Raw genomic sequence first — 55,514 nt, 5'->3', positions numbered from 1 at the left:
GTTTTTTCTTTGCTGATCGTTTTTTCGCGCAATAGCTCACGTCTGGCCAGACAAGCGTGGACTCGCGCCTTGCCCTAAGTTCGCACCATTGTTAGAGTTTGCGGCACTTTTTTCCCCACGCGTTTGCCCCAGGGCCCTTTTCCCATGTTCAAGAAACTGCGTGGCATGTTTTCCAGCGATTTGTCGATCGACCTGGGCACTGCCAATACCCTTATTTACGTGCGCGACCGCGGCATCGTCCTGAACGAGCCGTCCGTGGTGGCTATTCGCTCCCATGGCAATCAAAAAAGCGTGGTCGCCGTGGGCACCGACGCCAAGCGCATGCTTGGCCGTACTCCAGGCAACATCAACGCGATTCGCCCGATGAAAGACGGCGTGATCGCCGACTTCAGCGTTTGTGAAAAGATGCTGCAGTATTTCATCAACAAGGTTCACGAAAACAGCTTTCTGCAGCCCAGCCCTCGCGTGCTGATCTGCGTTCCCTGCAAGTCCACTCAGGTCGAGCGCCGTGCGATCCGCGAATCGGCGTTGGGTGCTGGTGCGCGTGAGGTCTTTCTGATCGAAGAGCCAATGGCGGCAGCCATCGGTGCCGGCCTGCCGGTCGATGAGGCGCGCGGTTCTATGGTCGTCGATATCGGCGGCGGTACCACCGAGATCGCGCTGATATCCCTTAATGGCGTGGTTTACGCCGAGTCCGTCCGTGTCGGCGGCGATCGCTTCGACGAATCCATCGTTACCTATGTGCGCCGGAACTACGGCAGCCTGATCGGTGAGTCCACTGCCGAACGCATCAAGCAGGAAATCGGCACCGCATTCCCGAGCAGCGACGTACGCGAAGTCGACGTTCGCGGTCGCAACCTTGCCGAAGGCGTGCCACGTAGCTTTACCCTCAACTCCAACGAAGTGCTCGAGGCGCTGCAGGAATCCCTGGCCACCATCGTCCAGGCGGTCAAGAGCGCGCTGGAGCAGTCGCCGCCGGAGCTGGCGTCCGACATCGCCGAGCGCGGCCTGGTACTGACGGGTGGTGGCGCGCTGTTGCGTGATCTCGACAAGCTGCTTTCCCAGGAAACCGGTCTGCCGGTAATCGTCGCCGAAGAGCCACTGACCTGCGTCGCACGCGGTGGCGGCCGGGCTCTGGAAATGATGGACCGTCACGCCATGGATCTGCTGTCCACGGAGTGACCTACAAGCGGTAAGCTCCAAGCGCAAGCCGAAAGCAGGGCCACACTCTGCTCTCGGCTTGTCGCGTTTAGTTTGAAGCCTGCAGCTGCGAGGACCTGTCAATCAAACCACTATTTGCCAAAGGACCCTTGCTCGGAGTTCGCCTGCTGGTGCTCTCCGTGCTCTGTGTCGCGCTGATGGTGGTCGACGCGCGCTTCGAGACGTTGAAACCTGTGCGCAGCCAGATGGGCCTGGTGTTGACGCCTTTCTATTGGTTGGCCGATCTACCGGTGCGCACCTGGCAGCGTGCAACCGAGCAGATCAGCAGCAGCACCAGCCTGGTCGCCGAGAATGAGAAGCTGAAAGCCGAAGCGTTGCTCATGCAGCGGCGTCTGCAGAAGCTGGCGATGCTGACCGAGCAGAATGTGCGCCTGCGCGAGCTGCTCAACTCCGCCGCATTGGTCGATGACAAAGTGATCATTGGCGAGCTGATTGGCCTCGATCCCAACCCCTTCACTCACCGCATTCTCATCGACAAGGGCGAGCGTGACGGTGTCTTCCTCGGCCAGCCGGTGCTCGATGCCAGCGGGCTGATGGGGCAGGTCGTCGAAGTCATGCCCTACGCCGCCAGGGTCCTATTGCTGACGGACGTGACTCACAGCATTCCGGTGCAAGTCAATCGCAACGGTTTGCGGGCGATTGCGGTCGGCACTGGCAGCCCTGATTATCTCGAGCTGCGTCATGTCGCCGAGACGGCCGATATCAAGGAAGGCGATTTGCTCGTCAGCTCGGGATTGGGGCAGCGCTTTCCCAGTGGTTATCCGGTCGCCCAGGTCACCGAGGTGGTGCGGGGCTCGGGGCAACCCTTCCTGATCGTTCGTGCCATCCCCACTGCGATGCTCAATCGCAGCCGCTATCTGTTGCTTGTCTTCAGCGATTCGCGGACACCGGAGGAACGTGTCACAGCCGCTGCCGAAGCTCAGGAGACGGCCGATCGCGAGGCCGCCGAGCAGGCGGAGCCGGCTGCTGCCGATGCGATCTCTGAGCCGGAAACCCCTGACGCTGCCCCGGCGACGCCGGATACGACGCGACCGGACGCCGAGGAGCAGCCATGATCAGCGGACGACTGAATAATGGTTGGGTGATCTGGTTATCACTGTTGATAGCGCTGTTGCTCAGCGTGGCACCCATGCCGCACAGCATCGGGCTGGGGCGTCCGCTCTGGCTCGCCATGTTCATCGCCTACTGGGCAATCGCATTGCCCCATCGCGGCGGTATGGTCGCGGCGTTCATCTTCGGGCTGATGCTCGATGTGCTGTCCGGCACCCTGCTGGGGCAGAACGGCCTGCCGTTGATCTTGATCACCTTTCTGGTGCTCAACCTTCAGCAGCGCCTACGTATGTTTCCGCTATTACAGCAAAGTCTGGTACTGCTGGTGATTCTAGGAATCGGGCAATTGGTGCAGTTGTGGCTCAATACGCTTACAGGCAATCGTCCGCCGACGCTTCTGTTTCTCGTCCCCGTCCCGGTCAGCGCTTTGCTCTGGCCATGGGTCTTCATTGCCCTGCAATGGGCGCGGCGGCGCTTCAACGTCTACTGATCGTCTCCGCGATCAGGCGAGTTGCTTCCGAGCGCCGCCCAGATATGCGAATCTGCTTCGATAGTTTTTGTCCAAGGAGCAGGCATGCCCGCATTGTTTCTCGCCTCCGCGTCGCCCCGGCGTCGTGAACTGCTGACACAGATCGGCGTTCCGTTTTCCCTTCTCGCGGTCTCCATCGACGAAACACCCGATCCAGCGGAGTCGCCGGACGTCTACGTTCAGCGTCTGGCTCGAGAGAAAGCCCTGGCGGGCCTGGCTCTGGTCGATGACGCCTCGGCGTACGTGCTGGGTGCCGACACCACGGTAGTGCTGGATCAGCGGATTCTTGGTAAGCCGATAGATAAGCAGGATGCACTGGCGACACTACAGGCCTTGTCCGGGCGCGAGCATCAGGTACTGACGGCGGTCGCGTTGGCCGGTCAAGCAGATTGCGTGGTGCGTCTGGTGAGCAGTCGGGTACGCTTCCGGCCCGTTCGGCCGGAAGAAGCCGAGGCCTACTGGACCAGCGGCGAACCACGGGACAAGGCGGGTAGCTATGCCATTCAGGGTTGGGGTGCGGTTTTCGTCAGCGCCCTTGAGGGCAGCTACTCCGGCGTGGTCGGTCTGCCGTTATGTGAAACGGCACAGCTGCTCGATGCATACGGTCTCGAGTACTGGACTAAAAGCTCAACCTAGAGCCTGTGGCTTGGCGGCGTATGCCGTTAGAATCGAGCCCACTCGTCAGCTTCGGCTGTTTCACCCCACCGCCATCGGCCGAGAATAACAATGAGCGAAGAAATTCTGATGAACATCACCCCCATGGAATCACGGGTGGCGGTGGTGGAAAACGGTGTCCTGCAGGAGGTGCATGTCGAGCGCACCCAGCGTCGCGGCATCGTCGGCAACATCTACAAGGGCAAGGTGGCACGAGTGCTACCCGGGATGCAGGCGGCTTTCGTCGACATCGGCCTGGAGCGTGCGGCATTCATCCACGCTTCGGAAATTTCCAGCCGGGAAGGCAACGCGGTCGAGCCCATCAGTGCGCTCGTCCATGAAGGGCAGGCGCTGGTCGTCCAGGTCACCAAGGACCCGATCGGAACCAAGGGCGCACGGTTGACGACACAACTGTCGATACCTTCGCGCTACCTGGTCTACATGCCCAAGACCAGTCACGTCGGAATTTCCTTGCGCATCGAAGACGAGTCCGAGCGCGAGCGACTCAAACAGGTGGTCGCCGAATGTGTCGCGGCCGAAGGCATCAAGGAAGCTGGCGGGTTCATCTTGCGCACAGCCGCCGAGGGCGCAGGCAGCGACGAAATCCTCATGGACATTCGCTACCTGCGTCGCCTGTGGGAGCAGATCGACGGCCAGATGAAGACCGCTGGCGCGCCCTCGATCATTTATGAAGACCTGTCGCTGGCCATGCGCACCCTGCGCGATCTGGTCAATCCGCGTATCGAGAAGATCCGTATCGATTCGCGAGAAAACTTCCAGAAGGTCAGCCAGTTCGTCGGCGAGCTGATGCCGGAGTTGAGCGAGCAACTCGAGCATTACCCCGGCGAGCGGCCGATCTTCGATCTGTACAGTGTCGAAGACGAAATCCAGAAGGCGCTCGAGCGCAAGGTCATGCTCAAGTCCGGCGGCTATCTGATCATCGATCCGGCCGAGGCGATGACTACTATCGACGTGAATACCGGTGCCTTCGTCGGCCATCGCACGCTCGAGGAAACCATCTTCAAGACCAACCTCGAGTCTGCTACCGCCATTGCGCGTCAGCTTCGGCTGCGCAATCTCGGCGGGATCATCATCATCGACTTCATCGACATGGAAGACGAAGAACATCGCCGTCAGGTCCTGCGCACGCTGGAAAAGCAGCTGGAGCGTGATCACGCCAAGACCAACATCATCGGTATCACCGAGCTGGGCCTGGTGCAGATGACTCGCAAGCGCACTCGTGAAAGTCTCGAGCAAGTACTGTGCGAGCCCTGCATGTGTTGCCAGGGGCGCGGCAAGTTGAAAACTCCGGAAACCGTCTGCTACGAGATATTCCGCGAGATCCTTCGCGAGGCCCGCGCTTACCAGCCCGAGGGCTATCGTGTACTGGCGAACCAGAAAGTGATCGACCGGCTACTCGACGAGGAATCGGGCAATGTCGCCGACCTCGAAAGCTTCATTGGCCGTTCGATCAAGTTCCAGGTGGAGACCATGTACTCGCAGGAACAGTACGACGTGGTGCTGCTCTGACTAGGGTCTGTTGCCGTTTCGCTGCGAGCCGCGTTGCTGCGCCAAATCTCGCCAGGCAAGGCGCGGGACGCAGGTAATGGTCGCTCCCTTACCAAGTCCCGCAACGCCGCATGGCGAGATTTGCCGCGCAACCCGTAGGGACGGGCCGGTTTTTGTGCGATACGGCGTTTCTCGTCGCTTATTTGGAACGACCAAACTGCGCGACTCGTGTCTTGTCTCGCGCAAAAACCGGCTCCGTCGCGGCCGCGACGAAACGGGAACAGACCCTAGATGCAAGCCAGGCCATGTTGGCCCGGATGACTGGAGCGCATCCGTATGAGTCGGCTCCTTGCCCTTGCCCTTGCGTTCTTGCGCGGTAGCCTCTGGCTGGGCGCTATCGGCCTGGTGCTGCTTGCTTTTTACGTAAGCCTTGGCCGCCAGTTGGTGCCGCTGGTGGCGGAGTATCGGCTCGAGGCGCAAGACAAGGCGCGCGAACTGCTGAGCATGCCGGTGGCGCTCGGAAAACTGGAAGGTCGCTGGGAAGGCTTTTCGCCGCGGTTGCTGGCGCACGACGTGGTGCTTGGGGAAGGAGACGCGGCGATGCGTCTCGATAGCCTGGCGCTGGTGCCTGACGTGATGGCCAGCCTCTTGTCTCGGCAGCTTCAATTGAAGTCGGTGGAATTCACTGGCGCCCATTTAAGCCTGGTGCAGGATGCGGAGGGCAAATGGCGTGTCGGCGGATTGCCCGAGCGCGGCGACGAAACGCCAGTGGATCCGCAGAAGCTATTTGAGGAGCTGCAGAGAATCGGGCGTCTATTGCTGCTCGACAGCCAGATCACCCTTGAGGCGCACGCTGAAGCGCCGCTGACCCTGACCTACGCCAATCTCGAACTGCGCACCGCAGGTGAACGCCTGCGCCTGGACGGGCGGGTGCTGTTGCCGGATGGCCAGCCACTGAGCATGCGTGCGCAGGCGTTGGTGCGACCGAAAGACTGGCGGGCCAGCGAGGCGCAACTGTACCTCAGCCTGCCGCAGAGCGACTGGGCCGCCTGGCTGCCGACAAGCCTGACCGGCAGCTGGAACGTCCAGCAGCTACAGGCTGGTGGCGAGGTATGGCTCGACTGGCGCAAGCGCGGGTTGGCCCGTGCGGTTGCGCGGCTGAACGCGCCGGCAGTGCAGGTAGGCCATTTGCAGCATGACCCGGTGCAGATCGAGGATCTGGCGGTAAACGCCTACATCGATCGGGCGGATGAGGGCTATCGAATGCAGATCGCTGGCCTGGCCTTCACTTTTGAAGACAGCCGCTGGCGGGACACGGCAATGGTTGTCCAGCAGGATATCGCCGAGGATCGCTGGCGCGTGCAGGCTGATCGCATTCCGGTCGCACCGGTGGCCAAGCTGTTTCATGCATTGGCGCCTTTGCCCGATATGGCGAGCGAGTATCTGCTCGGGCTGGCGCCGAGCGGAGTGCTGCGTAATTTGCAGTTCGACTACCGTCCGGTGGCGCCGCCCCCCGAGCGCCTGGCATTCACCGCTAATCTCGATGCGGTCAGTATCGCCGCGCATAAATGGATACCCGCCGTGCGCAACGTCAGTGGCGTGGTGCAGGGCAATCTCGGCGGGGGCGAGCTGCGTTTCGACAACCGGGACTTCAGTCTGCATCTGGCTGAGCTGTTTCCGAGCCCTTGGGATTATCGCCGCAGCCGCGGCAGTCTCGTCTGGACGCTAAATGATCAGGCCGTCACGCTTGCCGCGCCCTATTTGCAAGTCGAGGGCGAAGAGGGGCGCATCGCTGGCGATTTCCTGATCCGCCTGATGCGCGATCCGGCTGCCGAGGACTACATGGATCTGCGCGTCGGTATCCGTGATGGGGATGCTCGCTACACGGAGAAATACCTGCCGACGCGCTCGCCAGCCTTGAGCCCAGCGTTGAGCGAATGGCTGAACACGGCGATTCGCGGCGGTACCGTCGAGCAGGGCTATTTTCAGTATCAGGGCGCGCTGAACAAAGGTGTGGCCGATACTGCTCGCAGCCTGAGCTTGTATTTCAAGGTGAAGGATGCCGAGCTTGCCTTTCAGCCCGGCTGGCCCGTGTTGCGTGAAGGTCGTGGCGAGGTGCTGATCGAGGACAGCGGGGCGCGGGTACGTCTTGCCGAGGCGCGCATGCTCGACAGTCGCGTGCATGACGCTACAGCCGAAATTCCGCATAGCCAGGACGGCCAGCCGCCGCGGCTGGATATCGAGGGGCAGGTCGATGGCAATCTGCGAGATGCGCTGACACTGATGCAAGAGGCACCGATCGGCACTGCCGATCTCTTCGCCGGGTGGCGCGCTGACGGACCTTTGAGCGGAACCCTTAATCTGAACATCCCGCTGGCCAAGGGCGAGCGCCCTAGGGCCGTCGTGGATTTTTCCAGCTCCGATGCTTCGCTGTTCGTTACACAGGCGGATCTGGAGTTCGAAGGATTGGGTGGTGAGTTTCGCTATGACAGTGAACGTGGCTTCAGCGCTGCGGAGCTTCACGGTCGCGCCCTTGGCAGCCTTGTGCGTGGCAAAGCCATCGCCACCGGGCAGCCAGGCAATCCTTCCACGCGGATCGAGGCCACCGGAACGGTGGCGCTGCAGCGACTCCTGGCCTGGCGGAAAATCGAACAGCCTGTGCCCGCATCCGGGGAGCTACCGTTTCGGTTGAATCTGGTCCTGGATGGCGTCGACAGCAACCTGCAGGTGGATTCATCGCTGTTGGGCACAGCGCTGGCGCTCCCGACGCCATTCGGCAAGACGGCCAACGAACGGCGCGATACCACGCTGCGAATGACGCTGGGCGGCGAGCGGCAAAGCTATAGCCTCCGTCACGGCGCGCTGGCGGCGCTGACCTTCGTCGCGCCGGCCGGTGAATGGGCCGAGGGTGGAGGTGAATTGGTGTTGGGCGGTGCTGCTGCGAATCTGCGCAGCGATCAGGGATTGTACGTACGCGGAAACATACCGCTGCTCAATCTGGAGGAATGGCAAGCGCTGTCGAATGGTTATGACAGCGCTTTGCAAGGCGATGAGGCCACTTCACTGCTGCGCCGCGCCCAGCTTGATATCGGGACGTTTGTGGGTTTCGGCATCCGGGTCGACAATCTCGGCGTGGATCTGCGGCGCTTTCCGGCCGGCTGGGCGCTGGGGCTGGATAGCCGGACCGTCGCCGGCACCGTTCGCCTGCCGGATACCGATGGAGAGCCTATCGTGCTGGATCTGTCGCGCCTGCAGCTCCCTGCGGCAGATCCAGGCAAGGCCCAAGGAAGTTCGGAAGATCCGCTGGCCGCCGTCGATCCGAAGAACCTGCCAGCGATGGATGTTGCGGTGGCCGAGGTACTGCAGGGCGATCAGCCGCTGGGTGCCTGGGCGTTGAAAATGCGTCCAGCGGGCAACGGCGTCGAATTCTCGGAGCTGAATCTGAATCTCAAAGGACTCAAGGTCGGCGGCGAGGGTGGCTGGAGCGGTTCCCAGAGTTGGTACAAGGGCAGACTCGAGGGTGCCAATGTGGCCGATGTACTTCTGGCTTGGGGGTTTGCGCCTTCCACCACCAGCGAATCCTTTCGTCTCGATGTGGACGGCAACTGGCCCGGGTCGCCAGCATCCTTCAGTTTGCAGCGGCTGTCCGGCCGACTCGATGGCAGGCTGCGCAACGGCCAATTACGTGAAGTGGATGGCGGCGCTCAGGCGCTGCGGGTCTTCGGTCTGCTCAATTTCGCTTCCATCGGGCGGCGGCTGCGGCTGGATTTCTCGGATTTGTTCAGCAAAGGCCTGAGCTACGATCGAATCAAGGGCGAACTGGTCGCTACCGACGGGGTTTACGTGACGTCGCAGCCGCTGACGGTGACTGGGCCGTCGAGCAATCTCGAGCTGGATGGCCGGGTCGATATGGTCAATGACCGGATCGACGCAAAGCTGCTGGTCACGCTGCCGGTCAGCAACAACCTGCCACTGGCAGCGCTGATCGTCGGCGCGCCGGCCATCGGTGGCGCCTTGTTCGTCGTCGACAAGCTGTTGGGTGATAAAGTCGCACGCTTCGCCAGCGTTCAGTACAACGTTGAGGGCCCGTGGCGAGCGCCGAAAATCACCTTCGACAAACCCTTCGAAAAGCCCAACTGAGCTGTCTTCCCAACGCGCGGTACTGCGCCGCCAACGGTATCCATGCATGACCCTAGCCGTGATCCAGATGGCCAGTCAGGCCGACATACAGGCGAACCTCGCCACCGCCAGAAGGCTGCTGGAGCAGGCTGCCGACTCCGGTGCGCGGTTGGCAGTGCTGCCGGAAAATTTTGCCGCCATGGGCCGTACCGATCTACCGGCGGTCGGCCGGGCCGAAGCCGAGGGTGCCGGGCCGATACTGCCGTGGTTGAAACAGGTCGCATGCGACCTCAGGTTGTGGATAGTGGCCGGCACGCTGCCGCTGCCACCGGATGATCAGCCGCAAGCGAGGGTACGGGCCTGCTCGCTACTGGTCGATGACCAAGGCCAGCGCGTCGCGCGTTATGACAAGCTGCACCTGTTCGACGCAGAAGTGAGCGATGCGCGTGGACGTTACCGTGAGTCAGATGATTATGCCGCTGGCGAGCGGTTGGTCGTCGTCGATACACCGGTGGGGCGCTTGGGCATGAGCGTCTGTTATGACCTTCGGTTCGCGGAGCTGTACCTGGCTTTACGTCAGGCCGGGGCTGAATTGATCAGTGCTCCCTCAGCGTTCACTAGTGTGACCGGCCAGGCGCACTGGGAGATGTTGATACGCACGCGGGCCATCGAGACGCAATGCTATATGCTGGCCGCAGCGCAGAGTGGAGAGCACTCTGGCGGACGATTGACCCACGGGCATTCGTCTATCGTTGATTTCTGGGGGCGCGTGCTGAACGAGCAGGCGACAGGCGAAGCCGCACTGACCGCTGCTCGGGAAACGGCCGAGCAGAATGCGATGCGCAAGCGTATGCCGCTACTGAGCCACCGTCGTTTCACCACGCCCCGTATTGCATCGCGCACTTTGGAGTAGATATGAGTGAACTGCTGTTACCTGTCACCGAGCGCCTCCTGACGCCGGGCGGACTGGGTATCGATGATCTGCCGGGTTTGCTCGGCGAACTGGCCGGCCCTGGCATCGACGCGGCGGATTTGTATTTCCAGGATCAGGTCACCGAGTCCTGGGTGCTGGAGGACGGCATCGTCAAGGAAGGCAGCTTCCACCTGGAGCAGGGCGTTGGTGTACGCGCGTTGTCCGGCGAGAAGACGGGCTTCGCCTATAGCAATGCGATCACCGCCGATGCGTTGCGTCAGGCAGCCGAGGCTGCCCGCTCAATCGCCCGTGGCGGCCATCAGGGTCGTGTCGAGGTGCTTTCGAAGGCCGCTTTTGCCCCGCTGTATAGCCCAGAGAATCCACTGGATGGGCTCGGTCGTGCAGAGAAGGTCGAGCTGCTCAAGCGTATCGACGTCGCTACGCGAGCGCTGGATCCGCGAATCAAGCAGGTCACGGTAAGTCTGGCGGGTGTCTGGGAGCACATTCTGGTGGCGGGGCTGGACGGAGTCATGGCTGCCGACATACGCCCGCTGGTGCGCTTCAACGTGAGCGTAATCGTCGAGCAGAACGGACGTCGCGAGCGTGGCGGACAGGGCGGCGGTGGACGTACCGGTTACGATTACTTTTTCAGCGAAGATCGTGCAATGGGTTATGCCCGTGAGGCGCTGCGACAGGCGCTGGTGAACCTCGAAGCGGTGGCGGCCCCGGCCGGCACGCTACCGGTGGTGCTTGGTCCGGGCTGGTCCGGCGTGTTACTGCACGAGGCGGTCGGCCATGGCCTGGAGGGTGACTTCAATCGCAAGGGCAGCTCGGCTTACAGTGGCCGTATCGGTCAGCAGGTCGCTTCGAAGCTATGCACTATCGTCGATGACGGCACGCTGGCCGATCGCCGCGGTTCGCTGAGCGTTGACGATGAAGGCACACCCACTCAGTGCACCACGCTGATCGAGAACGGAATACTCAAGGGTTATATTCAGGACAAGCTCAACGCGCGCTTGATGGGCGTTGCGCCAACCGGCAACGGTCGGCGCGAATCCTATGCTCATCTACCGATGCCGCGGATGACCAACACTTACATGCTGGCGGGTGAAAGCGACCCGGAAGAAATCATTCGTTCGGTGAAGAAGGGTATCTACTGCGCCAGCCTCGGCGGCGGACAAGTAGACATCACCAGCGGCAAGTTCGTGTTCTCCACCAGCGAAGCCTATCTGATCGAGGACGGCAAAATTACCGCGCCGGTCAAGGGCGCTACGCTGATCGGCAATGGGCCGGACGTGATGAACAAGGTTTCGATGGTCGGGACCGACTTGGCGTTGGACAGTGGTGTCGGCACTTGCGGTAAGGATGGTCAGTCCGTACCGGTCGGCGTGGGTCAGCCGACCTTGAAAATCGATGGTATTACCGTCGGTGGTACCGGAGCCTGACAGCGATGACAAGCGCAAAGCAGCCATCCGACGCGACACGAATTGCGGACCAATCGCAGCGAGCTCGTTGCGGACAGCTCTTTTTCAGCGCAGCCCGCGCTGTGTCTCGTCCAGTCCGCGGATGTATTTGAAAATTTTGCGGCTGGCAGCTGGCGGCTTGTTCCGCGCAGCTTCGTGCTGGGCATGGCGGATCAGGCTGCGCAGCTGCTGGCGGTCGGTGTCGGGATATTCGGTAACGAAGGCCTCGAGGGTTTCGTCGTTACCGGCGATCAGGCGGTCGCGCCAACGTTCCAATGCATGGAAGCGTTCGTTGTACTGGCGGGTGGATGCGTCGAGTTGGTCGACCAGCGCCAGGATGCCTTCGATATCCTGGTCGCGCATCAGTTTGCCGATGTATTGCAGGTGGCGTTTGCGCGCGATATTCGCTGTGTGCTTCGGCGCATCGGCCAACGCCTTGCGTAAGGCGTCGGTGAGCGGGAGGCGATCAAGCACGTCGGATTTGAAAGTGGTGAGGCGCTCACCGAGGTCCTGAAGTGCATGCAGCTCTCGCTTGACCTGGGTTTTGCTTTTTTCCTCGAAGTCGTCGAGATCGGAAATATCATACATGGGGCTGGTCCAGTAGGAAATGCCGCCATGATAACAGCAGCCTTGCTATGCAGCTCAGCTGCGCCTCGCTGGCTGCGATTGATCGAATCTGTGGTTTGGAGTGTTTTATGAGTGAAGTAGAGGGGATCGGTCCGCACGCGTTGCCCGGATTACGCGAAAAGGTCGCACGCATCATCGAAGAGGCCAGCCGGCAGGGCGCCAGCGCTTGCGAAGTATCCGTCTCGATGGAGCAAGGCCTGTCCACCACGGTTCGCCAGCGGGAAGTGGAGACGGTCGAGTTCAATCGTGATCAAGGTTTCGGCATCACGCTGTACGTCGGGCAACGTAAAGGATCGGCGAGTACTACGGGCGGCGGCGGCGAGGCGATTCGCGAAACCGTGGCGGCGGCGCTGGCGATCGCCAAGCATGCTTCGGAGGATGAATTCGCCGGGCTCGCCGATCCGGCTCTGATGGCGAAAGACACACCGAATCTGGATCTTTATCATCCTTGGGATATCTCCCCTGATGAGGCTGTCGAGCTGGCACTCCGTTGTGAGGCGGCAGCGTTCGCAACCGACAGCCGTATCCTCAATGCCGATGGCACCAGCCTTAGCACTCATCAGGGATGCCGCGGCTATGGCAATAGCAACGGTTTCATTGGTGCCTACTGCAGCACTCGCCACAGCCTGAGTTGCGTGATGATCGCCGAGGCCGAGGGGCAGATGCAGCGCGACTATCATTACGATGTCAGCCGCATCGCCAGTGATCTGGCCGGTCCCGAGTCGATCGGCCGACGTGCCGCAGAACGTGCCGTTCGCCGCCTCGGCGCCCGCCCCGTGCCGACGTGTGATGTCCCGGTACTGTTTTCGTCGGAGCTGGCGACTGGTCTGTTCGGCCATTTTCTCGCGGCGATTTCCGGTGGCAATCTTTATCGCAAGTCGTCTTACCTAGAAGGCTCGCTGGGACAAACGCTGTTTCCCGAGTGGCTGACCTTAGACGAGCGCCCGCACCTGCGGCGCGGGCTGGCTAGTTCGGCTTATGACGGCGATGGTTTGGCGACCTACGCCAAGCCGTTCGTTGAGAACGGCAAGCTCTTGTCCTATGTGTTGGGTACCTACTCCGGGCGCAAGCTCGGGATGCCCAGTACGGCCAATGCTGGCGGTGTGCATAACCTCTTCGTATCCCACGGTGATGAGGACCAGGCGGCACTGATCCGTCGCATGGGCCGCGGGCTGCTGGTTACCGAATTGATGGGGCAGGGCTTGAATCTGGTCACCGGCGACTATTCGCGCGGCGCTGGCGGGTTCTGGGTGGAAAACGGCGAGATCCAGTTCCCGGTCCAGGAAGTTACGATTGCTGGCAACCTGCGCGATATGTTCCGGCAGATCGTCGCGGTGGGCTGCGATGTCGAGACACGCAGTAGCATTCACACCGGCTCGGTGCTGATCGAGCGAATGAAGGTGGCGGGGCAGTAGCGGCAGCAAGCTTCAAGCTGCAGGCAACAAGTGGAAGCGTAAGCGCTTTACTGTCTCTCGGCGCTCGCCTGCATACTGATTAGCTTGCAGCTGCTTTATTCCCCTTCCTCAAAATAGCCTTCGATCAGTGCGATCAGCGCACTGATCGCCTCCTGCTCTTGTTCGCCGTCGGCGTGCAGATGAAGGGTAGTGCCTTTGCTCGCGGCGAGCATCATCACCGCCATGATGCTCTTGCCGTCGATCAGGCTGGCAGGGCAGCGCCCGACGCGGACATCGCAGGGGAACTGGTTGGCAACGCCAACGAATTTGGCTGCCGCACGGGCATGCAGGCCCAGTTTGTTGATGATGGTGATTTCGCAAGACGGCATGTGGATTCCTAAGCCAGGTCTCGGTGGCGCACCTGAACGTTCTTCAGGGGCTCGCGCAGCGCCTGGCCGAGTCGCTCCGCCAGATAGACCGAACGGTGGTGCCCGCCGGTACAGCCAATGGCGACGGTGACATAGGCGCGATTGCTGGCGGCGAACCGCGGCAGCCATTTGTTCAGATAGGCAAAGATGTCCTGGAACATTTCTTCAACATCGGTCTGCATGGCGAGGTAGTCGACGACGGGCTGATCCAATCCGGAAAAATCACGTAACTCTGCTTTCCAGTACGGATTAGGTAGGCAGCGCACATCGAATACCAGGTCGGCATCCACCGGCATGCCGCGTTTAAAACCAAAGGACTCGAAGAGGAACGCCGTGCCCGGTTCAGGCTTGTTCAGCAGACGCAGTTTCAGCGTATCTCGCAGCTGGTAGAGGTTGAGGTTCGTCGTATCGAGCGTCAGGTCGGCATGGTCGATGATCGGAGCGAGCAATAGCTCCTCGTCATGGATGGCCTCGGCCAATGAGCGGTTTTCATTCGTCAGCGGGTGCCGCCGCCGAGTTTCCGAGAAGCGCTTGAGCAACGTCTCGTCCGCCGCATCCAGATACAGCACGTCGCACTGAATGTGCCGAGCACGAACCTCGTCAAGCAGCTCGGGAAAGCGCTTTAGCTGACTTGGCAGGTTGCGTGCATCTATGGAGACAGCGACCTGCGGGTGTAACAGTTCGGTATGTAGCAATGCTCGCTCCGCCAGCTCTGGCAGAAGCCCGGCGGGAAGGTTGTCGATGCAATAAAAGCCGTTGTCCTCGAGCACATTGAGTGCCGTGCTCTTGCCTGACCCGGAACGGCCACTGACGATGATCAGGCGCATTGCGGAGCGAGGTTTGTCAGGGGGCGGGCTCGAACACGCGAACCGTGCTGCATGCGCTGCTGGGTTGAGAATCGGCAGGTTACGGACACGTCTCTTTCCTCACTTTACGCGGGGCGAACAGCCATGCCGTTGCGCTAATTGCCGCTCTGAATATCGACGACGGTCTGATACAGGTCCTGCCCGGTGGTGGCTCTGCGCAGGCGCTCACGCACTTCCTCACGGTCCAGCATGCTGGCGATCTGACGAAGCAGTTCGAGGTGTTCGTCCGTCGCCGCTGCCGGTACCAGCAGTACGAAAAGCAAATCGACCGGCGCGCCGTCGATGGCGTCGAAGTCAACCGGTGCGTCGAGCCGTAGCACCGCGCTGAGCGGCGACACGCAGCCGGGCATGCGGCAATGCGGGATGGCGATACCGTTGCCGAAGCCGGTAGAGCCGAGCTTTTCGCGGGCAATGAGGCTTTCGAAGATGGTCTGAGGATCAAGGTCTGGCAGGTCTTGGCCAATTACTTTGGCGATCTGTTCCAGGACGCGTTTCTTACTGCCACCCGGTACGTTCACCAAGGAACGTCCGGGGGTCAGGATATTTTCGATTCGGATCATGATGGGTCAGCGAGCGAGAGCACCCTGGTTATGGTCGAGCTGTTTTTCTTTGTGCTTGATGAGCTGCCGGTCGAGCTTGTCGGCAAGCAGGTCTATGGAAGCGTACATGTCTTCATGTTCTGCGTTGGCGACGACTTCGCGACCGGCAACGTGCAGCGTGGCTTCGGCTTTCTGCCTGAGCTTCTCGACCTGCAGAATCACCTGAACGGCAATGATGCGATCGAAATGTCTTTCCAGTCGCTCGAATTTCTCCTCGACGTAGTCACGCAGGGCTTCTGTGATTTCCAGGTGAAGGCCAGTGATGTTGACTTGCATACTGCATCTCCTTTTGCCACGTGCGAATTGACAGGCTGCGCGCCCGCCACCGGAAGAGATCGACCAGGTCGCCTGGCATTACAACAACCGCTTACGCTCGCTGGACGGCGCGATACCTAATGATTCGCGGTACTTCGCGACGGTGCGGCGTGCAACTTGAATACCCTGCGCCTCCAGTAAACCAGCGATCTTGCTATCGCTCAATGGCTTTTTCAGGTTTTCCGCCGCCACCAGCTTCTTGATGATCGCGCGGATGGCGGTGGATGAGCATTCGCCGCCTTCGGCCGTGCTGACGTGGCTTGAGAAGAAATATTTCAGCTCGTAGATTCCACGAGGGGTATGCATGAACTTCTGTGTCGTGACGCGTGAAATCGTCGATTCATGCATGCCTACCGCTTCGGCGATGTCATGCAGCACCAGCGGTTTCATGGCTTCATCGCCGTGATCAAGGAAGCCGCGCTGATGTTCGACGATCTGCGTGGCGACCTTCATCAGCGTCTCGTTGCGGCTGAGCAGGCTCTTGATGAACCAGCGTGCTTCCTGCAACTGGTTACGCATGAAGGTGTTGTCGGCGCTGGAGTCGGCGCGTTTGACGAAGCCGGCGTACTGGGCATTTACCCGCAGGCGCGGCATCGCATCCTGGTTCAATTCCACCAGCCAGCGATCGTTGTGCTTGCGCACGATTACGTCTGGCACGACGTATTCCGGTTCGCTCGCTTCGATCTGTGAGCCGGGGCGGGGGTTAAGCGTCTGGATCAGGTCCACCACCTGGCGCAGCTCATCCTCCTTGAGCTTCATGCGGCGCATCAGAAGGTTATAGTCACGGCTGCCGAGTGTCTCCAGATGATCACTCACGAGGCGTACCGCTTCGCTCAGCCAAGGCGTTCGCTCGGGTAGCTGGCGCAGTTGCAGCAGCAGGCATTCGCGCAAGTCGCGCGCGCCGATGCCGGCGGGCTCGAACTGCTGGATTCGGCGCAGCACGACCTCGATTTCATCGAGTTCGATTTCCAGCTCGGGGTCGAACGACTCGAGTACCTCCTCAAGGGTTTCGTCGAGGTAACCCTGTGGGTTAATGCAATCGATCAGGGTTACGGCGATGAGGCGGTCGGTGTCGCTCATTGGCGCAAGATTGAGCTGCCAGAGCAGATGACTTTGTAGGCTTTCCCCGGCGGAGGTGCGGGTGGTGAAGTCCCATTCGTCGTCGTCACTGCTGGGCAGGCTGCTGGCGCTGGTCTGGTAGATGTCTTCCCACGCGGTGTCGACCGGAAGTTCATCAGGAATGCGATCACCCCAATCGCCTTCTTCAAGGTTTTCCACCGTATTGACGGGTTCTTCGTGATGATTGTCAGGCGTGTCCTGCTCGGTCGAGGTGCTGCTCTCGGGTTTCTTCTCAACCGACTCGGCCATCAGATCGGAGTTGTCGAAGTCGTCTCCGTCCTCTTCGCGCTCGAGCATGGGATTGGAGTCCAGCGCCTCTTGTATCTCCTGTTGGAGATCGAGCGTGGATAACTGGAGCAATCGTATGGCTTGTTGCAGCTGCGGTGTCATCGTCAGCTGCTGGCCCATCTTCAGGACTAGCGATGGTTTCATGGCAGAGGACTTCGAACCTTATTTGCCGGCGCAACCGCGCCTGTTCCGATTTCGCTGGCGCTGTGCACGCCCGATGTAAGCAAATTATATGCCTGCGAATGAAGCCTTTGCCTAGTCCCGGGCGACGGTGTGAGTGGAAAAATCGGTTTCAGAGACGGAATTCGTGTCCGAGGTAGACTTCCTTGACCAGTTGGTTGGCCAGGATCGCCTCCGCGTCACCTTCCGCGATCAGCTGGCCATCGTTGACGATGTAAGCGGTTTCGCAGATGTCCAGCGTTTCGCGCACGTTGTGATCGGTGATGAGTACGCCGATGCCCTTGGCCTTCAGGTGATGAATGATCTGCTTGATGTCGCCGACCGAGATCGGGTCGACACCGGCAAAGGGCTCGTCGAGAAGGATGAATTTAGGGGCGGTGGCGAGTGCACGGGCAATCTCGACGCGACGCCGCTCGCCTCCGGACAGGCTCATGCCGAGACTGTCACGGATGTGGTTGATGTGGAACTCCTGCAGTAGGCTTTCCAGCGCCTGCTGGCGACCGCTGCGATCCAGGTCCTTGCGGGTTTCGAGAATCGCCATGATGTTGTCGGATACCGACAGTTTGCGGAAGATCGACGCTTCCTGAGGCAGATAGCCGATACCGGCGCGAGCACGGCCATGCATGGGCAGGTGGGTGACATCCTGCTCGTCAATCAACACGCGTCCCTGATCGGCTTTTACCAGCCCGACGATCATATAGAAGCAGGTGGTCTTGCCGGCGCCGTTCGGCCCAAGCAAACCGACAATCTGACCGCTCTCGATAGACAGGCTTACATCACGCACTACCTGACGGCTTTTGTAGCTTTTTGCCAAATGCTGAGCTTTGAGAATCGCCATTACTCGGTTTGCTCCGCTGCCGGCTGGTCTTTGCTGCGCGGCTGGATGACCATGTCCACGCGAGGTCGCGGAGTGGTTACGTCGGTATTGGTGGCTCGGCCGGCGTTGACGATCTGGCGCTGAGTGTCATAGACGATCTTCTCGCCTTCGAAGGTGTTGCCTTCCTGGACGACTTTCGCCTGATCGATCAGGACGATGCGCTCGTTAGCTGCGAAATATTGGATGGTCAGTCCGTACGCCTTGACGATTTCCTTGTCCACCGCCGGCTTCTGCTCGTAGTACGCGGGTTTGCCAATGGAGGTGAAAACCTCGACATCGCCATTCTCGTTTTGGGTGATCGTGACGGTGTCGCCGGTGATCTTCATGGTGCCCTGGGTAATGACCACATCGCCGCGATATACGGCAACGCCCTGTCGATCGTCCAGTTCCGCGGTGTCGGCCTGGACGCGGATCGGCTGGTTACGGTCTTCGGGAAGCGCATGGGCATTCGAGCCGAACAGAAAAATGCTCAAGCCGAACAAAAAGGGGAGAGTCTTAACGCAGCTCATGCTGGCCTCTTACGTTGGATAGCAGGAGCATCCTGCCTTCATTCAGATACGCTTTCATGCCCGTGGCAGTGGTCACACCGTTTGCGGCGACGATTCTAACGGGTTGGCGGGTCTCGGCATAATCCTTCTCGGGGAGCACCGTCATTCTGCTGGTGGTAATGATTGTCGGACGTCCCTTGGCATCGTTGCGTTCGATCCTGACATCATCGATCAGCTCCACTTCCACACCCTGCGGGCCGACTTCGCCGCGCTCGCTAGTCACATGCCATGGCAGCTCGGTGCCGCGATAAGAATGCAGATCGGGTCGGGTCAGCAGACTTACATCGCTGGCCTTGACGTGCTCCACTTTCTCCGCAGACAGTTCGTAATTACGCTTGCCATCCGGCTGGTACTGGACGGTTCTGGAGTTGATTACGTAAAAGTCGATCGGCGATTCCTCACCTGTGGCCGCAGCCGGTTCCTGCATGAAGCTTTCCGGGCGGATGTTCCAGTAGCCGACTGCGACCAGGAGTAATGCAATCAACAGCAGGATGGCAGGGAAACGGATTCTGCTCAGCATTGAAACCTCTAGAGATAGGCGGCCTGAGCGGCTTCAAGGTTGCCTTGGGCGCGCATGATCAGTTCGCAGAACTCCCGCGCGGCGCCTTCGCCGCCGCGGGCGCTGGTGACCCCGTGAGCGTGCTGGCGAACGAACGCATCGGCGCTGGCGACGGCCATGCCCAGGCCCACCCGGCGGATCACCGGTAGGTCGGGCAGATCATCGCCTAGATAGGCGACTTCAGCGTAGTCGATTCCGAGTTCGGCGAGCAGCTCATCGAGGACCACCAGCTTGTCCTCGCGTCCCTGATAGAGATGCTGGATACCCAGGTTCTGCGCGCGGCGTTCGACCACAGGTGTTTTACGACCGCTGATTATTGCGGTGCGCACGCCGGAATTGATCAGCATCTTGATGCCGTGACCGTCGAGCGTGTTAAAGGTTTTGAACTCGCTGCCATCGACCAGGAAGTACAGCTTGCCGTCCGTCAGTACGCCGTCGACGTCGAAAATAGCCAGCCGAATATTACGGGCGCGCCGCAGTAAATCGTTCACTTACATCACTCCTGCGCGCAACAGATCATGCATGTTCAGAGCACCGATAGGACGGTCGTTGTCGTCGACCACCACCAGCGCACTGATTTTGTTGTCTTCCATTATTTTCAGGGCTTCGGCGGCAAGCATGTCGGCGTTGGCTGTCTTGCCGTGGAGGGTCATCACTTGGTCGATAGTGGCCTGGCGTACATCAATGCCTTTGTCCAAAGTGCGTCGCAGGTCGCCGTCAGTGAATACTCCGGCCAGGCTGCCGTTGCCTTCTATGACCACGGTCATGCCGAGACCCTTCTGAGTCATCTCCAGCAGCGCATCACGTAGAGAAGTACCGCGGGTGATCTGGGGCAGGCGGTCGCCCGAATGCATGACGTGCTCCACTTTGAGCAGCAAACGCCGACCAAGTGCGCCGCCAGGGTGCGAAAAAGCGAAATCCTCCGCGGTGAAGCCGCGCGCTTCCAGAAGGGCGATCGCCAATGCATCGCCGAGCACCAGACATACCGTGGTCGAAGATGTAGGTGCCAGGTTCAGCGGGCAGGCCTCGATGGCAACGCTGGCGTCTATATTGACTGCTGCTGCCTTGGCGAGCACCGAATCGGGGTTGCCGGTCATGCTGATCAGTGTGATGCCGAGGCGCTTGATCAGCGGCAGCAGTGTCACGATTTCGCTGGTGGAGCCCGAGTTGGACAGGGCGAGGACCACGTCGTCACGGGTGATCATGCCCATGTCGCCATGACTGGCTTCGGCCGGGTGAACGAAGAATGCGGTGGTGCCAGTGCTGGCGAGGGTGGCGGCAATCTTGTTGCCGATATGGCCCGATTTGCCCATGCCAACCACGACGACGCGTCCTTTGCAGTGGAGGATAAGCTCGCAAGCCTTAACAAATTGCTCGTCGATGCGGGTCTTGAGTTCTTCGACCGCGTCTATCTCCATGCGGATAGTGCGCTGGGCAGTCTCGATCAACTGGCTGCTCTGGCTCATGTTCACGTCATCGTCTGAATTAAAACGCGGGATTATAACGGCAAACCGATCGCCGCTCACCGAAAAGCTGCAGTTCCGAATAGCCGCTTGCGAAGCTAAACCCTCGCTGAGTGACATGTGCTCGCTCATGCGCCGACACAGTCGCGTGTTGGGGCGCTTGGCAGCGCGGTGCTATAGTTCGCCGCCGAAAATGGTCGCCGCGAAGTATCTCCGGAAAGCTGGGGGGCGTCTGATTCGCAGACTGTAGCCAAGGAGAGCCAATGAGCGCCGCCAACGCTAACGCCGTCGAGCTGAAAGGTGTCACCTTCAAGCGCGGGGAGCGGAGCATTTTCAACAACGTCGATATTGTCATACCGCGAGGCAAGGTAACGGCCATCATGGGGCCGTCCGGCTGCGGCAAGACGACACTGTTACGCCTGATTGCGGCCCAACTCAAGCCGGCCAGCGGCGAAGTTTGGGTGGCGGGAACCAACCTGCCGACCCTGTCGCGCCGTGAGCTGTTCGATATGCGCAAGCAGATGGGCGTGCTGTTTCAAAGCGGCGCGCTGTTCACCGACCTCGATGTATTTGAAAACGTCGCGTTTCCGTTGCGCGTGCATACCAAGCTGCCGGAAGAGATGATTCGTGACATCGTGCTGATGAAGCTACAGGCAGTAGGGCTGCGGGGTGCGATCGAGCTGATGCCTGATGAGCTATCCGGTGGGATGAAGCGCCGTGTGGCTTTGGCGCGCGCTATCGCGTTGGACCCGCAGATACTCATGTACGACGAACCCTTCGCTGGCCAGGACCCCATTGCTATGGGCGTTCTGGTGCAGTTGATTCGCCTGCTCAATGATGCGCTGGGTATCACCAGTATCGTGGTTTCCCACGATCTGGCCGAAACCGCCAGCATTGCCGATTACATCTATGTGGTTGGCGATAGCCAAGTGCTCGGGCAGGGTACGCCTGCCGAGCTTCGCGAATCGGCCAACCCACGTATCCAGCAGTTCATGAGAGGCACGGCAGACGGCCCGGTGCCTTTCCATTTCCCTGCACCGGCCTATGCCGACGACCTGTTGCGAGGCTCCGATGCGTAAGCGCTCCTTGATCGAACGAGTCCGTCTGCTCGGTGAAGCCGGCATGAATGTGGTGGCCGCGCAGGGCCGCGCGACGCTGTTTCTATTCCACGCGCTGTTCGGCCCTAGCGGCTTGAGCAATCGCTTTTCTCTGCTGATCAGACAGCTTTACTCGGTTGGGGTGCTGTCGCTGGCAATCGTGGTGGTGTCGGGAATTTTCATCGGGATGGTGTTGGCGCTGCAGGGCTATAGCATTCTCAACAGTTATGGATCCGAGCAGGCGGTGGGGCAAATGGTGGCCCTTACGCTGCTGCGCGAGCTAGGGCCGGTGGTCACCGCGCTGCTGTTCGCCGGACGCGCCGGGTCGGCGCTGGCTGCCGAGATTGGCAACATGAAATCCACCGAACAACTGTCCAGCCTGGAAATGATTGGCGTCGATCCGCTGAAGTACATCATTGCGCCGCGGCTGTGGGCCGGTTTCATCTCGCTGCCGTTGCTGACCGTGATTTTCAATGTGGTCGGCATCTGGGGCGGTGCGATGGTTGCGGTGGACTGGCTTGGCGTATACGAAGGCTCGTTCTGGGCCAATATGCAGAACAGCGTCACCTTCACCTCGGATGTGCTCAATGGAGTCATCAAGAGCATGGTATTCGCCGTGGTAGTCACCTGGATCGCGGTGTTCCAGGGCTACGACTGCGAGCCGACTTCCGAGGGGATCAGTCGCGCCACTACCCGAACCGTGGTCTACGCCTCGCTGGCGGTACTCGGCCTCGACTTTATTCTGACCGCGTTGATGTTTGGAGATTTTTGATGCGTATCCGCACCCTGGAAATCGGTGTTGGTCTGTTCCTTTTGGCGGGCGTGCTGGCTCTGCTATTGCTATCGCTGCGGGTCAGCGGGCTGAGCGTCGATAGGACCGACACCTACAAGCTTTACGCTTATTTCGACAATATTGCCGGTCTCAGTGTCAGATCCAAGGTAACCATGGCCGGCGTGACCATCGGCACGGTGACCGCAATCGACCTGGATCGGGAGAGCTACACCGGACGTGTCACGCTGGAAGTGCAGAAGGATGTCGACATCCTGCCGGTCGACTCCACTGCGTCGATTCTGACCGCTGGGCTGCTGGGCGAGAAGTACGTAGGCATCAGCGTGGGTGGCGAAGAAGAGACGTTGGGAGACGGCGATACCATTCGCGATACCCAGTCGTCGCTAGTGCTGGAAGACCTGATCGGCAAATTTCTACTCAATTCGGTAAATAAAGAGTGAGGAGTGTTCATATGATGACTGTCCTGCGTCGCGGCTTGCTGGTATTGCTCGCTGCCCTGCCTCTACTGGTTCAGGCGGCCCCGAGCGCCCATGAAGTGATCGAGCGGACCACAGATGAACTGCTCGCCGACCTTAAGGCCAACAAGGAGCAGTACCGTCAGGATCCGAATGCCTTTTACGACTCGCTCAATGAGATTCTCGGTTCGGTGGTCGATGCCGAAGGAATTTCCCGCAGCATCATGACCGTGAAGTACTCGCGCGGCGCCAGCCCTGAGCAGATGAAGCGCTTTCAGGAGAACTTCAAGCGCAGCCTCATGCAGTTCTACGGCAACGCCCTGCTGGAGTACGACAATCAGCAGATCCGGGTGCTACCTGCGAGCGGCAAGCAGGATGCCGAGCGCACCAGCGTTGGCATGGAGGTGACGGGTCGCCAGGGCGAGATCTATCCGGTCTCCTACACCATGGTCAATCAGAACGGCGAATGGCTGGTTCGAAATGTGATCATCAATGGCATCAACATCGGCAAGTTGTTCCGTGACCAGTTCGCCGACGCCATGCAGAAGAACAATGGTGATCTGGACAAGACCATCGAGGGCTGGGCCGAAGTGGTCGCGCGGGCCAAGGACACCGAAGCCGGTCAGCAGGCGGCGGGCGATGAGTAATGGGCGTGTCGAGATGGGCGCTGGCGGCGAGCTGCTGCTCTCCGGCGTGCTCGATTACCAGTCCGGCCCGGCTTTACGCCGTGACGGTCAGGCACTGATTCGGGCGAGTAAAGAAGAGCGGCTATTGATCGATTGCTCGTCAGTGGAAAAATCCAGCAGCGTCGGGCTTTCCTTGTTGCTGGCTTTTACTCGCGATGCAATCGGGTCGGGTCGAGAGGTGCTCATCATCAATATGCCCAGCGATATGCGTGAAATCGCCAAGGTGTCTGGTCTGCTGGATGTTCTTTCGCTGACAGACGAAACACGGGGAGCGGGCTGATGCTACTGCGCTGGGCGGAGTCGATGCGCGGCAAGGTTCATGCAGTGGCCGAGTCGCTGGGAAATCTTCTGGTCGAAACTTTTCATTATCTGGCGCTGTTCGCTATTGGTGCAGTCACCGCCTGGGCGGGGGTGGTGGCGTTTCTGGGCATGATCGAGAAAGGCAGCATCAGCGTCGACGACATTCTGCTGCTGTTTATCTATCTAGAACTCGGCGCGATGGTTGGCATCTACTTCAAGACCAACCATATGCCCGTGCGCTTCCTCATTTACGTGGCGATCACTGCGCTGACTCGTTTGCTGATCTCGGATGTTTCGCACCATCATCGTCCGGACATGGGCGTGGTCTATATTTCCGGAGCCATCCTGCTGTTGGCGGTGGCGATACTGGTTGTTCGTTTTGCCTCGTCGAAATTCCCAGCGGTAGCTGCCGGCAGCCGTCCTCAGCGTCCGCGTGACAGCGAGGCGGAAACACTCGACTGAGTGAGCTTCGTCACTCCGCGTGGGTTCGGGGTTCGCAGCCTTCGGGCTTTTTTGTATGATGGCCGACCGCGCGCGTCCGGCGCCGATCGAGGTTGAACATGCAGGCTGTAGAAGTTAAGAATTTTCTGGAAGAGAAGCTTCCGGGTGCTCAGGTGGAAGTCGAGGGTGAAGGCTGCAACTTCCAGCTGAACGTGATCAGCGATGAGTTGGCCGGCTTGAGCCCGGTCAAGCGTCAGCAGCAGATTTATGCTCATCTGAATCCGTGGATCGGCGACGGCAGCATCCACGCCGTCACTATGAAATTCTTCAGCCGTGCCGACTGGCTTGCGCGTAGCTGATTGCCGGTCACGATAGACATATTTCAGCCAGTGCGCAGTCCCTGAAGCCGCGTACGGCTCCTCTTCGACAGTGCTTCGAGCCTGCGGGTTACGGGAACATTCATGGATAAATTGATCATCACCGGCGGTGCCCGCCTAAACGGCGAAATTCGCATCTCCGGCGCCAAGAACTCGGCCCTGCCCATTCTGGCGGCTACCTTGCTTGCCGATACCCCGGTAACCGTCTGCAACCTGCCGCACCTGCATGACATCACCACCATGATCGAGCTGTTCGGTCGCATGGGCGTGCAACCAGTCATCGATGAAAAGCTCAGCGTTGAAGTCGACGCCAGCAGTATTCAGACGCTGGTCGCACCCTATGAACTGGTCAAGACCATGCGCGCATCGATCTTGGTGCTAGGCCCCATGGTGGCACGCTTCGGCGAGGCGGAAGTGGCCCTGCCGGGCGGTTGCGCCATCGGCTCGCGGCCAGTCGACCTGCACATCCGCGGTCTGGAAGCGATGGGTGCCCAGATCGATGTCGAAGGTGGCTATATCAAGGCGCGGGCTCCGGCTGGCGGCCTGCGCGGCGCGCATTTCTTCTTCGATATCGTCAGCGTGACCGGCACCGAGAACATCATGATGGCGGCGGCGCTGGCGAACGGTCGTAGCGTGCTGGAAAACGCTGCGCGTGAACCGGAAGTGGTCGATCTGGCCAACTTCCTCAACGCCATGGGTGCGCAAATCTCCGGCGCCGGAACTGACACCATCGTTATCGACGGCGTGAAGCGTCTGGGTGGTGGGCGCTACAGCGTAATGCCGGACCGCATCGAGACGGGCACCTATTTGGTGGCCGCCGCCGCAACCGGCGGTCGCGTAAAGCTCAAGGATACCGATGCCACGCTGCTCGAGGCTGTATTGCACAAGCTCGAAGAGGCTGGTGCCCACATCGATACCGGCAGCAACTGGATCGAACTGGATATGAAGGGCAATCGGCCGAAAGCGGTCAACGTCCGTACGGCGCCGTATCCAGCATTTCCCACCGATATGCAGGCGCAGTTCATCGCCATGAACGCTGTCGCCGAAGGCACCGGCACGGTCATCGAGACGGTGTTCGAGAACCGCTTCATGCACGTGTACGAAATGAACCGCATGGGCTCGCAGATACTTGTCGAAGGTAATACTGCCATCGTGACCGGTGTACCGAAGCTCAAGGGCGCCCCCGTGATGGCGACTGACCTCCGTGCCTCGGCGAGTCTGGTCATCGCCGGCCTGGTGGCCGAAGGCGATACGCTGATCGACCGTATCTACCACATCGATCGCGGCTACGAATGCATCGAAGAAAAGCTGCAGCTGCTGGGCGCCAAGATCCGCCGCGTACCGGGCTAGTCCCAAGCCATGTCGGGGTCGCCAGCTTGTGGGCGGCGACACCCGGTCGGGGCGAGTCAACCCGGCTCCGCCCATGCCTGCGCTACGGCCGCCATCAATAGGCTTAAAGGAACAACCGTCCATGCTCACCATCGCCCTTTCCAAAGGTCGTATTCTCGACGACACCCTGCCGTTGCTCGCCGCGGCCGGTATCGTTCCCACCGAGAATCCGGAAAAAAGCCGCAAGCTGATCATTCCGACTACGCAGGATGACGTGCGCTTGCTGATCGTCCGTGCCACCGATGTGCCGACCTATGTCGAGCACGGCGCGGCGGATCTCGGTGTCGCGGGCAAGGACGTATTGATGGAATACGGCGGGCAGGGCCTGTACGAGCCGCTGGATCTGAAAATCGCCAACTGCAAGCTGATGACAGCAGGGCGGGTCGGTGCTGCAGAGCCAAAGGGTCGGCTGCGCGTTGCGACCAAGTTCGTTAACGTTGCCAAACGCTACTACGCCGAGCAGGGCCGCCAGGTCGACATCATCAAGCTCTACGGCTCGATGGAGCTAGCGCCCTTGGTAGGGCTTGCGGACAAGATCATCGACGTCGTCGACACCGGCAATACGCTGCGTGCCAATGGCCTGGAGCCGCAGGAATTGATCGCCATGATCAGTTCGCGCCTGGTGGTCAACAAAGCCTCTATGAAAATGCAGCACGCCCGCATCCAGGCATTAATCGACGCCTTGCAGGGCGCGATCGAACATCACGGTTGAGAACCCTCCGGTCTGCGCTGCAGCCCGGCCCGCCTATCCGTGTCATAACCTAAATTTTCAGGTGCCCACGCGGTTGGCTTGTTAATCTAGTGGCGCCTGAAAATCCGCTTCGACGCATCCATTCATGAGGCCTGTTATGACCGCTTCCATCGACATCCGCCGACTCAATGCTGCTGATCCGGACTTCTCGCGACACCTGGATCATCTGCTGAGCTGGGAAAGCGTGTCCGACGATGGCGTCAATCAGCGCGTACTCGAAATCATCAAGGCGGTACGTGAGCGAGGCGATACGGCTCTGGTCGAGTTGACCCAGCGTTTCGACGGCCTCGAAGTGGCTTCGATGGCCGATCTGATCCTGCCTCGTGAGCGCCTCGAACTGGCGCTGGAGCGCATTACCCCGGCGCAGCGCCAAGCGCTGGAAGCGGCCGCTGAGCGCGTGCGGACCTATCATGAAAGGCAGAAACAGGATTCCTGGTCGTACACCGAAGCCGACGGCACGGTGCTGGGCCAGAAAGTTACCCCACTCGACCGTGCCGGGCTTTACGTGCCGGGCGGCAAGGCATCGTACCCGTCATCCGTACTGATGAACGCCATTCCTGCCAAGGTTGCCGGTGTACCAGAAGTCGTCATGGTCGTGCCGACGCCGCGCGGCGAGCTGAACGAACTGGTGCTGGCGGCGGCCTGCATTGCCGGCGTCGACCGGGTCTTCACCATTGGCGGCGCGCAGGCCGTCGCGGCGCTGGCCTACGGAACCGAAAGCGTGCCGCCGGTGGATAAGATCGTCGGCCCCGGTAATATTTACGTCGCCACGGCCAAGCGTCACGTGTTCGGCAAGGTCGGCATCGACATGATCGCTGGACCGTCGGAGATTCTGGTGGTCTGCGATGGCCAGACCGATCCCGACTGGATCGCCATGGACCTGTTCTCCCAGGCCGAACACGACGAAGACGCCCAGTCCATTTTAGTCAGCCCCGATGCTGCGTTTCTCGACAAGGTTGCCGAAAGCATTGCGAGGCTGCTGCCGACTCTGGAACGCGCCGATATCGCTCGTGCCTCCATTCAGGGGCGCGGCGCGCTGATTCAAGTCGCCGATATGCAGCAAGCGATAGACGTCGCCAACCGCATCGCGCCAGAGCATCTGGAGTTATCGGTGGCTGAGCCTGAGCAGTGGCTGCCGCAGATTCGCCACGCCGGAGCGGTATTCATGGGGCGCTACACCGCCGAGGCACTGGGCGATTATTGCGCTGGGCCAAACCACGTGCTGCCAACGTCCGGCACGGCGCGTTTCTCGTCTCCTCTGGGCGTGTACGATTTCCAGAAGCGTTCTTCGATCATCAATTGCTCGGCCGAGGGGGCGTCTGAGCTGGGCAAGATCGCCTCGGTCCTGGCCCGCGGTGAATCGCTGACGGCGCACGCACGCAGCGCTGAGTACCGGATAAAGCGGTAAAACGAAGAAGACGAAAAGGCGCTGGAGGTTGGACGTGTAAGAGCGAGCTTGCTCGCGAACCGCCTTGAAAGCTTCGCCAGCAAGCTGGCTCCTACGGGTTGGGCGGTGCAGCCGAGGCTGGTTCCTGCGCGTCGGCTCTTTCAGTCTCCAGCCTCTGCGATCAAACAATTTGAACACCAAGGAGAAAGGGCATGAGCAAATTCTGGAGCCCCTTTGTCAAAGATCTGGTGCCTTACGTACCGGGTGAGCAGCCCAAGCTGAGCAGGCTGGTCAAGCTCAATACCAACGAGAATCCCTACGGCCCATCGCCAAAGGCGATCGCCGCGATGCAAGCCGAGTTGAGCGATAGCCTACGCCTTTATCCCGATCCGAACGGGGAGCGCCTCAAACGCGCGGTTGCGGAGCATTACGGTGTGCGGCCGGAGCAGGTCTTCGTAGGCAATGGCTCGGATGAAGTGCTGGCGCATGCCTTTCACGGGCTGTTCCAGCATGGTAAGCCGTTGCTGTTTCCCGACGTGACCTACAGTTTTTATCCGGTCTACTGCGGTCTGTATGGCATCGAATACGAAGCTATCGCGCTGGACGATAACTTTCAGGTCGATGTGGCCGACTATGCCCGACCGAACGGCGGAATCGTTTTCCCTAATCCCAACGCACCAACTGGCTGCCTGCTGGGGTTGGAAGCGATCGAACGCCTGCTGCAGGCCAATCCCGATTCGGTCGTCCTGGTGGATGAGGCCTATATCGATTTTGGCGGCGAATCAGCGATTGCCTTGGTGGACCGCTACCCGAACCTGCTGGTGAGCCAGACGCTGTCTAAATCCCGCTCGCTGGCAGGGCTTCGCGTCGGTCTGGCCGTTGGGCATCCCGATTTGATCGAGGCGCTTGAGCGGATCAAGAACAGCTTCAACTCCTATCCTCTGGACCGTATCGCCATTGCCGGCGCCGCCGCAGCGTTCGAGGATCGCGAATACTTCGAGCAAACCTGCCGACAAGTAATTGCCAGTCGCGAAGACTTGATTGCCTCGATGCAAAAATTGGGTTTCGAAGTGCTGCCTTCAGCGGCCAACTTCATCTTCGCGCGTCATCCTCAGCGTGACGGCAGGCAGCTGGCGGAGCAACTGCGCGAGCAGGGCGTGATCGTGCGGCACTTCAAGCTGCCGCGTGTCGACCAGTTCCTGCGTATCACTATCGGTACGCCTGAGCAGAATCAGGCGCTGTTGCAAGCGCTCTAGAGGTAGCGGCAAAACTCAAGCTTCAAGCTTCAAGCTTCAAGCGGCAAGTAGAAGCGGATGCGGTGCTTAGCAGAATGTCATCACTTGCATCATGGTTTGCTTGCAGCTTGCAGCTTGCAGCTTGCAGCTTGCAGCTTGCAACAGCTATTGCGGACCTTTCTCCACCAGCGGTCGCATCCCGACTTCAGCCGTCAGTGTCAGTGGTTTGCCGTTGCGCAGGATATCGATATCGATCTTATCGCCAGGACGCGCCCTCGCAACCTGGTTCATCGAGGTGCGGCCATCGCTGGCTTGCTCGCCGGCAATGCTCAGGATTAGATCACCCGGCAGTAACCCGGCACGCTCAGCCGGACCGTCGCGATAGACACCCGCGACGACAATTCCCGGCCGTCCGGTCAGGCCGAAGGATTCCGCCAGCTCCTGGGTCAGGGATTGCACCTCGACCCCGAGCCAGCCGCGGATGACCTGACCATGTTCGATGATCGATTTCATCACCTCGATTGCTAGCTTCACCGGAATCGCAAAGCCAATACCTTGCGAGCCGCCGGATTCGGAAATAATCGCCGTGTTGATACCGATCAATTGCCCGGCGGTATCGACCAGTGCGCCACCGGAATTGCCGCGGTTGATCGCTGCATCGGTCTGAATGAAGTCTTCGTAGGTATTGAGACCCAACTGGTTACGCCCCGTGGCGCTGATAATGCCCATGGTCACCGTCTGGCCGACCCCGAACGGGTTGCCGATCGCTAGCGTCACATCGCCGATGCGGATGCTATCGGAGCGCCCGATGGTCATCGCTGGCAAATTCTCCAGATCAATCTTCAGGACCGCGAGATCGGTTTCCGGGTCGCTGCCAATCACCCGTGCAAGCGTTTCGCGGCCATCACGTAGCGCTACGACTATCTGCTCGGCGTTGGCGGTAACGTGGTTGTTGGTCAGCAAATAGCCTTCGGGGCTCATGATGACTGCCGACCCGAGGCTCGACTCCATGCGTCGCTGCCGCGGCAGGTTGTCGCCGAAGAAGCGCTGAAACAGCGGGTCGTCCTTGAGCATCGGCTGCTGCGGGGTTTGATCGATCACTTTCGTGGTGTAGAGGTTGGCTACGGCGGGTGCCGCGCTACTTACCGCGTTGGCGTATGAATAAGGACCCTGCTGCGGTATCCCCCACCACCGGCGTGTGGCGCAAGGTATATTCAGGTTGCGTGCCCAGCCCTACCAGATGCGGGTAGCGCTGGATGATCAGCAGGGCCATGAGCAGGCCTACCAGCAACGGCCAGCCAAGAGAACGCAGGGCATTGATCATCGCGATTTTAGAATCCGGGCAGGTTGCAGGGGTAGATAGCGCCCCCTTAAGGTGGCGGCATTATACGAAGCTGGTGGCGAATTGCAGCTTCGCCAGTTGCTTATCTGCGCTGAGTTGGCAGGGCGGGTTAGATCACGCTCTTGGCCAGCGTAACGACCGCTTAGGCTGAGGTCAGTTTTTTCTTTTTACGAGAGGATGTCGCATGGCCGTTGCACTGACCACTTTGGTCGAGGAAGCCGATCGCTACCTGAATGCCGCGAAGATTTCGGACTACTGTCCGAACGGCATGCAGGTCGAGGGACGACCACAGGTGCGCCGCATTGTCAGCGGCGTAACCGCGAGCCAGGCACTGCTGGATGCTGCGGTCGACGCGCAGGCCGACGTGGTGCTGGTGCATCACGGCTATTTCTGGAAGAACGAAGACCCGCGCGTGGTGGGTATCAAGCAACGGCGATTGAAAACCCTGCTAACTAACGAGATCAGTCTGCTCGCTTATCATCTGCCACTCGATGTGCATCCTGAAGTCGGTAATAACGTCCAGCTGGCACGGCTGCTCGGGTTGATCATAGAGGGGCCGCTGGAGCCCAATAATCCTCGCTCCGTCGGGCTTGTCGGCTCGCTGGACGTTCCGTTGGCACCGGCTGACTTCATGCGCCGGATTCACGCTGCACTGGGCCGTGAGCCGCTGATGATCGAAGGTGCAGGCCCGATCAGGCGGATAGCCTGGTGCACCGGCGGCGCCCAAGGCTATATCGAACAGGCCGTGGCTGCTGGCGTCGATGCTTATCTGACCGGCGAAGTGTCGGAACCGACTGTGCATATCGCTCGGGAAAGCGGTCTGAGCTTCTTCGCCGCAGGCCATCACGCGACGGAACGCTGCGGCGTGCAGGCTCTGGGAGACTATTTGGCGCGACGTTTCGCCATCGAACACCTGTTTATCGATTGCCCGAACCCGGCCTGAGTTGCGTGATCTCGTCAGGCCTTGGCAGATATCCAGGCGTTTTTCAGCCGATATAAAGCTAGAAGATTTAGATCTAAAAGGCCGCCTGATTAGAATCTAACGCCGTGTTAAAGTTGCGCCCTCGTTCCGGCCCGCGGCCGTCCATCTGCCAATTCGTGAGTAGCTATGGTCGACAAACTGACGCATCTGAAACAGCTGGAGGCGGAAAGCATCCACATCATTCGTGAGGTGGCCGCCGAGTTCAACAATCCGGTGATGCTCTATTCCATCGGTAAAGACTCCGCCGTAATGCTGCATCTGGCACGCAAAGCGTTCTTTCCTGGTCGCCTGCCGTTCCCGGTGATGCACGTCGACACGCGCTGGAAATTCCAGGAAATGTACCGCTTTCGCGAGAAGATGGTCGCCGAGATGGACCTGGACCTGATCACTCATATCAACCCAGACGGTGTCGCGCAGAACATCAATCCGTTCACTCACGGTAGCGCCAAGCACACCGACATCATGAAAACCGAGGGCCTGAAGCAGGCGCTCGACAAGCATGGCTTCGACGCCGCCTTCGGTGGTGCGCGCCGCGATGAAGAGAAATCGCGGGCGAAGGAGCGGGTGTATTCCTTCCGTGATAGCAAGCATCGTTGGGACCCGAAGAATCAGCGCCCTGAGTTGTGGAATGTCTACAACGGCAAGGTGAAGAAGGGCGAATCCATCCGCGTCTTCCCGTTGTCGAACTGGACCGAGCTGGATATCTGGCAATACATCTACTTGGAACAGATTCCGATCGTGCCGTTGTACTTCGCTGCTGAACGCGAAGTCATCGAGAAGAACGGCACGCTGATCATGATCGACGACGAGCGCATCCTCGAGCACCTCTCCGACGATGAGAAGGCGCGTATCGAAAAGCGCATGGTGCGCTTCCGCACCCTCGGCTGCTACCCGTTGACGGGTGCGGTGGAATCCACCGCCGCGACGCTGCCGGAGATCATTCAGGAAATGCTCCTGACGCGTACTTCCGAACGTCAAGGCCGCGTCATCGACCACGATGGCGCCGGTTCGATGGAAGAAAAGAAACGTCAGGGCTACTTCTAAGGATTCCGCATCATGTCTCATCAGTCTGATTTGATCAGCGAGGACATCCTCGCGTACCTGGCCCAGCATGAGCGCAAGGAACTGCTGCGCTTTCTAACCTGCGGCAACGTCGACGACGGTAAGAGCACCCTGATCGGGCGCCTGCTGCACGACTCGAAAATGATCTATGAAGATCATCTCGAAGCCATCACCCGCGATTCGAAAAAATCCGGCACCACTGGCGATGACGTCGACCTAGCGCTGCTGGTCGACGGCCTGCAGGCTGAGCGCGAGCAGGGCATCACCATCGATGTCGCCTACCGCTATTTCTCCACGGCCAAGCGCAAATTCATCATCGCCGATACCCCCGGCCATGAGCAGTACACGCGCAACATGGCGACCGGTGCGTCCACTTGCGACCTGGCGATCATTCTCGTCGACGCTCGCTACGGCGTGCAAACTCAGACCAAGCGCCATAGCTTCATCACCTCGCTGCTGGGCATCAAGCACATCGTCGTGGCCATCAACAAAATGGACCTGATGGACTTCGATCAGTCCGTTTTCGAGCGCATCAAGGCCGACTATCTCGCCTTTGCCGAGCGCATCGAGCTGCAGCCGTCGTCGCTACACTTCGTACCGATGTCGGCGCTCAAGGGCGACAATGTGGTAAACCGCAGCGAGCGAGCGCCGTGGTATGCAGGCCCGTCGCTGATGGAGATTCTCGAAAGCGTCGAGATCGCCGGCGACCGCAATTTCGACGATCTGCGCTTCCCGGTGCAATACGTCAACCGCCCCAACCTGAACTTCCGCGGCTTCGCCGGCACGCTCGCCAGCGGCATCGTGCGCAAAGGCGACGAAGTGACGGTTCTGCCATCCGGCAAGCGCAGCAAGGTCAAGTCTATCGTCACCTTCGATGGCGAACTGGAGCAGGCAACCCCAGGTGAAGCGATCACTGTGACGCTAGAAGACGAGATCGACGTGTCTCGCGGCGACATGCTGGTGCACGCTGACAACCAGCCGCGCATCGTCGACAGCTTCGACGCCATGCTGGTGTGGATGGCTGACGAGCCGATGCTGCCCGGTAAGAAATACGACATCAAGCGTGCGACCAGCTACGTGCCGGGTTCCATCGCCAGCATCACCCACCGGGTCGACGTAAATACTCTGGAACATGGTTCCGCCAGCAGTCTGCAGCTCAACGAGATTGGCAGGGTCAAGGTCAGCCTGGATGCCTCGATCGCCCTCGACGGCTATGCGCAGAACCGCACCACCGGCTCGTTTATCGTTATCGATCGCCTCACCAATGGCACTGTTGGCGCGGGCATGATCATCGCTGATCCGATTGCTCAGGGCTCCTCTGGGCATCACGGCGCGCTGGCGCACGTTTCCACCGAAGAGCGAGCGACGCGCTTTGGCCAGCAACCGGCTACCGTGCTGTTTACCGGCTTGTCCGGTGCCGGCAAAAGCACGCTGGCCTACGCGGTTGAGCGCAAGCTGTTCGATATGGGCCGCGCCGTTTATGTGCTGGATGGTCAGAATCTACGCCACGACCTGAACAAGGGCCTTCCGCAGGACCGCGCCGGACGTACCGAGAACTGGCGCCGTGCCGCTCACGTGGCTCGTCAGTTCAACGAGGCGGGCCTGTTGACCCTGGCAGCCTTCGTTGCGCCGGATGCCGAAGGTCGGGAACAGGCCAAAGCGCTGATTGGTGCTGATCGTGCCATTACCGTCTACGTCCAGGCCTCACCGCAAGCCTGCCAACAGCGCGACCCGCAGGGTCTGTATGCGGCGGCCGGCGACAATATCCCAGGTGAATCCTTCCCCTACGATGTGCCGGGCAATGCGGATCTGGTGATCGATACGGAGTCTTTGACAGTGGAAGAAGGCGCCAAACAGGTCATTGATTTGCTGCGCAAACGCGGCGCTATCTGAGCGATGCCGTAAAGCAAAGCGCCCTGCAATCTGCAGGGCGTTTTTGTTTCTAGCGTTAGGCAGATCCGTAAGGGCGGTTGCAGCCCGCCGAGTGGCACGCGATGCTTCAAGAAACCCTAACCTGCCCCTAGTTCCTCGGTTTCTAATTCCATGGTTGAGCATTGACAATAGCGATAACCTCGCCACTATTTTCCCTCAGCAACACCACCATGTCTTTTTGATTGGCCTTTAAGGGCAGCCAGGCGCCTGCTTTAGGGTAGGTTTGTAGAATGACCTCGACAGCCTTGGGAGTATTATATTTCTCAAGCAACGCCAAAGGTTTTCCTGCTTTTTGCACGGCGAGTTCGACATTGCTCAGCGGTTGGTAAAGATTAGGACGCTGTGAAATATCGACACCTGCTAAAACAGACTCAAACAGCAAATCGCTTTTTTCGTCGGCACTCTCGGGCTCCAACACAGAAACCCACTTCGGCCCCATCCATGAAGGGCTTCGGTACTCTATTTTCGCCTCATCCAGCTTGCGTCCGTCAATATCGTTGGCGCGCACCAGGTGGAACCGGTCGTCAGCGAACACTAGCCATGCAGGTCGACCATCGGCCACAGCATGCAACCCATACAGCAATGCTCCAAGTTGTAAAACACAAATTATCGAGAGATCCATGACCAAGGTCTTCTTGCTCTGCTTGTAAACCAGAAGAGTAAGGCAAGGGCCAAGAACCACATCAATCGCTATTAGCATAAGAAATATCTTGGTCACGCCCAACGCCGTGTGCAGCGGGTTGGGGTACCAGATAAAGAACACCAGACAAACAACCGCCAGCGCCAAGCAGGCAGAGAGCAGCAGGTGAAGAGAAAAAGCCTTGATACGTGGATTGGACATGCAGAGCCTCACATCGGAATCCAACCCTGATCCCAAAACCTGGGTGGGCTGCCTATATTGTGTTCTTCATAAAACTTCATAGATGTTTCATGTAGCAAGGGAACTTCCACAACCAAAATGCGCGCAATGATGGCTATGGCCAGCAGCAAAAGAATAGAGAACATTCCACGCCGTATCGAGCAAGCAATGGCGGCAGCGCTTGCCGGGATTCCCCAGCGCGCTAGGGCCAACCCGGCAATAACCGCCAGCCAGCCTTCGGTATAGGGCATGGCAAATACACCATCGACTTGAGCAAGCGTCAACGAAGCCAGCAGGGCCATCCATAACGCAGCGTCAGGTACATCCGTATTGTTGCGAATTCTATTCATCCCTCGCAACATGCCGGTCATTATGCTGAACAGAAATAGTAACGTTGCCGGAATGCCCCATTCAGCAAGAAACTGCAAGGTAGCCTGATGCGGGTGTGCGCCGATATGGTTCCATACAGCCGAATAGTGCAGAGGCCCGACACCCAGAAACGGGTGGGCTTGGATCATTTCCCATGCGCCCTGCCATAGAACATCTCGCTTGGAAAGATCAAACCTCAAACCGGAAGGTATATCTCTGGCCAGCCCCACCCATTCGGGAATGCAGAAGAAAAGAAGAAAATAAAGTGCCGCACCGGCCAAGGCGAATGTCGCAACCTGTAACAGTAGTGCCTTGTAGCGAGCGCCGGTGGCCAGCAGAGTGACCATACACGCTATGCAGAGGCCTAGCAAAACACCACGCCCCGCCAGCGCCCAGACAATGCACCACTGCCATAAAAGAGCTAGATAGATGACGTTCTGGTTAAACAGCTTCTTGTTCCAGCCCTGCTGGAATGACAAGCCGTGCAGAATAGGAATAAGCAGTATTTGAAACTGGCCATAAAAACGCGGATTATCGAACCCTGGATACATCAAATAGGGGTTGACGTCACGTGTTCCGGTAAAAAAAGAGGCCAGGTAAAAGGCGAGAAATTGCACGGCCAGCAGTACTGACGTGACCAAGAGGATGAAAAGCGCTAGTTGTTGAGCGGCTGTTTGGCGAAGAACATGGCCGAGATAAATAATCAATGCCAGGCTGGACGCATATTTTGCCCACTCCTTCAGCGCCCATTGCGGGTGTTGAGATAACAACGCGGAAGCCAAGCCTAAGATAAACGCCAATAACACTGCATTGCCGGGCGGGGCAAAGGCGCCAGGGCGACGCAGGTAACCCAGCTGGAGTGCCGCTGAGGCAGCAACTACGAGCAGTAGCTGGGTAATTCTTTGCTGTTCCAGCCAGCTGTAATCAAGCAGCCAATAACTGAGGCTGGTGCTCGAAAAAACAAGCAGAAAAAAAGCCGCAATCAGTATTCCTTTATTTTTAAAGAAGAGCATCTGGTGTAGTTCGTTGGCTGAAGGTTTAGAGGCATTTCCCCGGCTTATACTGGCTGTCCAGGTCACTGGTGCAGCCCCACAAGCCCTCCGCCGTGCGGGTAAGGGTGATGATTTTGCCGTTGAACCGCCCTGGCATGCCATTCCGGGTGGTGCAGGTGATCGACCCCGTCGCCGCTGTAATGAGCGTCACCGTGCAATAGTTGGTGCTCGCGCCGATGCCAATAAACCCCGGTAAGCCGGACACAAGTGAAGGGATGTGACTTTCGCTGATTGCGTGCTCGAACGCAGCCTTTGCCGGGGTGATTTCGGCCAAGGCGGCAGCGGCTGTCGAGCGCACGGTGTAGTTCTGATAAGCGGGAAAGGCAATGGCCGCAAGAATGCCGATGATGGATAGCACGATCATCAGCTCAATTAGAGAAAAGCCGCGGCACGACACTTTCACAAGCTTCATGTTTCCTCCAAGTAAAAAGCAGGCGAAAAAAAAGAGCGGTTAAAGCCGCTCTTTTTTTTAGGCTCGATTAGGAACACTTGCCTGGCTTGTACTTGGCGTCAAGGGTACTGGCGCAGCTCCATTCGCCGTCAGCGGTACGATTAAGCGTGATTGTTTTGGTATCAAACTTGCCGGCATTGCCGCCTTTGGCAGTACACTGGATGTGACCATCTGCAGCAGTATCAAGCGCCACGGTACAGTAAGAAGTAGAGCTGGTGATGCCAATGTAGCCTTCGTCAGTAGAAGTGAGCGACGGAGTTTTACCCTCGTTGATCGCCTGCTCAAAGCCAATCTTGCCGGGGGTGATTTCGGCCAGGGCAGCGGCAGCGTTGGAGCGTACGGTATAGTCCTGATATGCCGGCAGTGCAATTGCGGCCAGAATGCCGATGATCGCTACAACGATCATCAATTCAATTAGAGTAAAACCCTTCTGCATCTGAGCTTTCATTTGAATCTCCTTTAAGTGTTAAGGCTGTGAGCCTGGCAGACCTAAAGCAGTTCGCGTGCCAGCTGTCGTTTGGCTTGAGCTCAGCGGCCAATACTGTGAAGCACCTCAACCAATTGTCGTTGCCGAAAGACTCTTCCCGGGCGCTGTATAGCTTCCCGCGCCTCAAGCGTCGAGGTGAAAAGGCCGAGTTGCAACATCTGGGCTGACTCTTTGCGGGCGATATGTGACCAAGAACGTCACCTGCCGCTGACCTTGTTTGCAGCCACCGGCATCTGCGCTATAAGGCGGACACAGATTGTATCGAGGCCACCATGAGCGAAAACATTTCCCTATCCGGATTGGCACGGCAGATGGTCGTAGCTGGGGTGCTGGATGAAAAAATAGCGCAGCAGGCACAGGTCCAGGCCCTTCGCAGCAAAACTCCCTTCGTTAGCTATGTGGTGCAGAACAAGCTGGCGAAAGGCCGTGTCATAGCGGAGCTTGCGTCCGACCAATTCGGTGTCGCATTGTTGGATTTGTCTGCACTAGATAAGGATTCACTGCCCAAAGACCTGATTAGTGAGAAGTTGGCACGTCAGCACCGTGTGCTGCCGCTCTCCAAGCGTGGCACTAAGCTATATATAGCCATCTCCGACCCCGCCAACCATCAGTCCATCTCTGATATTCAATTCAGTACCGGGTTGACCATTGAGTCGATCCTGGTTGAGGACGACAAGCTGGGCGATGCGATCGACAAGCTGTATGACGGCGGGTCGACAGGACTGGAAGATCTGGGTGAGGTCGATCTGGATGGCGTCGATGTCGAGACCGTCAGCGATGACGGCAAGACGGAAGAGGGCGGTGAGGCTGCGGATGACGCCCCGGTCGTTCGTTTCGTCAACAAGATGCTGCTTGACGCCATTCGCGGGGGCTCATCGGACTTGCACTTCGAACCCTATGAAAAGGCCTATCGGGTGCGCCTGCGTACCGATGGCATCCTTCATGAGGTCGCCCGTCCGCCTATCCAGCTGGCCCCGCGTATCTCCGCGCGCCTGAAGGTCATGGCCGGGCTGGATATCTCCGAACGGCGCAAGCCGCAGGATGGCCGGATCAAGATGAAGCTGTCCAAGACCAAGGCGATCGATTTTCGCGTCAACACCTTGCCCACGCTGTGGGGCGAGAAGATCGTGATGCGGATTCTCGACCCCTCCAGTGCGCAAATGGGCATCGATGCGCTGGGGTACGAGGAGGATCAGAAAGAGCTGTACATGAATGCGCTCAAGCAGCCCCAAGGGATGATTCTGGTAACGGGCCCGACGGGGTCGGGCAAGACGGTATCCCTTTATACCGGCCTGAATATTCTCAATACGGTGGACGTGAATATATCCACCGCCGAAGACCCGGTGGAGATCAACCTCGAGGGCATCAACCAGGTCAACGTCAACCCTAGGCAGGGCATGGACTTTTCTCAGGCGCTGCGGGCCTTCCTGCGTCAGGACCCGGACGTGATCATGGTGGGCGAAATCCGAGACCTTGAAACCGCGGAAATTGCGATCAAGGCTGCGCAGACCGGGCATATGGTGATGTCTACCCTGCACACCAACAGTGCAGCAGAAACCCTGACGCGGCTACGGAACATGGGCGTGGCGGCATTCAATATCGCGACTTCGGTGAACCTGATCATCGCCCAGCGGCTGGCGCGCAAGCTCTGCAATAGCTGCAAAAAAGAAGTGGAACTGCCAAGGGAGGCCCTACTGGAAGAGGGCTTCCCTGCCGATAAGATCGGTACCTTCAAAATCTACGGCCCGGTTGGCTGCGATAATTGCAAGGGTGGATATAAAGGCCGTGTCGGTATTTATGAAGTGGTTAAAAACACGCCGTCGCTGGCCAGGATTATCATGGAGGACGGTAATTCCATCGATATCTCCACCCAGATGCGTAAAGACGGCTTCAACGATCTGCGAACCTCGGCCTTGGTCAAGGCCATGCAGGGCGTGACCAGCCTGGAAGAAGTCAACCGGGTGACCAAGGACTAACATGGCGCAGAAAGCGGTAAAAACCAGTATCTTCACCTGGGAAGGAACGAATAAGCAAGGCGCAAAGGTAAAAGGCGAGCTGAGCGGCGTCAGCCCGGCGCTGGTCAAGGCTCAATTGCGCAAGCAGGGCGTCAATCCACAAAAGGTTCGCAAAAAGTCGGTTTCGCTGTTCAGTGCCGGAAAAAAGATCAAGCCGATGGATATCGCCCTGTTCACCCGGCAGATGGCGACCATGATGAAAGCTGGCGTGCCGCTACTGCAGTCTTTTGACATTATCGGTGAGGGGTTCGATAACCAGAATATGCGCAAACTGGTGGACGACCTTAAACAGGAGGTCGCGGCGGGTAACAGCTTTGCTTCGTCGCTTCGCAAGAAGCCGCAATACTTCGATGATCTTTATTGCAACCTGGTTGACTCCGGCGAGCAGTCCGGCTCGTTGGAAACATTGCTTGATCGAGTAGCGACCTACAAGGAAAAGACAGAGGCGCTGAAGGCCAAGATCAAGAAGGCGATGAACTACCCGATTGCCGTGGTGTTGGTGGCAATCATCGTGTCTGCCATCTTGCTTATCAAGGTGGTTCCGCAGTTCCAGAGCGTCTTTGCCAATTTCGGCGCCGAGCTGCCGGCGTTCACCTTGATGGTGATCGGCCTATCGGAAGCCTTACAGGAATGGTGGTATGTCGTACTGATCGGCCTTATCGGTGCCGCCTATGCTTTCAAACAAGCGCATACACGATCCGAGAAATTCCGTAACTGGTTTGACAGGGTCCTGTTGAAGGTGCCGGTGGTTGGCGATATTTTGTACAAATCCGCCGTGGCTCGCTTTGCTCGGACGCTTTCCACTACCTTTGCTGCGGGAGTGCCATTGGTGGATGCGCTGGACTCGGTCGCGGGCGCCACAGGCAATGTGGTGTTCCGCAATGCTACGGCGAAGGTCAAGAATGACGTTTCCAGTGGTATGCAGCTGAATTTCTCGATGCGTACAACCGGCACCTTTCCCAGTATGGCGATCCAGATGACGGCAATTGGCGAAGAGTCCGGCGCGCTGGACGAGATGCTCGCCAAGGTGGCGACGTTCTATGAGGATGAAGTGGACAACATGGTCGATGGCCTCACTGCCCTGATGGAGCCGATGATCATGGCGGTTTTGGGGGTGTTGGTTGGCGGTCTGATTATCGCCATGTACTTGCCGATCTTCCAGCTGGGCTCTGTGGTTTAAACATGAATGTAGTCACCTTTCTGGCCAGCAATACGCTGGCCTTTGTTTTGTGCGCGCTGGTGCTTGGCCTACTGGTCGGCAGTTTTCTCAATGTGGTGATCCATCGCTTGCCGATCATGATGCAGCGGGACTGGCGATCCCAGGCGCGTGAGTTTCTCGATCTGCCTGCCGAGCCCGCCGGTGCAGCGTTCAATCTCGTCCTACCGAATTCTCATTGTCCGCATTGCGACCATGAGATTCGCCCGTGGGAGAACCTTCCGCTGGTGAGTTGGCTGGCGTTGCGTGGCAAATGTTCGTCATGCCGGGCGCCGATTAGCCGTCGTTATCCTATTATCGAACTGCTTTGCGGGCTCTTGTCGGCGTATGTCGCCTGGCATCTCGGTTTTTCCTGGCAGGCCGGCGCCATGCTGCTGGTGACCTGGGGTTTGCTGGCGATGAGTATGATCGACGTCGACCATCAACTGCTGCCGGACTCGATCGTGCTGCCGCTGCTGTGGCTGGGGCTGATCGTCAATAGCTTCGGGCTGTTTGCTTCGCTTTCGGATGCGCTCTGGGGAGCGATTATTGGCTACCTCAGCCTGTGGTCGGTGTACTGGGTGTTCAAGCTGATCACTGGCAAAGAGGGTATGGGCTACGGCGATTTCAAGTTACTGGCGATGCTGGGCGCCTGGGGCGGCTGGCAGGTTTTGCCGTTGACGATTCTTCTGTCTTCCGTAGTGGGTGCGGTGCTCGGAACGATCATGTTGCGTGTGCAAAAAGCTGAAAGTAGCACCCCGATCCCCTTCGGGCCCTACCTGGCGATTGCCGGTTGGATTGCGATGCTGTGGGGCGACCAGATCACCTCAAGCTATCTTCAGTTCGCCCGGTTCTGAAGGCCTGAGCGTTCTGCTTGCCGAGGGAGCGTCTTGCTAGCGCTTTTATCGGCTCGATTTTCTTCCTTGCATCCTCGGTTTTCACGCGTTACTACTGCGCGTCGTTTTCTCTGGATGGTTCGACGATGAAACCGTGGATCCTCGGTTTGACGGGTGGGATTGGCAGTGGCAAGAGCGCGGTGGCCGAGCAGTTCGGTAGGCTCGGCGTGCACTGGGTCGATGCGGACCATGCCGCGCGCTGGGTAGTCGAGCCCGGCAGACCGGCTTTGAGTCTGATCGCTGAGCGCTTCGGTGCGGACGTTCTTGCAGCCGATGGCAGCCTGGATCGGGCGGTACTACGCAGACTGGTTTTTAAGGATCCAGAGCAGCGCAAATGGCTCGAGCAACTGCTGCATCCTTTGATTCGTCAGGAAATCGCCGAGCACCTGGCTCGCGCGCAGTCTCCGTACGCCATTATGGTGTCTCCGTTATTGATCGAGTCCGGTCAATACCGGCAGGCCGACCGCGTGCTGGTGGTCGATGTGCCTGAAGAGGTACAGCTGCAACGCGCAGTCCTGCGGGATCAGTCCAGCGAGGAGCAAATTCGCGCCATCCTCAGGGTTCAAGCCAGTCGGGACGACCGCTTGCGTCATGCAGATGACGTATTGGTCAACGACCGCGATCTTGAATGGCTGAAGGCAGAGGTTGAACGTCTGCATAAATTTTATCTGACGCTACGAGGAGGTCAGGAATGAGTACTACGGTTGTTGAATGCCCTACCTGTGGTGCGCCGGTCGAATGGGGCGTGCAGAGCCCAAATCGGCCTTTCTGTTCCGATCGCTGTAAATTGATCGATCTTGGTGCCTGGGCATCGGAGGAACATGCGATTCCGGGTAATGAGCTCGAAGATGATCTGTTTTCGGATGATATGCCGCCTCGCCAGCATTGAGTCTGATGCGAGGGTCTCAGTTGTTTGGTGGAGCAGTCGATGTAGCTCCGATCAGGCCTGCTTGTCGCCATTGTCTTTCCGCGGCGCTTGCAAATAGCGGCTGCGGTTGAAGGTCTCCATCCAGTCGGGATAAAACACCACGAGCGCGCTGACAATGGTTCCGTTGATGAACGCTTCGGGAAACATCACTAGCCAGATGTAGCCGGCGAAGTCATCGAGCCAGGGTGGCATCGGATAGCGGCCATCGATCAATAAGATTCCGAGCCCGGCAAGAATGCAGAGAAGCGCGGCGAGTCCGGCTGCGAAAAAGCCCGAAAAGAAGATGTAGACGAACAGGTTGCGCGGCTGCGATCGCTCGACCAGTCGCGCGCAGAGTTCGGTTACCGCGACAGGAATCAACACCAGCAATACCCCGTTGACGCCTAGCGCAATCAACTGCTGATGACCTGTTACGGTCAGGCCGAGCTGTGCAATGAATGCCGCGAGGATGGCCAGTGGCCAATCCAGCAGCAGCGTCACGGCAGTCAGGCCAATAAAGTGGAAGGACAGCCCGGAGTCGAAATCCCGTCGGACCAGCCAGAGCAGAAAAATTGCCAGCACAGCGCCGAACAACAGATGCTGGCGTCGGATGTCGCTGAAGAGCTCCACCCAGGGCGCTCGCACGCAAGCCCATACCAGGCCGGCGGCGTACAGCAGCCAGCCTGTGAGGAGGGTGGACGGTGCGAGCAGTTCGGCAGCAATCATCCTCGCTTCTCCTCGGCGCGGCTCTAATCAGGCTTTAACAGCCGCAGCAGTATAACGCTGCGGCTATGAGCTTGGGCTGGCGCGCGTTTGGATACCAGGCAATTGCATCAGGGGGCTGGGTTGGGTTGCGCGCTGTGGATTGACTCTAGCGCCGCAAGCACCTCGGCAGATAACTTCAGATCGGAGCTCGCAAGGTTGCTATCCAGCTGTTCGAGCGATGTCGCGCCAATGATATTGCTGGTCACGAAGGGTTGCTGCGTCACAAAAGCCAGGGCCATCTGTGCCGGATCCAGACCGTGCTCGCGAGCGAGGGAGACATAGCGGGAGCAGGCCGCCTGTGCCTGTGGATTGGTATAGCGGGCAAAGCGGCTGAACATGGTTATGCGCGCGCCGGCGGGGCGTGCGCCCTGCTCGTATTTGCCGCTGAGCATGCCGAACGCCAATGGTGAATAGGCAAGCAGGCCGCATTGCTCACGGATCGCTATTTCTGCCAGACCCACCTCGAAGCTGCGGTTGAGCAAGTTGTACGGGTTCTGAATCGACACCGCACGCGGCAAGCCTCTGGATTCGGCCAGCTGCAGAAATTTCATCGTGCCCCATGGGGTTTCGTTGGACAGGCCGATATGGCGAATTTTTCCGGCCTTTACCTGCTCGCCGAGCGCGTCCAGCGTTTCTTCAAGCGGGGTGAAGTCCTCTGGTTGATGTCGGTAGCCGAGTTGACCGAAGAAATTGGTGCTGCGCTCGGGCCAGTGCAGTTGATAGAGATCTATCCAGTCCGTCTGGAGACGCTTCAGGCTGGCGTCGAGGGCGGCAACGATGTGTTGACGGTTTAGCTTCAGCTGGCCTTCACGAATGTGGCTGATGCCATTGCCCGGTCCGGCAATCTTGCTCGCCAGGATCCAGTCGGCTCGGTTCCCGCGGGCTTTGAAGTAGTTTCCAATGAAACGCTCGGTGGTCGCATAGGTCTCGGGCTTCGGCGGCACCGGATACATTTCTGCGGTATCGATGAAATTGATTCCCGCTCCCTTTGCGCGATCCAGTTGGGCGAAGGCTTCGCTTTCTTCGTTCTGTTCGCCCCAGGTCATTGTGCCTAGGCAAAGTGAGCTGACTTTTAGGTCGGTGCGGCCTAGCTGGCGCTGTTCCATACGGTGTCCTTTTGATGATCTTGTGTGTCGGATGGTTTGCTGACTGATAAGTTTCTGCTCCGCCACCTGGCTGGCTTGGAGCATCTCTCTAAAGCTTGCTAGCTGGGGAGTATTCTGGGCGATCGCTTCGGCCCAGGCGGAAATTGCCGCCTTCGCCGCCTTGAGAGTCGAAGCGGCTTGCTATTTTGCTCGTAATCAGGATAATTCCGCAGCCTGTCGCCGGGGATGCCTAGCCCGCTGACGCAAAAACAAGGTAGGGGATGCCTAGCCTACCAAACACTGCCGTAGCGGACGCGCTGACCCGAGCCCCCGATAGCGTCTGTTTCCGGCTGTCCTGGCCTTGCCAGGGCGAGCACCATTCAGTAAGATTCGCCGTCTTATTTTCAGGGCGGCCCCTGAGGCTATAACGAATGAAGACTTTTACTGCTAAACCGGAAACCGTCAAGCGCGACTGGTTCGTCGTCGACGCTGCCGGCCAGACCCTGGGTCGTCTGGCAACCGAAATCGCTAGCCGCCTGCGTGGCAAGCACAAGGCGGAATACACCCCTCACGTCGATACCGGTGATTACATCGTCGTTATCAATGCCGAGCAAGTACGTGTTACCGGTGCCAAGACCACCGACAAGATGTACTACTCTCACTCCGGTTTCCCGGGTGGCATCAAGTCGATCAACTTCGAGAAGCTGATCGCCAAGGCGCCAGAGCGTGTGATCGAGACCGCGGTCAAAGGCATGCTGCCTAAGAATCCGCTGGGTCGCGACATGTATCGTAAGCTGAAGGTGTACAAGGGTGCCAATCATCCGCATACCGCTCAGCAGCCCCAAGAACTGAAGATTTAACGGAATAGTTCATTATGTCGGCGACTCAAAATTACGGCACTGGCCGTCGCAAGACTGCAACCGCGCGCGTCTTCCTGCGTCCGGGCACTGGCAAGATTTCCATCAACAATCGTGAGCTGGATAACTTCTTCGGGCGCGAAACCGCCCGCATGGTTGTTCGTCAGCCGCTGGAGCTGACCGAGACCGTCGAGAAGTTCGACATCTACGTCACCGTTCTCGGTGGTGGTGTGAGTGGTCAGGCCGGTGCGATCCGTCACGGAATCACTCGTGCACTGATGGACTATGACGAGGCTCTTCGTCCTGCTCTGCGCAAGGCTGGCTTCGTTACTCGCGATGCTCGTGAAGTTGAACGTAAGAAAGTCGGTTTGCGCAAAGCGCGTAAGCGTCCGCAGTACTCGAAGCGCTAATCAGCTTCACAAAAAACGCCCAGCTTCTTCCGAAACTGGGCGTTTTTTTATGGGCGATAGCAAACCCTGCGACAGCTTGTCGCGCGCTCAATGCCCCGATTTTCGGGGCTTTGAGCTGAGTTGTGTCAGGTTATTACCTTGTCATGCGAGGGGCTTTTCTTTACCATTTGGCGAATTTTTTCGCGGCCTCGTTTTACGGTAGACGCACGTAGTAGACGCCTGCTTTCGGTAGGCCATAAGAAACTGATGGGAGACGACTGAATGAGCAATGACGGCGTGAATGCTGGCCGGCGTCGCTTCCTTGTAGCCGCTACTTCGGTAGTAGGTGCTGCAGGAGCGGTGGGCGCCGCGGTCCCGTTTGTGGGATCGTGGTTCCCGAGTGCCAAGGCCAAGGCGGCCGGCGCACCGGTTAAGGTAAATATCAGTAAGATCGAGCCGGGCCAGCAGATGATCGCCGAATGGCGTGGCCAGCCGGTGTTTATCGTGCGTCGTACCGAGGAGGCACTGGCTAACCTGGACAAGCTCACCGATAGGGTTGCTGATCCGAAGTCTGAAGCATCCGTACAGCCAGCCTATGTCGATCCGCAGGTTCGCTCGATCAAGCCAGAGCTGCTAATTGTGGTTGGGCTCTGTACGCACCTGGGTTGCTCACCATCCTTCCGGCCAGAAGTTGCGGCCCCCGATCTAGGCGCTGATTGGCTCGGCGGCTATTTCTGCCCGTGCCATGGTTCGAAATATGACTTGGCTGGCCGCGTCTTCAAGGGGCAGCCGGCTCCCTTGAACCTGCCGGTTCCCCCACATACGTACGAGACGGATACCACAGTCGTCATCGGCGTGGATCAGGAGAGCGCGTGATGAGCAAGTTCATGGAATGGGTTGATGCGCGCTTCCCCGCGACCAAGATGTGGGAAGACCATCTAAGTAAGTACTACGCACCGAAGAACTTTAACGTGCTCTACTTCTTCGGCTCCCTGGCGTTGTTGGTTCTGGTCAACCAGATTCTCACTGGTATTTGGCTGACGATGAGCTTCGAGCCGTCGGCAGAGGGTGCGTTTGCGTCTGTCGAATACATCATGCGTGACGTGGAGTACGGCTGGATCATTCGCTACCTGCACTCCACCGGTGCATCGGCGTTCTTCGTCGTGGTTTACCTTCACATGTTCCGCGGCATTCTCTACGGCTCCTATCAGAAGCCTCGTGAGCTGGTATGGATCTTCGGCATGATGATCTATCTGGCACTGATGGCTGAAGCTTTCATGGGTTATCTGCTGCCGTGGGGCCAGATGTCCTACTGGGGCGCCCAGGTGATCATTTCGCTGTTCGGTGCCATTCCGGTTATTGGTGGCGATCTAACCCAGTGGATCCGTGGCGACTATCTGATCTCGGGTATCACTCTCAACCGCTTCTTCGCGCTGCACGTCATCGCTCTGCCGATCGTGATTCTCGGCTTGGTAGTGCTACATATTCTTGCTCTGCATGAAGTGGGTTCGAACAACCCGATGGGCGTGGACATCAAGAAGAGCAAGGATGAAGCGGGAGTGCCTCTTGATGGCATTCCGTTCCATCCTTACTACACGGTCAAAGACATCGTCGGTGTGGTGGTGTTCCTATTCGTGTTCTGCGCCATCGTGTTCTTCTTTCCGGAGATGGGTGGGTACTTTCTGGAGAAGCCGAACTTCGAGGTTGCGAACGCTTTCAAGACGCCTGAGCACATCGCGCCTGTCTGGTACTTCACGCCTTATTACGCGATTCTGCGTGCGGTCCCGGACAAGCTCCTCGGTGTTATCGCCATGGGCGCCGCGATTGCCGTGCTGTTCGTGCTGCCCTGGCTGGACCGTAGCCCGGTCAAATCCATGCGCTACAAAGGCTGGATGAGCAAGATCGCGCTGGTGTTGTTCTGCATCTCCTTCGTCATCCTCGGCGTGCTTGGTGTGTTGGCTCCTACTCCTGAGCGCACGTTGGTATCTCGGATCTGTACTGCTATCTACTTCGGTTACTTCATCCTGATGCCGTTCTACACCAAGCTCGAGAAGACCAAAGTAGTTCCGCAAAGGGTGGCTGGCTGATGAAAAAGCAATTTGCTGCATTGATTCTTGCACTGGTGCCGGCATTCGGTTTTGCCGCTGGCGGTGGCGTTCACCTTGATGAAGTGGATGTCGACCTGACCGACAAGGTTGCGCTGCAGGATGGCTTGAGAACCTTCGCCAGCTACTGCATGGGTTGCCATAGCGCGCAATATCAGCGTTACGAGCGCGTTGCGACCGATCTGGGCATTCCAGAGGAAGTGATGTTGGACCAGGTCGTGTTCAGTGACGCCAAGATTGGCGACCACATGAAGATCGGGATGAAGCCGGCAGATGCCAAAGGCTGGTTTGGTGCGGCTCCGCCGGACCTGACGCTGGTAGCGCGAGTTCGTGGTAATGACTGGCTCTACACTTACCTGCGTAGCTTCTATGAAGACCCTACGCGTCCTTACGGCGTCAACAATACCGTGTTCCCGAACGTGGGCATGCCTCACGTGCTGGCACCGCTTCAGGGCCGTCAGGTGCTGCCGAGCAAGTTGCCTGAGGGCGAGTCGGTTGCATGCAAGCAGGTTCAGGTCGTTGAAGATGGCCGCAAGCAATTCGATCCACTCACCGGCACCCCGATCACGCACGAGGACTGCCACGTGTTGACGGTCGTGAAAGGCACTGGTGAGCTGACCGAAGCGGAGTACGACGAGAAGATCAAGAATCTCGTGACCTTCCTGGCTTACTCGGCCAACCCGGTCAAATTGGAAAGCCAGCGCATCGGTACCTACGTGCTGTTGTTCCTGGCGTTCTTCTTCGTGTTCGCCTATTTGCTCAAGCGCGAATACTGGAAAGACGTCCACTGACCCCTTAGCTGTTTTGCGGTACTCTGCGCGCGCCCTTCTGGGCGCGCGCGTTTTTCTGCCATTCGATAATTCAGCAAAGGAGGGACCCTATGGCCACGACCAATCGGTTGGCCTGCTATTCCGATCCCGCCGACCATTATTCGCACCGAGTGCGCTATGTACTCGCCGAGAAGGGCGTCAGCGTCGAGATAATTGACGTCGACCCGGCAAATTGCCCGGGCAGGTTGATCGAGGTAAACCCGTACGCCAGCGTGCCTACGCTGGTGGATCGTGATCTGGCGCTGTACGAGCCTAATGTGATCACTGAGTATCTGGAAGAGCGTTATCCGCACCCGCCGTTGCTTCCTGTCTATCCGGTGGGCAGGGCAAATACGCGACTTCTGGTGCATCGAATTCAGCGGGATTGGTGCGCACTGGTGGATCAAATCGCTGATCGCCGTACTGCCGACGCGGTGCGGGCTCAGGCACGCAAGGAGTTGCGTGAGAGCCTCACGGGGGTCTCACCAGTGTTCGCCGAAAAACTTTTCTTCATGAGCGACGAGATCAGTCTGGTAGATTGCTGTCTGTTGCCCATCCTGTGGCGTTTGCCCAGACTCGGAATAGAGTTGCCACGGGCGGCCAAACCGCTGCTCGACTATATGGAGACTAATTTTGCTCGTGAGGCCTTCCAGGTCAGTCTATCCGCCGTTGAGCGCGGCATGCGCTAAGAGAGGCTGTATATGACTTCAAGTCGTCCTTATCTCGTACGGGCGTTGTATGAGTGGATCGTGGACAACGAGTACACGCCACACGTGCTGGTCAATGTCGAGCACCCTGGGGTTCAAGTGCCGGCGGGTTTTGCCAGTGACGGGCAGATAGTATTGAACGTTGCGCCGAGTGCCGTACGCCAGCTGCAAATGGACAATGACGCGATCAGTTTCGAGGGACGTTTCGGTGGCGTTCCGCACAGGCTGCATGTGCCATCCGCTGCGGTGATGGCGATCTATGCGCGTGAGAACGGACAGGGCATGGTGTTTGAGATCGAGTCGACGCCGCCCGAGGACGATACGCCCAGTGACGATTCCTCGACTGATTCAGGCGCATCGTCGCGCCCAGCTTCGGCAAAGCGCCCTAGCCTGAAAGTCGTTAAGTAAGCGGCGGCAAGCCTCAAGCCATAAGTAAGGACCAAAGCTATCCGGTTTGACGGGGCTTTGGTTCCGCTCAACTGGCGTGAGGCTTGAGGGCTGCCGCTAATCGATATACTCGAACAGCTTCACGATGCGTTGTACGCCGGAAACGCCTTGCACCACGCTAGTGGCGCGGTTGCCTTCCTGGCGAGTGACGAGGCCGAGCAGGTAGACAATGCCGTTCTCGGTGATCACCTTGATGCGTGAGCCCGGTACGTTTTCGTCAGTCAGCATCTGTGCCTTGATCTTGGTGGTCAGCCACGAGTCATTGCTGCGGGCTAGTGCTGAGGAAGGTTGCAATACCTGAAGCTCGTTGTGCACGCGCTTGACGCGCTGGACGGAGCTTGCCGCCTGTTCGGCTGCTTCTTTGAGTTCGCTGCGCGGCGTCTGTCCGGCGAGTAACACCACGCCGTTATAGCTGGCAACGACAATATGCGACGCCTGGTCCAGGTCGGGGTGGGCTTTGGCTATGTTTACCGCGGCCTTGGTCTCGATCAGCGAGTCGTCGATCCTGCTGCCGATCGTGCGGGTTCCCCTGTCATCATTGATGGGGTCATCGCGCGTGGCGGTGAGTACTGAACTGCAGCCCGTGGCTGCCAGGCACAGCGCAAGCGTAAACGCGTGCAATCGAACCGGGTTCATTCTTCGCTCCCGAACAGTTGGTTATCGATCAGATCACAAAGGCAATGAATCGTTAGCAGATGCACCTCCTGGATGCGCGCGGTCACCTTTGCCGGTACGCGTATCTCGACATCCTCGGGGAGCAGCAACGAAGCCATGCCGCCACCATCGCGACCGGTCAGTGCTACCACAAGCATTTCACGGTCATGAGCGGCCTGTATCGCCTGGATGACGTTGGCGGAATTGCCGCTGGTGGAAATCGCGAGAAGCACATCGCCAGGTTGACCCAGTGCGCGAATCTGCTTGGAAAAGACCTCGTTGTAGCTGTAGTCGTTGGCAATCGAGGTGATTGTCGAGCTGTCGGTTGTCAGGGCTATTGCCGGCAGGCTGGGACGCTCGCGCTCGAATCGGTTGAGCAGCTCGGAGGAAAAATGCTGGGCATCGCCCGCAGAGCCACCGTTGCCGCAGGTCAGGATCTTGCCTTCGCTGAGCAGCGTATTGACCATTACTTGTCCGGCTTGCTCGATGCAGGGAGCAAGTGCCTCCATCGCGTGCTGCTTGGTTTCGATGCTGGCCTGGAAAAGTTGGCGTATACGGGTTTGCATGTCCATCGGTGTTTGACCTTCAAATGACGGGCTGGCCCGCGTGGGCCATGCCGTAAACGATCTTGGAGCTGCCGGTGCGGTTGCGAATGTCGGGCTCAGCCATCGAACGCGTTGCGGATCCAGTTAGGTGTATCTGCGGTGTCGGTCGCCTCGATGGCGACAACGTCAAAGCGGCACGGGTGTCGAGACCACCGGCCTTCTTTCTGCAGAAATAGCTGAGCAGCCTTGATCAGCTTCCGTTGTTTGCGTTGGTCGACGCTTTCAAGTGCGCCGCCCCAAGCGGCGTGGCGCCTATAGCGAACCTCGACGAATACTACTGTATCGCCATCTAGCATGACCAGATCAAGCTCGCCGCTACGGCAGGACCAGTTGCGATGCAGCAGGCGCAGGCCATGTCGCTCCAGATAACGTTGCGCATAGGTTTCCGCCAGTTGCCCGCTGTGCTGTTTGTCGGTGGTTGTCAATACAACGTTTCCCTGAGCGGCTGGACCTCGCCGTCATGGAACTCGGCCCATGGAAGACGACGCTCGATACGCTGTTCAGGAGTCAGGCTGAGAATTCCCGAAAGCCCCTCCAGTCGTGTTTCCGGCAAGGCCAGGAGTTGATTCAGGCGTGGTGCCAAAAGGTACGCATCGGCACCCATCGCATAGAGCCTGCCGAGGCTTCCGCGGGCCTGTGGCCACTTGCGTTCGATCTCCTGGCGAAGTGGTAGCTGGGGATCGAGAAGCCATGGCGTTTCGGTGAAGCGGATACCTTCCAGGTCAAGGTACTGGGTGCGGTTATCCGTTGCGGCATGCAGGTGGGAGGTGGCGTAGACCGGGAGATCCCCGGCGTACTGGAATATTAATGTGGGCTTTACTTGCTGAGCCTGTTGGGGAGTCGCCGCGAGGAAGAGGAAATCGACGTCCTGGCGCCGCGTTGGCTTCGATTCGGGGCTGGGGCTGCTGCGTACCTGCAGCAGGTCGGCTATCTGACTGGCCAGCTCGATCGGTTCGGCGAGGGATTCGGCAGCAACCACTGTTCCGCCCTGCTCCTGCCATTGTTGGCGAAAGGCTTCAAATATCCGATTGCCCCACTCGCCACGAGGCGTCAACGCTATTGCCCGGCGGTGCCCGTCGGCCCAGGCCCGGCGCGCTACTTCGCGTGCCTCGTCCTCCGCGGCAAGGCCGAACTGGAACAGCTGCGGTGGCACCTTCTGGTTTGCATCGCTGTAGTTCAGCGCAAGGGTGGTGATCGGAAGTTGCTCCCGATCGGCCAGTTGACGGACCAGATCCTTGTCCAGCGGGCCGATAACGAGTTCAACACCCGATGCGCTTGCTTGCCGGTAAAAGTCATCCAGGGAGGATAGCCGGGAGCTGTCGAACAACTCGATCTTCAGGTCTCGCTGTGCTTTTAGGTGAGCGGCGAGAAAGCCGTCACGCAGAGCGCGCGCTACGCTGGCCAGGGGGCCTTCCATTGGCAACAGAAGCGCTACGTGTGACAGCGGTTGGTCAGCCAATTCCCGCAACTTAACCAATGGATCCGGTAAGCGTCGTGCGGCTGGGTGGTTGGGGTTCTGTTGAATCCAGGCGTCGATCGCGCGTTGCTGCTGACCGAGCGTGCCGGCCTGCTTTATGGTTGTTGCAAGGGTCAGCCAGCCGGAAAGATCTGTATCTGTGGTCGGTTGTAGCTGGTCTGCCGGTAGCTTGGAAACGAGTGCCCAGATGGCCTCGTGGTTCTGCTTCGCCGACTCACCGCTCAACAGTGGTGCGATGAAGGTTCGTTCGCGTGCCGCGTCGAGGGGCTGGTTGTTTGCCTCAAACGCTTGCGCCCGCGCCAGCTGAGTGCGCAGTTGCTGGTCTACGGGAAGCTCTGCGAGGCGCCCGAATGCTGGATGCTGCAAAGCTTCGAGGGCGCGCTGCGGGTCGTTGTCGGCCAATGCCAGTTCGGCTTGCAGCGTCCGCGCAAACATCTGCTGTGCAGGCATCAGCTGGTCAATGGTGATCTGCTCAAGAATCTGTCGTGCCTGGGCTCGGTTGCCCTGCTGGATACTTTGGTCAGCTGCGGACAGCCGCAGCAATGCAGCCTCGGCTGGGTCGCTGGCATCGGCTTCCTTCAGCAGTTGCTGCGTCGAGGCCTGCGGGGTGCGCGGTAGCTCGCCTAAGGTCGAGGACGGCGAGGTGGCACAGGCCGAAAGCACGGCGGCAATACATAAGAAGAGAAACGGGCGAAGGCGAACCATCATGTGATCATTCCTGGAAGCACTGGCGGGTGTCGACGGATTGTACCCAAGCCTCGTAGGGGCTGCGATGTTGTGACCGCTAAACGGGCTACAATGCGCGTTTTACCTGTTTGAGGTACGCCCTGTGACTGCATCAGATGTCGTGAATTCCGCTACAGGCACGCTCTATGTTGTCGCTACGCCTATTGGAAATCTCGAGGACATCAGCGCGCGCGCGCTGCGGGTATTGGCGGAGGTCACGCTGATTGCGGCGGAAGATACTCGTCATTCGGCTCGACTGCTGCAGCACTTCGGTATTGCCACGCCATTGGCTGCGTGCCATGAGCATAACGAGCGCGATGAAGGGGGGCGCTTTATCGAGCGGCTTCTGGCGGGAGATGATGTGGCGCTCATCTCCGACGCCGGCACGCCACTGATATCTGACCCCGGCTATCACCTGGTCAGGCGGGCGCGCGCGGCAGGCATGCACGTCGTTCCGCTGCCCGGTGCCTGTGCACTTATCGCGGCGCTTTCGGCTGCTGGTTTGCCGTCCGATCGATTTATATTCGAAGGATTTTTGCCCGCAAAGCAGGCGGCACGTCGTACGCGGCTCGAGTATTTGAAGGAAGAGCCGCGCACCCTGATCTTTTATGAGGCGCCGCATCGCATTCTCGAATGCCTTCAGGACCTAGAGTTGGTGTTTGGCGCGGAACGGCCCGCTGTGCTGGGGCGTGAGCTGACCAAGACATTTGAGACTTTGAAGGGGCTGCCTTTGAAAGAGCTGCGTGCCTGGGTGGAGTCCGACAGCAATCAGCAGCGGGGCGAGTGCGTGCTCGTGGTTGGCGGCTGGCAGGCACCGCAGGGCGGAGATGCGGTCGATGCACATGTGCGCCGAGTGCTGCAGTTGCTATTGGCGGAATTGCCTGTGAAGCGCGCCGCGGCTGTTGCGGCGGAGATAACCGGCGTCAGGAAAAATCTGCTTTATCAGCTTGCGCTGGAAGACAAGAATCAAGGCCGTTAGATCGATTCTTGTCGAAGCTTATTGCGGCCCTGCTGCACGCTGCAGCTTGCAGGCTAATGCACGGCAAAGTACCCTGACAGCCGGAGAGTCGATCGGACAGTCGCTGTCTCTTTTTGTTCCGCAAGAAGGGAGGGAGGAAAGTCCGGGCTCCATAGGGCGAAGTGCCAGGTAACGCCTGGGAGGCGCGAGCCTACGGAAAGTGCCACAGAAAATAACCGCCTAAGCGCTTCGGTGCCGGTAAGGGTGAAAAGGTGCGGTAAGAGCGCACCGCACGGCTGGCAACAGTCCGTGGCTAGGTAAACCCCACTTGGAGCAAGACCAAATAGGGATCCATTGGCGTGGCCCGCGCTGGATCCGGGTAGGTTGCTAGAGGCAGTCAGTGATGGCTGTCGTAGAGGAATGACTGTTCTAGACAGAACCCGGCTTACAGATCGACTCTCCGACTTCTTCCGAAACACCTTCTCTTTTTAGTCCAAAATATTCTTGCTCTTAACAAAGTACTTTAACTTTGAAGTGCAGGTTTTTGAGCTGCCTGAGATTATTTTACCGATCTCTTCCCCTCGTTGCCGTTTATCCCCTCTTTGCTCGTTAAATCCCCGTCACATAACGGTTTTTCCCGCCAAGCGCACCTTGACGGTGGGGTCGCCGCATTTCTATAGTGCGCACGAGTGGTAAAAAGTGGAATGAAGTGGGTATTTATGGGTATGAATAACTAATTTCAGGGGAAGCGC

The 55,514-nt window shown here is 58.8% G+C and carries 57 protein-coding genes, 1 other RNA gene and 1 pseudogene; 37 read left to right on the top strand and 22 right to left on the bottom strand.

The window, feature by feature from the left end:
* Positions 1 to 144: 144 nt before the first annotated feature.
* From mreB to tldD, 8 genes are all read left to right on the top strand, one after another.
* Positions 145 to 1,182, top strand: a complete 1,038-nt coding sequence (mreB, locus tag NAV33_RS19705; protein WP_255983211.1) for a rod shape-determining protein MreB — start codon at positions 145 to 147, stop codon at positions 1,180 to 1,182.
* A 128-nt stretch (positions 1,183 to 1,310) separates the two neighbouring features.
* A complete protein-coding gene (gene mreC, locus NAV33_RS19700; protein WP_408102217.1) occupies positions 1,311 to 2,276 on the top strand; it encodes a rod shape-determining protein MreC in 966 nt (321 codons plus the stop codon).
* A complete protein-coding gene (gene mreD / locus NAV33_RS19695; RefSeq protein ID WP_255983210.1) occupies positions 2,273 to 2,761 on the top strand; it encodes a rod shape-determining protein MreD in 489 nt (162 codons plus the stop codon). The genes mreC and mreD overlap by 4 nt, the downstream gene beginning before the upstream one ends.
* An 84-nt stretch (positions 2,762 to 2,845) precedes the next feature.
* Positions 2,846 to 3,436, top strand: a complete 591-nt coding sequence (locus NAV33_RS19690; RefSeq protein ID WP_255983208.1) for a Maf family protein — start codon at positions 2,846 to 2,848, stop codon at positions 3,434 to 3,436.
* Positions 3,437 to 3,526: 90 nt separating this feature from the next.
* Positions 3,527 to 4,984: a ribonuclease G gene (gene rng, locus NAV33_RS19685; protein ID WP_255983206.1), complete on the top strand. Its 1,458-nt coding sequence runs from the start codon at positions 3,527 to 3,529 to the stop codon at positions 4,982 to 4,984.
* Positions 4,985 to 5,299: 315 nt separating this feature from the next.
* The gene (locus tag NAV33_RS19680; RefSeq protein WP_255983204.1) at positions 5,300 to 9,103 is read left to right on the top strand and encodes a YhdP family protein; all 3,804 of its coding nucleotides are present in this window, start codon (positions 5,300 to 5,302) and stop codon (positions 9,101 to 9,103) included.
* Between the two features lie 46 nt (positions 9,104 to 9,149).
* Positions 9,150 to 9,995: a carbon-nitrogen hydrolase family protein gene (locus NAV33_RS19675; RefSeq protein ID WP_255983202.1), complete on the top strand. Its 846-nt coding sequence runs from the start codon at positions 9,150 to 9,152 to the stop codon at positions 9,993 to 9,995.
* Between the two features lie 2 nt (positions 9,996 to 9,997).
* Entirely contained in the window at positions 9,998 to 11,440 is a 1,443-nt protein-coding gene (gene tldD / locus NAV33_RS19670) for a metalloprotease TldD (protein ID WP_255983200.1), read from the top strand.
* Between the two features lie 84 nt (positions 11,441 to 11,524).
* On the opposite strand, the gene yjgA is transcribed toward tldD, so the two are convergent.
* The gene (yjgA, locus tag NAV33_RS19665) at positions 11,525 to 12,046 is read right to left on the bottom strand and encodes a ribosome biogenesis factor YjgA (protein WP_255983198.1); all 522 of its coding nucleotides are present in this window, start codon (positions 12,044 to 12,046) and stop codon (positions 11,525 to 11,527) included.
* Positions 12,047 to 12,153: 107 nt separating this feature from the next.
* Between yjgA and pmbA the strand changes: the two genes are divergently transcribed.
* Positions 12,154 to 13,500, top strand: coding sequence for a metalloprotease PmbA (gene pmbA, locus NAV33_RS19660; protein ID WP_255983196.1), 1,347 nt, complete (start codon positions 12,154 to 12,156; stop codon positions 13,498 to 13,500).
* A gap of 95 nt (positions 13,501 to 13,595) precedes the next feature.
* On the opposite strand, the gene NAV33_RS19655 is transcribed toward pmbA, so the two are convergent.
* From NAV33_RS19655 to NAV33_RS19610, 10 genes are all read right to left on the bottom strand, one after another.
* Positions 13,596 to 13,868 carry an HPr family phosphocarrier protein gene (locus NAV33_RS19655; protein WP_255983194.1) on the bottom strand — a complete coding sequence of 91 codons (273 nt, stop codon included), beginning with the start codon at positions 13,866 to 13,868 and terminating at the stop codon, positions 13,596 to 13,598.
* An 8-nt stretch (positions 13,869 to 13,876) separates the two neighbouring features.
* Positions 13,877 to 14,734, bottom strand: a complete 858-nt coding sequence (rapZ, locus tag NAV33_RS19650) for an RNase adapter RapZ (protein ID WP_255983192.1) — start codon at positions 14,732 to 14,734, stop codon at positions 13,877 to 13,879.
* Between the two features lie 134 nt (positions 14,735 to 14,868).
* The gene (ptsN, locus tag NAV33_RS19645; protein WP_255983190.1) at positions 14,869 to 15,333 is read right to left on the bottom strand and encodes a PTS IIA-like nitrogen regulatory protein PtsN; all 465 of its coding nucleotides are present in this window, start codon (positions 15,331 to 15,333) and stop codon (positions 14,869 to 14,871) included.
* A gap of 6 nt (positions 15,334 to 15,339) precedes the next feature.
* Positions 15,340 to 15,648, bottom strand: coding sequence for a ribosome hibernation-promoting factor, HPF/YfiA family (gene hpf, locus NAV33_RS19640; RefSeq protein ID WP_255983188.1), 309 nt, complete (start codon positions 15,646 to 15,648; stop codon positions 15,340 to 15,342).
* Positions 15,649 to 15,726: 78 nt separating this feature from the next.
* Entirely contained in the window at positions 15,727 to 17,238 is a 1,512-nt protein-coding gene (locus tag NAV33_RS19635) for an RNA polymerase factor sigma-54 (protein WP_255983186.1), read from the bottom strand.
* Between the two features lie 148 nt (positions 17,239 to 17,386).
* The gene (gene lptB / locus NAV33_RS19630; RefSeq protein ID WP_255983184.1) at positions 17,387 to 18,112 is read right to left on the bottom strand and encodes an LPS export ABC transporter ATP-binding protein; all 726 of its coding nucleotides are present in this window, start codon (positions 18,110 to 18,112) and stop codon (positions 17,387 to 17,389) included.
* Positions 18,112 to 18,660 carry a lipopolysaccharide transport periplasmic protein LptA gene (lptA, locus tag NAV33_RS19625; RefSeq protein WP_255983182.1) on the bottom strand — a complete coding sequence of 183 codons (549 nt, stop codon included), beginning with the start codon at positions 18,658 to 18,660 and terminating at the stop codon, positions 18,112 to 18,114. The genes lptB and lptA overlap by 1 nt, the downstream gene beginning before the upstream one ends.
* Positions 18,647 to 19,219, bottom strand: coding sequence for an LPS export ABC transporter periplasmic protein LptC (lptC, locus tag NAV33_RS19620; RefSeq protein WP_255983180.1), 573 nt, complete (start codon positions 19,217 to 19,219; stop codon positions 18,647 to 18,649). Before lptC ends, lptA begins: the two co-directional genes overlap by 14 nt.
* Before the next feature lie 8 nt (positions 19,220 to 19,227).
* Positions 19,228 to 19,749 carry a KdsC family phosphatase gene (locus NAV33_RS19615; RefSeq protein ID WP_255983178.1) on the bottom strand — a complete coding sequence of 174 codons (522 nt, stop codon included), beginning with the start codon at positions 19,747 to 19,749 and terminating at the stop codon, positions 19,228 to 19,230.
* Positions 19,750 to 20,730, bottom strand: a complete 981-nt coding sequence (locus NAV33_RS19610; protein WP_255983176.1) for a KpsF/GutQ family sugar-phosphate isomerase — start codon at positions 20,728 to 20,730, stop codon at positions 19,750 to 19,752.
* A gap of 254 nt (positions 20,731 to 20,984) precedes the next feature.
* Between NAV33_RS19610 and NAV33_RS19605 the strand changes: the two genes are divergently transcribed.
* The 11 genes from NAV33_RS19605 (at position 20,985) to hisC (ending at position 29,650) form a co-directional block, all read left to right on the top strand.
* On the top strand, positions 20,985 to 21,800 hold the full coding sequence (locus NAV33_RS19605) for an ABC transporter ATP-binding protein (RefSeq protein ID WP_255983174.1): 816 nt from the start codon (positions 20,985 to 20,987) through the stop codon (positions 21,798 to 21,800).
* A complete protein-coding gene (gene mlaE / locus NAV33_RS19600; protein WP_255983172.1) occupies positions 21,793 to 22,590 on the top strand; it encodes a lipid asymmetry maintenance ABC transporter permease subunit MlaE in 798 nt (265 codons plus the stop codon). Before NAV33_RS19605 ends, mlaE begins: the two co-directional genes overlap by 8 nt.
* Complete coding sequence (mlaD, locus tag NAV33_RS19595; RefSeq protein ID WP_255983170.1) at positions 22,590 to 23,048, top strand: outer membrane lipid asymmetry maintenance protein MlaD; 459 nt, start codon at positions 22,590 to 22,592, stop codon at positions 23,046 to 23,048. Before mlaE ends, mlaD begins: the two co-directional genes overlap by 1 nt.
* An 11-nt stretch (positions 23,049 to 23,059) precedes the next feature.
* Positions 23,060 to 23,710 carry an MlaC/ttg2D family ABC transporter substrate-binding protein gene (locus tag NAV33_RS19590; RefSeq protein WP_255983168.1) on the top strand — a complete coding sequence of 217 codons (651 nt, stop codon included), beginning with the start codon at positions 23,060 to 23,062 and terminating at the stop codon, positions 23,708 to 23,710.
* Positions 23,703 to 24,029: an STAS domain-containing protein gene (locus NAV33_RS19585; protein ID WP_255983166.1), complete on the top strand. Its 327-nt coding sequence runs from the start codon at positions 23,703 to 23,705 to the stop codon at positions 24,027 to 24,029. Before NAV33_RS19590 ends, NAV33_RS19585 begins: the two co-directional genes overlap by 8 nt.
* Positions 24,029 to 24,511, top strand: a complete 483-nt coding sequence (locus tag NAV33_RS19580; RefSeq protein ID WP_255983164.1) for a phosphate-starvation-inducible protein PsiE — start codon at positions 24,029 to 24,031, stop codon at positions 24,509 to 24,511. The genes NAV33_RS19585 and NAV33_RS19580 overlap by 1 nt, the downstream gene beginning before the upstream one ends.
* Positions 24,512 to 24,609: 98 nt before the next feature.
* A complete protein-coding gene (locus NAV33_RS19575) occupies positions 24,610 to 24,849 on the top strand; it encodes a BolA family protein (RefSeq protein ID WP_255983162.1) in 240 nt (79 codons plus the stop codon).
* 102 nt (positions 24,850 to 24,951) lie between these two features.
* Positions 24,952 to 26,217, top strand: a complete 1,266-nt coding sequence (gene murA / locus NAV33_RS19570; RefSeq protein WP_217475177.1) for a UDP-N-acetylglucosamine 1-carboxyvinyltransferase — start codon at positions 24,952 to 24,954, stop codon at positions 26,215 to 26,217.
* A 121-nt stretch (positions 26,218 to 26,338) separates the two neighbouring features.
* Positions 26,339 to 26,968: an ATP phosphoribosyltransferase gene (gene hisG / locus NAV33_RS19565; RefSeq protein WP_255983156.1), complete on the top strand. Its 630-nt coding sequence runs from the start codon at positions 26,339 to 26,341 to the stop codon at positions 26,966 to 26,968.
* Between the two features lie 136 nt (positions 26,969 to 27,104).
* Complete coding sequence (gene hisD / locus NAV33_RS19560; RefSeq protein WP_255983154.1) at positions 27,105 to 28,415, top strand: histidinol dehydrogenase; 1,311 nt, start codon at positions 27,105 to 27,107, stop codon at positions 28,413 to 28,415.
* Positions 28,416 to 28,606: 191 nt separating this feature from the next.
* Positions 28,607 to 29,650 (top strand): histidinol-phosphate transaminase, encoded by a 1,044-nt coding sequence (gene hisC / locus NAV33_RS19555; protein WP_255983153.1) that lies wholly within the window; start codon positions 28,607 to 28,609, stop codon positions 29,648 to 29,650.
* 144 nt (positions 29,651 to 29,794) lie between these two features.
* On the opposite strand, the pseudogene algW reads toward hisC, so the two are convergent.
* A pseudogene (gene algW / locus NAV33_RS19550) lies at positions 29,795 to 30,953 on the bottom strand (Do family serine endopeptidase AlgW).
* Between the two features lie 202 nt (positions 30,954 to 31,155).
* Between algW and NAV33_RS19545 the strand changes: the two are divergent.
* From NAV33_RS19545 to cysN, 3 genes are all read left to right on the top strand, one after another.
* Positions 31,156 to 31,914: a Nif3-like dinuclear metal center hexameric protein gene (locus NAV33_RS19545; protein WP_255983151.1), complete on the top strand. Its 759-nt coding sequence runs from the start codon at positions 31,156 to 31,158 to the stop codon at positions 31,912 to 31,914.
* A gap of 165 nt (positions 31,915 to 32,079) precedes the next feature.
* Positions 32,080 to 32,997 (top strand): sulfate adenylyltransferase subunit CysD, encoded by a 918-nt coding sequence (cysD, locus tag NAV33_RS19540; RefSeq protein WP_255983149.1) that lies wholly within the window; start codon positions 32,080 to 32,082, stop codon positions 32,995 to 32,997.
* Between the two features lie 12 nt (positions 32,998 to 33,009).
* Positions 33,010 to 34,908, top strand: a complete 1,899-nt coding sequence (gene cysN, locus NAV33_RS19535) for a sulfate adenylyltransferase subunit CysN (protein WP_255983147.1) — start codon at positions 33,010 to 33,012, stop codon at positions 34,906 to 34,908.
* 142 nt (positions 34,909 to 35,050) lie between these two features.
* On the opposite strand, the gene tfpZ is transcribed toward cysN, so the two are convergent.
* The 4 genes from tfpZ to NAV33_RS19515 form a co-directional block, all read right to left on the bottom strand.
* Positions 35,051 to 35,788 carry a TfpX/TfpZ family type IV pilin accessory protein gene (tfpZ, locus tag NAV33_RS19530; RefSeq protein WP_255983145.1) on the bottom strand — a complete coding sequence of 246 codons (738 nt, stop codon included), beginning with the start codon at positions 35,786 to 35,788 and terminating at the stop codon, positions 35,051 to 35,053.
* Between the two features lie 8 nt (positions 35,789 to 35,796).
* A complete protein-coding gene (locus NAV33_RS19525) occupies positions 35,797 to 37,188 on the bottom strand; it encodes an O-antigen ligase family protein (RefSeq protein ID WP_255983142.1) in 1,392 nt (463 codons plus the stop codon).
* A gap of 25 nt (positions 37,189 to 37,213) precedes the next feature.
* A complete protein-coding gene (locus NAV33_RS19520) occupies positions 37,214 to 37,639 on the bottom strand; it encodes a pilin (RefSeq protein ID WP_255983140.1) in 426 nt (141 codons plus the stop codon).
* 67 nt (positions 37,640 to 37,706) lie between these two features.
* On the bottom strand, positions 37,707 to 38,126 hold the full coding sequence (locus tag NAV33_RS19515; RefSeq protein ID WP_255983138.1) for a pilin: 420 nt from the start codon (positions 38,124 to 38,126) through the stop codon (positions 37,707 to 37,709).
* 311 nt (positions 38,127 to 38,437) lie between these two features.
* Here NAV33_RS19515 and pilB point away from each other — a divergent pair, with 311 nt between their 5' ends.
* The 5 genes from pilB to yacG all read left to right on the top strand — a co-directional run bounded on the left by pilB (position 38,438) and on the right by yacG (position 43,160).
* On the top strand, positions 38,438 to 40,141 hold the full coding sequence (pilB, locus tag NAV33_RS19510) for a type IV-A pilus assembly ATPase PilB (RefSeq protein ID WP_255983136.1): 1,704 nt from the start codon (positions 38,438 to 38,440) through the stop codon (positions 40,139 to 40,141).
* A gap of 1 nt (position 40,142) precedes the next feature.
* On the top strand, positions 40,143 to 41,360 hold the full coding sequence (locus tag NAV33_RS19505; protein WP_255983133.1) for a type II secretion system F family protein: 1,218 nt from the start codon (positions 40,143 to 40,145) through the stop codon (positions 41,358 to 41,360).
* 2 nt (positions 41,361 to 41,362) lie between these two features.
* A complete protein-coding gene (locus NAV33_RS19500; RefSeq protein ID WP_255983131.1) occupies positions 41,363 to 42,232 on the top strand; it encodes a prepilin peptidase in 870 nt (289 codons plus the stop codon).
* Between the two features lie 125 nt (positions 42,233 to 42,357).
* Positions 42,358 to 42,966: a dephospho-CoA kinase gene (gene coaE, locus NAV33_RS19495; protein WP_255983129.1), complete on the top strand. Its 609-nt coding sequence runs from the start codon at positions 42,358 to 42,360 to the stop codon at positions 42,964 to 42,966.
* The gene (gene yacG, locus NAV33_RS19490; protein WP_255983127.1) at positions 42,963 to 43,160 is read left to right on the top strand and encodes a DNA gyrase inhibitor YacG; all 198 of its coding nucleotides are present in this window, start codon (positions 42,963 to 42,965) and stop codon (positions 43,158 to 43,160) included. Before coaE ends, yacG begins: the two co-directional genes overlap by 4 nt.
* A gap of 51 nt (positions 43,161 to 43,211) precedes the next feature.
* On the opposite strand, the gene NAV33_RS19485 is transcribed toward yacG, so the two are convergent.
* Together NAV33_RS19485 and NAV33_RS19480 are read right to left on the bottom strand one after the other, a co-directional pair.
* On the bottom strand, positions 43,212 to 43,904 hold the full coding sequence (locus tag NAV33_RS19485; protein ID WP_255983125.1) for an energy-coupling factor ABC transporter permease: 693 nt from the start codon (positions 43,902 to 43,904) through the stop codon (positions 43,212 to 43,214).
* Positions 43,905 to 44,011: 107 nt separating this feature from the next.
* Positions 44,012 to 45,049 carry an NADP(H)-dependent aldo-keto reductase gene (locus tag NAV33_RS19480; protein ID WP_255983123.1) on the bottom strand — a complete coding sequence of 346 codons (1,038 nt, stop codon included), beginning with the start codon at positions 45,047 to 45,049 and terminating at the stop codon, positions 44,012 to 44,014.
* 410 nt (positions 45,050 to 45,459) lie between these two features.
* Between NAV33_RS19480 and rplM the strand changes: the two genes are divergently transcribed.
* From rplM to NAV33_RS19445, 7 genes are all read left to right on the top strand, one after another.
* Positions 45,460 to 45,888, top strand: a complete 429-nt coding sequence (gene rplM, locus NAV33_RS19475) for a 50S ribosomal protein L13 (RefSeq protein WP_019342644.1) — start codon at positions 45,460 to 45,462, stop codon at positions 45,886 to 45,888.
* A gap of 14 nt (positions 45,889 to 45,902) precedes the next feature.
* Positions 45,903 to 46,295: a 30S ribosomal protein S9 gene (gene rpsI, locus NAV33_RS19470; RefSeq protein ID WP_255983121.1), complete on the top strand. Its 393-nt coding sequence runs from the start codon at positions 45,903 to 45,905 to the stop codon at positions 46,293 to 46,295.
* Between the two features lie 261 nt (positions 46,296 to 46,556).
* Positions 46,557 to 47,150: a ubiquinol-cytochrome c reductase iron-sulfur subunit gene (gene petA / locus NAV33_RS19465; protein WP_255983119.1), complete on the top strand. Its 594-nt coding sequence runs from the start codon at positions 46,557 to 46,559 to the stop codon at positions 47,148 to 47,150.
* Positions 47,150 to 48,361, top strand: a complete 1,212-nt coding sequence (locus NAV33_RS19460) for a cytochrome b (protein ID WP_255983117.1) — start codon at positions 47,150 to 47,152, stop codon at positions 48,359 to 48,361. Before petA ends, NAV33_RS19460 begins: the two co-directional genes overlap by 1 nt.
* A complete protein-coding gene (locus NAV33_RS19455) occupies positions 48,361 to 49,170 on the top strand; it encodes a cytochrome c1 (RefSeq protein WP_255983115.1) in 810 nt (269 codons plus the stop codon). Before NAV33_RS19460 ends, NAV33_RS19455 begins: the two co-directional genes overlap by 1 nt.
* A gap of 89 nt (positions 49,171 to 49,259) precedes the next feature.
* A complete protein-coding gene (locus tag NAV33_RS19450; RefSeq protein WP_255983113.1) occupies positions 49,260 to 49,877 on the top strand; it encodes a glutathione S-transferase N-terminal domain-containing protein in 618 nt (205 codons plus the stop codon).
* Positions 49,878 to 49,889: 12 nt separating this feature from the next.
* A complete protein-coding gene (locus NAV33_RS19445; protein WP_255983111.1) occupies positions 49,890 to 50,303 on the top strand; it encodes a ClpXP protease specificity-enhancing factor in 414 nt (137 codons plus the stop codon).
* A gap of 96 nt (positions 50,304 to 50,399) precedes the next feature.
* On the opposite strand, the gene NAV33_RS19440 is transcribed toward NAV33_RS19445, so the two are convergent.
* The 4 genes from NAV33_RS19440 to NAV33_RS19425 form a co-directional block, all read right to left on the bottom strand.
* The gene (locus NAV33_RS19440; protein ID WP_255983109.1) at positions 50,400 to 50,978 is read right to left on the bottom strand and encodes a BON domain-containing protein; all 579 of its coding nucleotides are present in this window, start codon (positions 50,976 to 50,978) and stop codon (positions 50,400 to 50,402) included.
* Positions 50,975 to 51,568 carry a phosphoheptose isomerase gene (locus NAV33_RS19435; protein ID WP_255983107.1) on the bottom strand — a complete coding sequence of 198 codons (594 nt, stop codon included), beginning with the start codon at positions 51,566 to 51,568 and terminating at the stop codon, positions 50,975 to 50,977. The genes NAV33_RS19440 and NAV33_RS19435 overlap by 4 nt, the downstream gene beginning before the upstream one ends.
* 89 nt (positions 51,569 to 51,657) lie before the next feature.
* Positions 51,658 to 52,026 (bottom strand): YraN family protein, encoded by a 369-nt coding sequence (locus NAV33_RS19430; RefSeq protein ID WP_255983105.1) that lies wholly within the window; start codon positions 52,024 to 52,026, stop codon positions 51,658 to 51,660.
* Complete coding sequence (locus NAV33_RS19425) at positions 52,023 to 53,783, bottom strand: penicillin-binding protein activator (protein ID WP_255983283.1); 1,761 nt, start codon at positions 53,781 to 53,783, stop codon at positions 52,023 to 52,025. The genes NAV33_RS19430 and NAV33_RS19425 overlap by 4 nt, the downstream gene beginning before the upstream one ends.
* A 124-nt stretch (positions 53,784 to 53,907) precedes the next feature.
* On the opposite strand from NAV33_RS19425, the gene rsmI reads away from it, so the two are divergent.
* Both rsmI and rnpB read left to right on the top strand, forming a co-directional pair.
* Positions 53,908 to 54,783, top strand: a complete 876-nt coding sequence (gene rsmI, locus NAV33_RS19420; protein WP_255983103.1) for a 16S rRNA (cytidine(1402)-2'-O)-methyltransferase — start codon at positions 53,908 to 53,910, stop codon at positions 54,781 to 54,783.
* Between the two features lie 84 nt (positions 54,784 to 54,867).
* Positions 54,868 to 55,226, top strand: an RNA gene (gene rnpB, locus NAV33_RS19415) — RNase P RNA component class A.
* Positions 55,227 to 55,514 lie beyond the last annotated feature (288 nt).

Origin of the sequence: Stutzerimonas stutzeri (assembly GCF_024448715.1) — a bacterium.
Lineage (GTDB): Bacteria > Pseudomonadota > Gammaproteobacteria > Pseudomonadales > Pseudomonadaceae > Stutzerimonas > Stutzerimonas stutzeri_AR.
Note: the sequence above shows the minus strand (reverse complement) of the source record. Positions and strands in the feature narration are given on the sequence as shown.

Bases quoted from the DNA above. Each gene is read 5' to 3' on its own strand.
- rplM (WP_019342644.1), top strand. From the start codon at position 45,460: ATGAAGACTTTTACTGCTAAACCGGAAACCGTCAAGCGCGACTGGTTC.
- NAV33_RS19690 (WP_255983208.1), top strand. From the start codon at position 2,846: ATGCCCGCATTGTTTCTCGCCTCCGCGTCGCCCCGGCGTCGTGAACTG.
- coaE (WP_255983129.1), top strand. From the start codon at position 42,358: ATGAAACCGTGGATCCTCGGTTTGACGGGTGGGATTGGCAGTGGCAAG.
- pilB (WP_255983136.1), top strand. From the start codon at position 38,438: ATGAGCGAAAACATTTCCCTATCCGGATTGGCACGGCAGATGGTCGTA.
- mlaD (WP_255983170.1), top strand. From the start codon at position 22,590: ATGCGTATCCGCACCCTGGAAATCGGTGTTGGTCTGTTCCTTTTGGCG.
- NAV33_RS19440 (WP_255983109.1), bottom strand. From the start codon at position 50,978: ATGAACCCGGTTCGATTGCACGCGTTTACGCTTGCGCTGTGCCTGGCA.
- NAV33_RS19680 (WP_255983204.1), top strand. From the start codon at position 5,300: ATGAGTCGGCTCCTTGCCCTTGCCCTTGCGTTCTTGCGCGGTAGCCTC.
- cysN (WP_255983147.1), top strand. From the start codon at position 33,010: ATGTCTCATCAGTCTGATTTGATCAGCGAGGACATCCTCGCGTACCTG.
- NAV33_RS19525 (WP_255983142.1), bottom strand. From the start codon at position 37,188: ATGCTCTTCTTTAAAAATAAAGGAATACTGATTGCGGCTTTTTTTCTG.
- NAV33_RS19435 (WP_255983107.1), bottom strand. From the start codon at position 51,568: ATGGACATGCAAACCCGTATACGCCAACTTTTCCAGGCCAGCATCGAA.
- rng (WP_255983206.1), top strand. From the start codon at position 3,527: ATGAGCGAAGAAATTCTGATGAACATCACCCCCATGGAATCACGGGTG.
- hisC (WP_255983153.1), top strand. From the start codon at position 28,607: ATGAGCAAATTCTGGAGCCCCTTTGTCAAAGATCTGGTGCCTTACGTA.
- mlaE (WP_255983172.1), top strand. From the start codon at position 21,793: ATGCGTAAGCGCTCCTTGATCGAACGAGTCCGTCTGCTCGGTGAAGCC.
- NAV33_RS19635 (WP_255983186.1), bottom strand. From the start codon at position 17,238: ATGAAACCATCGCTAGTCCTGAAGATGGGCCAGCAGCTGACGATGACA.
- NAV33_RS19445 (WP_255983111.1), top strand. From the start codon at position 49,890: ATGACTTCAAGTCGTCCTTATCTCGTACGGGCGTTGTATGAGTGGATC.
- lptC (WP_255983180.1), bottom strand. From the start codon at position 19,219: ATGCTGAGCAGAATCCGTTTCCCTGCCATCCTGCTGTTGATTGCATTA.
- NAV33_RS19590 (WP_255983168.1), top strand. From the start codon at position 23,060: ATGATGACTGTCCTGCGTCGCGGCTTGCTGGTATTGCTCGCTGCCCTG.
- cysD (WP_255983149.1), top strand. From the start codon at position 32,080: ATGGTCGACAAACTGACGCATCTGAAACAGCTGGAGGCGGAAAGCATC.
- NAV33_RS19455 (WP_255983115.1), top strand. From the start codon at position 48,361: ATGAAAAAGCAATTTGCTGCATTGATTCTTGCACTGGTGCCGGCATTC.
- tldD (WP_255983200.1), top strand. From the start codon at position 9,998: ATGAGTGAACTGCTGTTACCTGTCACCGAGCGCCTCCTGACGCCGGGC.
- yjgA (WP_255983198.1), bottom strand. From the start codon at position 12,046: ATGTATGATATTTCCGATCTCGACGACTTCGAGGAAAAAAGCAAAACC.
- NAV33_RS19515 (WP_255983138.1), bottom strand. From the start codon at position 38,126: ATGAAAGCTCAGATGCAGAAGGGTTTTACTCTAATTGAATTGATGATC.
- NAV33_RS19545 (WP_255983151.1), top strand. From the start codon at position 31,156: ATGGCCGTTGCACTGACCACTTTGGTCGAGGAAGCCGATCGCTACCTG.
- hpf (WP_255983188.1), bottom strand. From the start codon at position 15,648: ATGCAAGTCAACATCACTGGCCTTCACCTGGAAATCACAGAAGCCCTG.
- hisD (WP_255983154.1), top strand. From the start codon at position 27,105: ATGACCGCTTCCATCGACATCCGCCGACTCAATGCTGCTGATCCGGAC.
- mreD (WP_255983210.1), top strand. From the start codon at position 2,273: ATGATCAGCGGACGACTGAATAATGGTTGGGTGATCTGGTTATCACTG.
- NAV33_RS19520 (WP_255983140.1), bottom strand. From the start codon at position 37,639: ATGAAGCTTGTGAAAGTGTCGTGCCGCGGCTTTTCTCTAATTGAGCTG.
- rpsI (WP_255983121.1), top strand. From the start codon at position 45,903: ATGTCGGCGACTCAAAATTACGGCACTGGCCGTCGCAAGACTGCAACC.
- yacG (WP_255983127.1), top strand. From the start codon at position 42,963: ATGAGTACTACGGTTGTTGAATGCCCTACCTGTGGTGCGCCGGTCGAA.
- tfpZ (WP_255983145.1), bottom strand. From the start codon at position 35,788: ATGTCCAATCCACGTATCAAGGCTTTTTCTCTTCACCTGCTGCTCTCT.
- lptB (WP_255983184.1), bottom strand. From the start codon at position 18,112: ATGGCGATTCTCAAAGCTCAGCATTTGGCAAAAAGCTACAAAAGCCGT.
- hisG (WP_255983156.1), top strand. From the start codon at position 26,339: ATGCTCACCATCGCCCTTTCCAAAGGTCGTATTCTCGACGACACCCTG.
- NAV33_RS19485 (WP_255983125.1), bottom strand. From the start codon at position 43,904: ATGATTGCTGCCGAACTGCTCGCACCGTCCACCCTCCTCACAGGCTGG.
- petA (WP_255983119.1), top strand. From the start codon at position 46,557: ATGAGCAATGACGGCGTGAATGCTGGCCGGCGTCGCTTCCTTGTAGCC.
- NAV33_RS19580 (WP_255983164.1), top strand. From the start codon at position 24,029: ATGCTACTGCGCTGGGCGGAGTCGATGCGCGGCAAGGTTCATGCAGTG.
- NAV33_RS19450 (WP_255983113.1), top strand. From the start codon at position 49,260: ATGGCCACGACCAATCGGTTGGCCTGCTATTCCGATCCCGCCGACCAT.
- NAV33_RS19425 (WP_255983283.1), bottom strand. From the start codon at position 53,783: ATGGTTCGCCTTCGCCCGTTTCTCTTCTTATGTATTGCCGCCGTGCTT.
- mreB (WP_255983211.1), top strand. From the start codon at position 145: ATGTTCAAGAAACTGCGTGGCATGTTTTCCAGCGATTTGTCGATCGAC.
- NAV33_RS19575 (WP_255983162.1), top strand. From the start codon at position 24,610: ATGCAGGCTGTAGAAGTTAAGAATTTTCTGGAAGAGAAGCTTCCGGGT.
- NAV33_RS19460 (WP_255983117.1), top strand. From the start codon at position 47,150: ATGAGCAAGTTCATGGAATGGGTTGATGCGCGCTTCCCCGCGACCAAG.
- NAV33_RS19480 (WP_255983123.1), bottom strand. From the start codon at position 45,049: ATGGAACAGCGCCAGCTAGGCCGCACCGACCTAAAAGTCAGCTCACTT.
- NAV33_RS19675 (WP_255983202.1), top strand. From the start codon at position 9,150: ATGACCCTAGCCGTGATCCAGATGGCCAGTCAGGCCGACATACAGGCG.
- lptA (WP_255983182.1), bottom strand. From the start codon at position 18,660: ATGAGCTGCGTTAAGACTCTCCCCTTTTTGTTCGGCTTGAGCATTTTT.
- murA (WP_217475177.1), top strand. From the start codon at position 24,952: ATGGATAAATTGATCATCACCGGCGGTGCCCGCCTAAACGGCGAAATT.
- NAV33_RS19500 (WP_255983131.1), top strand. From the start codon at position 41,363: ATGAATGTAGTCACCTTTCTGGCCAGCAATACGCTGGCCTTTGTTTTG.
- pmbA (WP_255983196.1), top strand. From the start codon at position 12,154: ATGAGTGAAGTAGAGGGGATCGGTCCGCACGCGTTGCCCGGATTACGC.
- rapZ (WP_255983192.1), bottom strand. From the start codon at position 14,734: ATGCGCCTGATCATCGTCAGTGGCCGTTCCGGGTCAGGCAAGAGCACG.
- NAV33_RS19605 (WP_255983174.1), top strand. From the start codon at position 20,985: ATGAGCGCCGCCAACGCTAACGCCGTCGAGCTGAAAGGTGTCACCTTC.
- NAV33_RS19505 (WP_255983133.1), top strand. From the start codon at position 40,143: ATGGCGCAGAAAGCGGTAAAAACCAGTATCTTCACCTGGGAAGGAACG.
- NAV33_RS19585 (WP_255983166.1), top strand. From the start codon at position 23,703: ATGAGTAATGGGCGTGTCGAGATGGGCGCTGGCGGCGAGCTGCTGCTC.
- NAV33_RS19655 (WP_255983194.1), bottom strand. From the start codon at position 13,868: ATGCCGTCTTGCGAAATCACCATCATCAACAAACTGGGCCTGCATGCC.
- ptsN (WP_255983190.1), bottom strand. From the start codon at position 15,333: ATGATCCGAATCGAAAATATCCTGACCCCCGGACGTTCCTTGGTGAAC.